Annotated in this window: 53 protein-coding genes and 2 tRNA genes; 19 read left to right on the top strand and 36 right to left on the bottom strand. The window is 61.9% G+C overall.

The annotated features are described in order from the left end of the window. Positions 1 to 199: 199 nt before the first annotated feature. The 12 genes from AC0L2P_RS09510 to AC0L2P_RS09565 all read right to left on the bottom strand — a co-directional run bounded on the left by AC0L2P_RS09510 (position 200) and on the right by AC0L2P_RS09565 (position 15,114). The gene (locus tag AC0L2P_RS09510) at positions 200 to 865 is read right to left on the bottom strand and encodes a protein-L-isoaspartate(D-aspartate) O-methyltransferase (protein WP_473500983.1); all 666 of its coding nucleotides are present in this window, start codon (positions 863 to 865) and stop codon (positions 200 to 202) included. After that, a complete protein-coding gene (gene surE / locus AC0L2P_RS09515; RefSeq protein ID WP_473500984.1) occupies positions 862 to 1,620 on the bottom strand; it encodes a 5'/3'-nucleotidase SurE in 759 nt (252 codons plus the stop codon). The genes AC0L2P_RS09510 and surE overlap by 4 nt, the downstream gene beginning before the upstream one ends. After that, the gene (gene serS, locus AC0L2P_RS09520; protein ID WP_473500985.1) at positions 1,620 to 2,924 is read right to left on the bottom strand and encodes a serine--tRNA ligase; all 1,305 of its coding nucleotides are present in this window, start codon (positions 2,922 to 2,924) and stop codon (positions 1,620 to 1,622) included. The genes surE and serS overlap by 1 nt, the downstream gene beginning before the upstream one ends. Before the next feature lie 478 nt (positions 2,925 to 3,402). Further along, positions 3,403 to 4,266, bottom strand: a complete 864-nt coding sequence (gene tatC, locus AC0L2P_RS09525; RefSeq protein WP_023678927.1) for a twin-arginine translocase subunit TatC — start codon at positions 4,264 to 4,266, stop codon at positions 3,403 to 3,405. Continuing rightward, positions 4,263 to 4,949 (bottom strand): Sec-independent protein translocase protein TatB, encoded by a 687-nt coding sequence (gene tatB, locus AC0L2P_RS09530; RefSeq protein WP_473500986.1) that lies wholly within the window; start codon positions 4,947 to 4,949, stop codon positions 4,263 to 4,265. Before tatB ends, tatC begins: the two co-directional genes overlap by 4 nt. A 28-nt stretch (positions 4,950 to 4,977) precedes the next feature. Beyond that, the gene (locus tag AC0L2P_RS09535; protein ID WP_254818320.1) at positions 4,978 to 5,199 is read right to left on the bottom strand and encodes a twin-arginine translocase TatA/TatE family subunit; all 222 of its coding nucleotides are present in this window, start codon (positions 5,197 to 5,199) and stop codon (positions 4,978 to 4,980) included. Between the two features lie 178 nt (positions 5,200 to 5,377). Next, a complete protein-coding gene (gene scpB, locus AC0L2P_RS09540) occupies positions 5,378 to 6,157 on the bottom strand; it encodes an SMC-Scp complex subunit ScpB (protein WP_473500987.1) in 780 nt (259 codons plus the stop codon). Further along, positions 6,154 to 6,954, bottom strand: a complete 801-nt coding sequence (locus tag AC0L2P_RS09545) for a segregation and condensation protein A (RefSeq protein WP_473501177.1) — start codon at positions 6,952 to 6,954, stop codon at positions 6,154 to 6,156. The genes scpB and AC0L2P_RS09545 overlap by 4 nt, the downstream gene beginning before the upstream one ends. Positions 6,955 to 7,012: 58 nt before the next feature. After that, complete coding sequence (gene nagZ, locus AC0L2P_RS09550) at positions 7,013 to 8,032, bottom strand: beta-N-acetylhexosaminidase (protein ID WP_473500988.1); 1,020 nt, start codon at positions 8,030 to 8,032, stop codon at positions 7,013 to 7,015. A 222-nt stretch (positions 8,033 to 8,254) separates the two neighbouring features. Continuing rightward, positions 8,255 to 11,977, bottom strand: a complete 3,723-nt coding sequence (locus tag AC0L2P_RS09555; RefSeq protein WP_473500989.1) for an SPOR domain-containing protein — start codon at positions 11,975 to 11,977, stop codon at positions 8,255 to 8,257. Between the two features lie 103 nt (positions 11,978 to 12,080). After that, positions 12,081 to 13,838: an arginine--tRNA ligase gene (gene argS, locus AC0L2P_RS09560; protein ID WP_473500990.1), complete on the bottom strand. Its 1,758-nt coding sequence runs from the start codon at positions 13,836 to 13,838 to the stop codon at positions 12,081 to 12,083. Positions 13,839 to 13,899: 61 nt separating this feature from the next. Continuing rightward, positions 13,900 to 15,114 (bottom strand): deoxyguanosinetriphosphate triphosphohydrolase, encoded by a 1,215-nt coding sequence (locus tag AC0L2P_RS09565; RefSeq protein WP_473500991.1) that lies wholly within the window; start codon positions 15,112 to 15,114, stop codon positions 13,900 to 13,902. 73 nt (positions 15,115 to 15,187) lie between these two features. Here AC0L2P_RS09565 and erpA point away from each other — a divergent pair, with 73 nt between their 5' ends. The 4 genes from erpA to AC0L2P_RS09585 all read left to right on the top strand — a co-directional run bounded on the left by erpA (position 15,188) and on the right by AC0L2P_RS09585 (position 17,147). Next, positions 15,188 to 15,535, top strand: coding sequence for an iron-sulfur cluster insertion protein ErpA (gene erpA / locus AC0L2P_RS09570; RefSeq protein ID WP_352539735.1), 348 nt, complete (start codon positions 15,188 to 15,190; stop codon positions 15,533 to 15,535). Between the two features lie 2 nt (positions 15,536 to 15,537). Beyond that, positions 15,538 to 15,927: a VOC family protein gene (locus tag AC0L2P_RS09575; protein ID WP_473500992.1), complete on the top strand. Its 390-nt coding sequence runs from the start codon at positions 15,538 to 15,540 to the stop codon at positions 15,925 to 15,927. 30 nt (positions 15,928 to 15,957) lie between these two features. After that, complete coding sequence (gene xth / locus AC0L2P_RS09580; protein WP_473500993.1) at positions 15,958 to 16,752, top strand: exodeoxyribonuclease III; 795 nt, start codon at positions 15,958 to 15,960, stop codon at positions 16,750 to 16,752. A gap of 77 nt (positions 16,753 to 16,829) precedes the next feature. After that, complete coding sequence (locus tag AC0L2P_RS09585) at positions 16,830 to 17,147, top strand: hypothetical protein (protein WP_473500994.1); 318 nt, start codon at positions 16,830 to 16,832, stop codon at positions 17,145 to 17,147. A 23-nt stretch (positions 17,148 to 17,170) separates the two neighbouring features. Here AC0L2P_RS09585 and AC0L2P_RS09590 read toward each other — a convergent pair whose 3' ends face one another. The 8 genes from AC0L2P_RS09590 to AC0L2P_RS09625 all read right to left on the bottom strand — a co-directional run bounded on the left by AC0L2P_RS09590 (position 17,171) and on the right by AC0L2P_RS09625 (position 28,272). Next, the gene (locus AC0L2P_RS09590) at positions 17,171 to 18,007 is read right to left on the bottom strand and encodes a tetratricopeptide repeat protein (protein WP_473500995.1); all 837 of its coding nucleotides are present in this window, start codon (positions 18,005 to 18,007) and stop codon (positions 17,171 to 17,173) included. After that, positions 17,994 to 19,718, bottom strand: a complete 1,725-nt coding sequence (ilvD, locus tag AC0L2P_RS09595) for a dihydroxy-acid dehydratase (RefSeq protein ID WP_473500996.1) — start codon at positions 19,716 to 19,718, stop codon at positions 17,994 to 17,996. The genes AC0L2P_RS09590 and ilvD overlap by 14 nt, the downstream gene beginning before the upstream one ends. Positions 19,719 to 19,996: 278 nt before the next feature. Then, a complete protein-coding gene (locus AC0L2P_RS09600) occupies positions 19,997 to 21,217 on the bottom strand; it encodes an outer membrane protein transport protein (RefSeq protein WP_473500997.1) in 1,221 nt (406 codons plus the stop codon). 379 nt (positions 21,218 to 21,596) lie between these two features. Next, positions 21,597 to 24,380, bottom strand: coding sequence for a valine--tRNA ligase (locus AC0L2P_RS09605; protein ID WP_473500998.1), 2,784 nt, complete (start codon positions 24,378 to 24,380; stop codon positions 21,597 to 21,599). A 388-nt stretch (positions 24,381 to 24,768) separates the two neighbouring features. Then, positions 24,769 to 25,662, bottom strand: coding sequence for a PopZ family protein (locus AC0L2P_RS09610; protein ID WP_473500999.1), 894 nt, complete (start codon positions 25,660 to 25,662; stop codon positions 24,769 to 24,771). 199 nt (positions 25,663 to 25,861) lie between these two features. Then, a complete protein-coding gene (locus AC0L2P_RS09615) occupies positions 25,862 to 27,253 on the bottom strand; it encodes a TolC family outer membrane protein (RefSeq protein ID WP_473501000.1) in 1,392 nt (463 codons plus the stop codon). A gap of 187 nt (positions 27,254 to 27,440) precedes the next feature. Next, entirely contained in the window at positions 27,441 to 28,109 is a 669-nt protein-coding gene (locus tag AC0L2P_RS09620) for a protein-L-isoaspartate O-methyltransferase family protein (RefSeq protein ID WP_473501001.1), read from the bottom strand. A gap of 89 nt (positions 28,110 to 28,198) precedes the next feature. Then, positions 28,199 to 28,272: transfer RNA gene (locus AC0L2P_RS09625), tRNA-Cys, on the bottom strand. Between the two features lie 216 nt (positions 28,273 to 28,488). On the opposite strand from AC0L2P_RS09625, the gene AC0L2P_RS09630 reads away from it, so the two are divergent. Further along, positions 28,489 to 28,689, top strand: a complete 201-nt coding sequence (locus AC0L2P_RS09630; protein ID WP_473501002.1) for a hypothetical protein — start codon at positions 28,489 to 28,491, stop codon at positions 28,687 to 28,689. A 62-nt stretch (positions 28,690 to 28,751) separates the two neighbouring features. On the opposite strand, the gene AC0L2P_RS09635 is transcribed toward AC0L2P_RS09630, so the two are convergent. Next, positions 28,752 to 29,012 (bottom strand): PGPGW domain-containing protein, encoded by a 261-nt coding sequence (locus AC0L2P_RS09635; protein ID WP_473501003.1) that lies wholly within the window; start codon positions 29,010 to 29,012, stop codon positions 28,752 to 28,754. Between the two features lie 220 nt (positions 29,013 to 29,232). Here AC0L2P_RS09635 and AC0L2P_RS09640 point away from each other — a divergent pair. The 4 genes from AC0L2P_RS09640 to AC0L2P_RS09655 all read left to right on the top strand — a co-directional run bounded on the left by AC0L2P_RS09640 (position 29,233) and on the right by AC0L2P_RS09655 (position 32,412). Further along, positions 29,233 to 29,307, top strand: a tRNA-Asn gene (locus AC0L2P_RS09640). Positions 29,308 to 29,398: 91 nt separating this feature from the next. Then, on the top strand, positions 29,399 to 30,445 hold the full coding sequence (locus AC0L2P_RS09645; RefSeq protein ID WP_473501004.1) for a DUF6538 domain-containing protein: 1,047 nt from the start codon (positions 29,399 to 29,401) through the stop codon (positions 30,443 to 30,445). Then, positions 30,429 to 31,160 (top strand): hypothetical protein, encoded by a 732-nt coding sequence (locus tag AC0L2P_RS09650; protein ID WP_473501005.1) that lies wholly within the window; start codon positions 30,429 to 30,431, stop codon positions 31,158 to 31,160. Before AC0L2P_RS09645 ends, AC0L2P_RS09650 begins: the two co-directional genes overlap by 17 nt. A gap of 988 nt (positions 31,161 to 32,148) precedes the next feature. Next, the gene (locus tag AC0L2P_RS09655; protein WP_473501006.1) at positions 32,149 to 32,412 is read left to right on the top strand and encodes a hypothetical protein; all 264 of its coding nucleotides are present in this window, start codon (positions 32,149 to 32,151) and stop codon (positions 32,410 to 32,412) included. 90 nt (positions 32,413 to 32,502) lie between these two features. Here AC0L2P_RS09655 and AC0L2P_RS09660 read toward each other — a convergent pair whose 3' ends face one another. After that, positions 32,503 to 33,054 carry a hypothetical protein gene (locus AC0L2P_RS09660; protein WP_473501007.1) on the bottom strand — a complete coding sequence of 184 codons (552 nt, stop codon included), beginning with the start codon at positions 33,052 to 33,054 and terminating at the stop codon, positions 32,503 to 32,505. A gap of 89 nt (positions 33,055 to 33,143) precedes the next feature. Then, positions 33,144 to 33,326 carry a DUF982 domain-containing protein gene (locus AC0L2P_RS09665; protein ID WP_473501178.1) on the bottom strand — a complete coding sequence of 61 codons (183 nt, stop codon included), beginning with the start codon at positions 33,324 to 33,326 and terminating at the stop codon, positions 33,144 to 33,146. Between the two features lie 560 nt (positions 33,327 to 33,886). Between AC0L2P_RS09665 and AC0L2P_RS09670 the strand changes: the two genes are divergently transcribed. Next, a complete protein-coding gene (locus AC0L2P_RS09670; protein ID WP_473501008.1) occupies positions 33,887 to 34,198 on the top strand; it encodes a DUF6894 family protein in 312 nt (103 codons plus the stop codon). 44 nt (positions 34,199 to 34,242) lie between these two features. On the opposite strand, the gene AC0L2P_RS09675 is transcribed toward AC0L2P_RS09670, so the two are convergent. The 4 genes from AC0L2P_RS09675 to AC0L2P_RS09690 form a co-directional block, all read right to left on the bottom strand. Continuing rightward, on the bottom strand, positions 34,243 to 34,443 hold the full coding sequence (locus AC0L2P_RS09675) for a hypothetical protein (RefSeq protein WP_473501009.1): 201 nt from the start codon (positions 34,441 to 34,443) through the stop codon (positions 34,243 to 34,245). Positions 34,444 to 34,455: 12 nt separating this feature from the next. After that, positions 34,456 to 34,671 (bottom strand): hypothetical protein, encoded by a 216-nt coding sequence (locus tag AC0L2P_RS09680; protein WP_473501010.1) that lies wholly within the window; start codon positions 34,669 to 34,671, stop codon positions 34,456 to 34,458. Between the two features lie 522 nt (positions 34,672 to 35,193). Continuing rightward, positions 35,194 to 35,436, bottom strand: coding sequence for a DUF982 domain-containing protein (locus AC0L2P_RS09685; protein WP_473501011.1), 243 nt, complete (start codon positions 35,434 to 35,436; stop codon positions 35,194 to 35,196). Between the two features lie 4 nt (positions 35,437 to 35,440). Then, on the bottom strand, positions 35,441 to 35,617 hold the full coding sequence (locus AC0L2P_RS09690; RefSeq protein WP_473501012.1) for a hypothetical protein: 177 nt from the start codon (positions 35,615 to 35,617) through the stop codon (positions 35,441 to 35,443). Positions 35,618 to 35,902: 285 nt separating this feature from the next. Between AC0L2P_RS09690 and AC0L2P_RS09695 the strand changes: the two genes are divergently transcribed. Both AC0L2P_RS09695 and AC0L2P_RS09700 read left to right on the top strand, forming a co-directional pair. Next, the gene (locus tag AC0L2P_RS09695; protein WP_352453788.1) at positions 35,903 to 36,082 is read left to right on the top strand and encodes a hypothetical protein; all 180 of its coding nucleotides are present in this window, start codon (positions 35,903 to 35,905) and stop codon (positions 36,080 to 36,082) included. 260 nt (positions 36,083 to 36,342) lie between these two features. Then, on the top strand, positions 36,343 to 37,011 hold the full coding sequence (locus AC0L2P_RS09700; protein WP_473501013.1) for a recombinase family protein: 669 nt from the start codon (positions 36,343 to 36,345) through the stop codon (positions 37,009 to 37,011). 746 nt (positions 37,012 to 37,757) lie between these two features. On the opposite strand, the gene AC0L2P_RS09705 is transcribed toward AC0L2P_RS09700, so the two are convergent. Continuing rightward, positions 37,758 to 38,039: a hypothetical protein gene (locus tag AC0L2P_RS09705; RefSeq protein WP_473501014.1), complete on the bottom strand. Its 282-nt coding sequence runs from the start codon at positions 38,037 to 38,039 to the stop codon at positions 37,758 to 37,760. A gap of 722 nt (positions 38,040 to 38,761) precedes the next feature. On the opposite strand from AC0L2P_RS09705, the gene AC0L2P_RS09710 reads away from it, so the two are divergent. Next, a complete protein-coding gene (locus AC0L2P_RS09710; RefSeq protein WP_292664767.1) occupies positions 38,762 to 39,319 on the top strand; it encodes an OsmC family protein in 558 nt (185 codons plus the stop codon). A 59-nt stretch (positions 39,320 to 39,378) separates the two neighbouring features. Beyond that, a complete protein-coding gene (locus tag AC0L2P_RS09715; RefSeq protein WP_473501015.1) occupies positions 39,379 to 40,611 on the top strand; it encodes an NAD(P)-binding domain-containing protein in 1,233 nt (410 codons plus the stop codon). A gap of 155 nt (positions 40,612 to 40,766) precedes the next feature. Here AC0L2P_RS09715 and AC0L2P_RS09720 read toward each other — a convergent pair whose 3' ends face one another. The 6 genes from AC0L2P_RS09720 to AC0L2P_RS09745 all read right to left on the bottom strand — a co-directional run bounded on the left by AC0L2P_RS09720 (position 40,767) and on the right by AC0L2P_RS09745 (position 46,526). After that, positions 40,767 to 41,216, bottom strand: a complete 450-nt coding sequence (locus AC0L2P_RS09720; RefSeq protein WP_473501179.1) for a CoA-binding protein — start codon at positions 41,214 to 41,216, stop codon at positions 40,767 to 40,769. A gap of 5 nt (positions 41,217 to 41,221) precedes the next feature. Continuing rightward, complete coding sequence (locus tag AC0L2P_RS09725; protein WP_292406710.1) at positions 41,222 to 41,593, bottom strand: 2Fe-2S iron-sulfur cluster-binding protein; 372 nt, start codon at positions 41,591 to 41,593, stop codon at positions 41,222 to 41,224. After that, positions 41,590 to 42,945, bottom strand: a complete 1,356-nt coding sequence (locus AC0L2P_RS09730; protein ID WP_473501016.1) for a selenium-binding family protein — start codon at positions 42,943 to 42,945, stop codon at positions 41,590 to 41,592. The genes AC0L2P_RS09725 and AC0L2P_RS09730 overlap by 4 nt, the downstream gene beginning before the upstream one ends. A 312-nt stretch (positions 42,946 to 43,257) precedes the next feature. After that, positions 43,258 to 43,488 (bottom strand): type IV toxin-antitoxin system AbiEi family antitoxin domain-containing protein, encoded by a 231-nt coding sequence (locus AC0L2P_RS09735; protein WP_473501017.1) that lies wholly within the window; start codon positions 43,486 to 43,488, stop codon positions 43,258 to 43,260. A 1,665-nt stretch (positions 43,489 to 45,153) separates the two neighbouring features. Further along, entirely contained in the window at positions 45,154 to 45,627 is a 474-nt protein-coding gene (locus AC0L2P_RS09740; protein ID WP_473501018.1) for an SRPBCC family protein, read from the bottom strand. Between the two features lie 35 nt (positions 45,628 to 45,662). Beyond that, positions 45,663 to 46,526: an SDR family oxidoreductase gene (locus AC0L2P_RS09745; RefSeq protein ID WP_473501019.1), complete on the bottom strand. Its 864-nt coding sequence runs from the start codon at positions 46,524 to 46,526 to the stop codon at positions 45,663 to 45,665. 104 nt (positions 46,527 to 46,630) lie between these two features. Here AC0L2P_RS09745 and AC0L2P_RS09750 point away from each other — a divergent pair, with 104 nt between their 5' ends. Then, the gene (locus AC0L2P_RS09750) at positions 46,631 to 47,521 is read left to right on the top strand and encodes a LysR family transcriptional regulator (RefSeq protein ID WP_473501020.1); all 891 of its coding nucleotides are present in this window, start codon (positions 46,631 to 46,633) and stop codon (positions 47,519 to 47,521) included. A gap of 294 nt (positions 47,522 to 47,815) precedes the next feature. On the opposite strand, the gene ligD is transcribed toward AC0L2P_RS09750, so the two are convergent. Next, complete coding sequence (ligD, locus tag AC0L2P_RS09755) at positions 47,816 to 49,585, bottom strand: DNA ligase D (protein ID WP_473501021.1); 1,770 nt, start codon at positions 49,583 to 49,585, stop codon at positions 47,816 to 47,818. Between the two features lie 348 nt (positions 49,586 to 49,933). Here ligD and AC0L2P_RS09760 point away from each other — a divergent pair, with 348 nt between their 5' ends. From AC0L2P_RS09760 to AC0L2P_RS09770, 3 genes are read left to right on the top strand one after another with little or no spacing between them, the layout of a single operon-like run. Continuing rightward, entirely contained in the window at positions 49,934 to 50,419 is a 486-nt protein-coding gene (locus AC0L2P_RS09760; RefSeq protein ID WP_473501022.1) for a (2Fe-2S)-binding protein, read from the top strand. Then, positions 50,416 to 51,405, top strand: coding sequence for an FAD binding domain-containing protein (locus AC0L2P_RS09765; protein ID WP_473501023.1), 990 nt, complete (start codon positions 50,416 to 50,418; stop codon positions 51,403 to 51,405). Before AC0L2P_RS09760 ends, AC0L2P_RS09765 begins: the two co-directional genes overlap by 4 nt. Next, positions 51,402 to 53,624: a xanthine dehydrogenase family protein molybdopterin-binding subunit gene (locus tag AC0L2P_RS09770; protein WP_473501024.1), complete on the top strand. Its 2,223-nt coding sequence runs from the start codon at positions 51,402 to 51,404 to the stop codon at positions 53,622 to 53,624. Before AC0L2P_RS09765 ends, AC0L2P_RS09770 begins: the two co-directional genes overlap by 4 nt. Here the strand turns inward: AC0L2P_RS09770 and AC0L2P_RS09775 are convergent. Beyond that, positions 53,602 to 54,801: a M20 aminoacylase family protein gene (locus tag AC0L2P_RS09775; RefSeq protein WP_473501025.1), complete on the bottom strand. Its 1,200-nt coding sequence runs from the start codon at positions 54,799 to 54,801 to the stop codon at positions 53,602 to 53,604. The two genes, AC0L2P_RS09770 and AC0L2P_RS09775, sit on opposite strands and share 23 nt — an antisense overlap. Before the next feature lie 90 nt (positions 54,802 to 54,891). Between AC0L2P_RS09775 and AC0L2P_RS09780 the strand changes: the two genes are divergently transcribed. Further along, a complete protein-coding gene (locus AC0L2P_RS09780; RefSeq protein ID WP_473501026.1) occupies positions 54,892 to 55,722 on the top strand; it encodes an AraC family transcriptional regulator in 831 nt (276 codons plus the stop codon). Positions 55,723 to 55,777 lie beyond the last annotated feature (55 nt).

Raw genomic sequence — 55,777 nt, forward strand, 5'->3', positions numbered from 1 at the left:
TAGAGCAATTCCAGGGAACGTGTGAAACGGTTTTCCGTTCGGAATTGCGTCAAAACAAAGAGATAGAGCGGCTCGGCGATTCTATCAAAAGCTAAACCGCTGTAGGGTCTGCGCTACGTCGCTTCGCTCCTCGTCGCGCCCCAGAATGACGAAACAACAGGCTTCGGCTGATCCCCAAGCGGCGCGATGTGCCCGGAAATTAGATCACTGCGGCGACGCCGTGCAGGATCGGCTGCAGGCGCACCAGGCCGATATCCTCGCGTTCGAAGCGGCTGCCGACCTTGGTCAGCTTGGCCAGCACCTGCTCGCCCTCGTCGGGTCCGATCGGCGCGATAACGATGCCGCCGCTCGACAATTGGTCGAGCAGAAAACGCGGCAGGCTGTCGAAAGCCGCCCAGGCGACGATCCGGTCGAACGGCGCTTCGTTGGCCAGCCCGTTGGAACCGTCCGCCTGACGCACGATGACATTGCCGATGGCGAGTGCCTCGACACGCTGCCGAGCCTGTTCGGCCAGCGTCTTGTAACGGTCGATGGTCACGATACGCGCGGCAAGCCGCGACATCACCGCCGCCGTGTAGCCGGACCCGGTGCCGATCTCGAGCACCCGGTTGCCCGGCTCAACGGCAAGTGCCGCGATCACCGCCGCCTGCAGGTCGGCGCCCTCGATGGCCTCGCCGCATTCGATCGGCAGCATACGGTCCGACCAGGCGATCGAGTGAAAATGCGGAGACAGAAAGCCGCGCCGCGGCGTCGCCTCGAAGGCGGCGATCAGCGCCTTCGGCACTGTGCCCCTGCCGCGCAGGCGAAGCAGGAAGGCAGCGAAACCTTCGCGGTCGTCGACCGTTGCAGCGTGATTCAAGCTCATGCGAGCGCCTTGGCCAGTTGATCGCGGATTTCATGGGCGGTGAGATCGAGCTGCAGCGGCGTCACCGACACCAGCCGATTGCGCAAGGCATGGAGGTCGGTGCCTTGCTTGCCCTCGACCGGCTCGCGGCCGAAGCGCAGCCAGTAGTAAGGCAAGCCGCGCCCGTCGCGCCGCTCGTCCACCCACAGGCTGTGGACCAGCTTGCCCTGCGAAGTGACCACAGTTCCGGCGATTTCTTCCGGCTCACAATTCGGAAAATTGACGTTGAGCAGCACGCCGTCCGGCAACGGTATGGCGACGAGCTTTTCGAGCAGCGCCGGCGCCAGCGCTTCAGTAGTCTCGTAGGGAACGACGCGGTCCTCGCCGACGTAGGAATAGGCCTGGCTGATGGCGATCGAGCGCACGCCGAGCAGCGCGCCTTCCATGGCGCCGGCGACCGTGCCCGAATAGGTGACGTCGTCGGCGATGTTGGCGCCGGAATTGACGCCGGACAGGATCAGGTCAGGCGCTTCGGGCAGGATCTTCTTCACGCCCATGATGACGCAGTCGGTCGGCGTGCCGCGCACGGCAAAGTGCTTTTCGCCGATTTTCCTGAGCCGCAGCGGCTCCGAGATCGACAGCGAATGCGCATAGCCGGACTGGTCCTGTTCCGGCGCCACCACCCAGACATCGTCCGACAGCGTACGGGCAATGCGTTCCAGTGACGCAAGGCCCTCGGCATGGATGCCGTCGTCGTTGGTCAGAAGGATGCGCATTATTTCGATTCGATCTGTTCCAGACCGCCCATGTAAGGCCGAAGCGCTTCAGGAATGGTTACGCTGCCGTCCTCATTCTGGTAATTTTCGATGACGGCGATCAGAGCGCGGCCGACGGCGGTGCCCGAACCGTTCAGCGTGTGGACGAAGCGGTTGCCCTTGCCGTCCTTGTCCTTGTAGCGGGCGTCCATGCGCCGCGCCTGGAAATCGCTGCATACCGAGCACGACGAGATTTCGCGATAGGCATTCTGGCCGGGCAGCCAGACCTCAATGTCGTAGGTCTTGCGCGCGCCAAAGCCCATGTCGCCGGTGCACAGCGTCATGGTGCGGAACGGCAGGCCGAGACGCTTCAGCACCTCCTCGGCGCATTCGGTCATGCGCTCATGTTCGGCAACCGAAGTCTCCTGGTCGGTGATCGACACCAGCTCGACCTTGTAGAACTGGTGCTGGCGCAGCATGCCGCGCGTGTCGCGGCCGGCCGAGCCCGCCTCCGAACGGAAGCAAGGTGTCAGCGCGGTGTAGCGCAGCGGCAGTTTTTCGTGCGGCGTGATTTCCTCGCGGACGAGGTTGGTCAGCGGCACTTCGGCGGTCGGGATTAGCCCAAGCCTGCCGTCCCCATGCCGAACGAAAAACAAATCCTCCTCGAATTTCGGCAGTTGCCCGGTTCCGAAAAGGACCTCGTCGCGCACCATCAGCGGCGGCTGGATCTCCTCGTAGCCGTGTTCGGTGGTGTGCAGATCCAGCATGAACTGGCCGAGCGCGCGTTCCATCCGCGCCAAGCCGCTTTTGAGCACCGTGAAGCGCGAGCCGGACAGCTTCGCCGCCCGCTCGAAGTCCATCATGCCAAGCGCTTCGCCGATTTCGAAATGCTCCTTCACCCAGTTCGGCCGCGTCGGCAGCTTGCCGACAACGCGCTTGACGACGTTGTCGTGCTCGTCCTTGCCGACCGGCACATCCTCAAGCGGCACATTAGGCAGCACCGCCAACGCGTCGTTCAGCGCCTTGTCGAGCTCGCGCTCGCGTGCCTCGCCGTTCTGGATGAAAGCCTTGATCTCGCCGACCTCGGCCTTCAGCCGTTCGGCAAGGGCGGCATCGCCCGAGCGCATGGCATTGCCGATCTCCTTCGATGCGGCGTTGCGGCGTTCCTGTTTGGCCTGCAGCTCGGTCAGATGCTCGCGCCGCGCCTCATCCCTCGCGATCAAATCATCGACCGTGGACTGCGCCGCCTCAGCCGACCACGAGCGCTTCTGGAGCGCCTTGACAAGGGCCTTCGGGTTCTCGCGAATCCATTTGATGTCAAGCATGGTCTGTTCGTCCTCAGGGGGCATGTCGCCCAAAATGCGCAGCGTTTGTGGGGCAACGATATGCCCAAAACAAAGACCAGGGGCGTAAACCGCATCTTTCATTGATGCAAGATGTCAGGCCGAGTTCCTTCGCGCCCCCTCTGTCCTGCCGGACATCTCCCCCAACGGGTGGGGAGATCGGCCGTCACTGCGGCTTTCGCCAATCTCCAGCGCTGAAAAAAGCAAGCCGTCGGCCAAGCCGCCAATCTCCCTCCTTGTGGGGGAGATGTCCGGCAGGACAGAGGGGGGCGCTGTCCCGCCGACATCAGCCGGCAACGCAGGAACTTTCAAAAGGAAGCAAGAAACAAAAAACCCGCCTCGGCGGGCGGGTCGTTGGAGCCAATTAGCACCATACCCAAATTAGTAGCATAGCTGCCGGCACAAAGCAAGAACAAAGTTGCTGCAGCCGGAAGAAAAAAGCTGCCCGCCTCGACCGAACCTACGTCGAAGACGCGTCCGCCGGCTTTTCGGCCACCTCTTCGGTGGCGTCCTGCTTTTCGCGGGCCACGCGGTCGCGCTCCTTGCTGCGCTCGATCAGCCGGGCCGACCAGATCGAGACCTCGTAGAGCAGGATCGTCGGAATGGCGAGGCCGATCTGGCTCATCGGGTCGGGCGGCGTCAGCACCGCCGCCACCACGAAGGCGATGACGATCGCCCATTTGCGCTTCTCGGCCAATGCCGTGGACGACAGCATACCGACCCGCGTCATCAGGCTTGTCACCACCGGCAGTTGGAACACCAGGCCGAAGGAGAAGATCAGCGTCATGATCAGGCTGAGATATTCGGACACTTTCGGCAGCAGCGAAATCTGCACCTGGTCGTTGGTGCCGGTCTGCTGCATGGCGAGGAAGAACCACATCACCATCGGCGTGAAGAAGAAATAGACCAGCGACGCGCCCATCAGGAACAGGATCGGCGAGGCGATCAGGAACGGCAGGAAGGCATTGCGTTCGTTCTTGTAGAGGCCGGGCGCGATGAATTTGTAGATCTGCGTGGCGATCAGCGGAAAGGCAATAACCATGCCGCCGAACATGGCGAGCTTGACCTGGGTAAAGAAGAATTCCTGCGGCGCCGTATAGATCAGCTCGACCTTGTGCGGGTCGAGCCCGGCCCATTGGGTCGCCCATCTGAACGGAATGACCAGAAGGTTAAACAGCCGCTTGGCGAAAAAGAAGCAGACCAGGAAGGCGACGAAAAAACCGCCGATCGACCAGATCAGCCGCCGGCGCAACTCGATCAGGTGCTCCATCAGCGGAGCCGACGATTTTTCTATCTCGTCCTTTTCCTTGTCCGAAACGCTCACTTGGCGGCTCCCGCCGTTTTCCTGGCGGCCGGCTTCTTCGCTGCTGGCGCCAGCTTCTTCGCTGCTGGCGACTGCGTTTTCGGCTCAGCTTTTGCGGCGGCCTTTGGCGCAGCGGTCTTTGCCGGCTTGGCCGGCACGGCGGCCGCGGCTTTCGCGGACGCCGGCTTCTTCTTTGCCGCCGCTGCTTTTTGCGGCACGGCCGCTGCAGCCGTTTGCGCCTGCACCGCCGGCGCCACGACGGACTCGTCCGTCATCGCCGGAAAGGTCGGCGTGGCCGGCGTCGGCTCCGGCGGGTTGACGCCCGGCATCGTCGTTGCGCCGTTCTTCAGCGGCTCGGCTGCCTGCTCCGTCGAAGCGGCGGCATCGACGGCCGGCTTGGGCTTCATCACGGCATCGACGCCGGAACGGACGTCGGCGGCGGCCTGCTCGAATGGATTGAGCTGCTTCCTGATCTCGGCTGCCGGATTGAGGCTTCTCAGCGAATCCACCGACTTCTTGACGTCATCGAGCTCGGCTTCCTTCAACGCATCGTTGAACTGCCGCTGGAAATCGGACGCCATGGCGCGCAGCTTCGCCGTCGTGCGGCCGAAGGTGCGCAGCATGTTGGGCAAATCCTTGGGTCCGACGACCACGATCATGACGATCGCGATCACCAGCATCTCGGTCCAGCCGACTTCGAACATGGCTATACGTTCCGACTAAAGTTTGGGCTCAGCCTTTGCTGGCTTTTTCCTTCGGTACCGAAACGGTTTCGTCGGCACGGTGTTCGACGGTGCGCTTGTCCTCGGCAGTCTCGTCGTCGGCCATGCCTTTTTTGAAGCTCTTGATGCCCTTGGCCATGTCGCCCATCAACTCGGGGATCTTGCCGCGGCCGAAGACCAGCAGCACGATCACCAGAACGATCATCCAGTGCCAAATCGAAAATGAACCCATAGCAAATCTCTCTCGAACGGTTTCCCAGACGCTGATCTATGCGCTTTCGGGTTCGGATTCAAACAGAACTGCGACAGAGTTCATGAATGAGCGGCCGAAGTCACGCACTTTCGGCACGCTGGTCCGCTACCAATCGGCGCAGTTCCATCCTGCCTGTGGCTTTAAGATGGCGCTCGGCTCAATCTTCCGTGACGCGCGGCGTCAAAAGACCGAGTTCCTCGAGGTCGATGTCGGTCAGCGGGTCCTCGTCGTCGGTGAGCGTATCGGGGTCGGCCGGCGGCAGCGGCACCGAGAAATTCGACGGCATGCGGCCGGACAGCAGCCCCGCACCCTTCAATTCCTCCATGCCGGGGAGATCGCGTATCTCCTCAAGCGCGAAATGGTCGAGGAAAATGTCGGTCGTGCCATAGGTGACGGGACGGCCGGGGGTGCGGCGCCGGCCGCGCATCCTCACCCATTCGGTCTCCATCAGCGTGTCGAGCGTCCCCTTTGACGTCTCGACGCCGCGGATGTGCTCGATCTCGGCACGCGTTACCGGCTGGTGGTAGGCGATGATCGCCAGCACTTCGAGGGCAGCGCGGGACAGTTTGCGCTGCTGAACGGTATCCCGGCTCATCAGGAAGGCGAGGTCGCCGGCGGTGCGAAACGCCCAGGCATCGCCGACGCGCACCAGATTGACGCCGCGCCGCGCATAGATCTGCTGCAGTTCGGCCATTGCCGCGGCAATGTTGATGCCGTCCGGCAGTCGCGAAGTGAGCTGTTTTTCGCTGACCGGCTCGGCGCTGGCGAATACGATCGCCTCGGCCATCCGTACGGCCTCCGCCATATGCAGCCGCTCGCCGGGATTCCGAGACAAATTCAGCCCCTGATTTTGTGCCGGGTTCTCGGCGACCGCGCCTTGCTCGGCGTCGTCGTCGACCTTGAACGGAATGACCGAAGCGTTGGCGCGTTCGCTCATGGTGTCACCTCGACTATCTTGATGGCCTGGGCGCGGCCGCGCAGATAAAGCGGCGCGAACACCTGGTCCTGCCGCATTTCCATCTTGCCTTCGCGCACCAGTTCCAGCGTCGCCGCAAACGAGCTGGCAACCGCAGTGCGCCGCTCTTCCGGGCCGGCAAGATATTCGACCAGGAAACTGTCGAGTGCCGTCCAGTCGCGCAGCGATCCGATCAGCCTGGTCAGCACGTCGCGCGCATCCTTGAGCGACCACACGCCACGCCTGGCGATCGTCACATTGGTGATCGCCTGCTTCTGGCGCTGCTGCGCATAGGCGGTCAACAGGTCGTAGAGCGAGGCCGAATAGGCATTGCGCTTCTCGACGATGATCATTTCCGGCATGCCGCGTGCAAACACGTCGCGTCCGAGCCGGTTGCGGTTGACCAGCCGTGCCGCCGCGTCGCGCATCGCCTCCAGCCGCTTCAGCCGGAACTGCAGCACCGCCGCCAGCTCCTCGCCGCTTTCGCCTTCGTCGCCGGGCTGCTTGGGGATCAGAAGCTTCGACTTGAGAAACGCCAGCCACGCCGCCATCACCAGATAGTCGGCGGCAAGCTCCAGCCTCAGCGCCCTCACCTTCTCGACGAACGCCAGATACTGTTCGGCCAGCGCCAGGATCGAGATGCGCGACAGGTCGACCTTCTGGTTGCGGGCAAGATGCAGCAGAAGATCGAGCGGACCTTCGAAACCGGCCACGTCGACGACCAACGCCGGATCGCCGGTCACCCGGGAATCGTCGTTCTCGGCCCACAGGCGGTCCATCGGTGCGGCCTTGCCGGCCTTCAGGTCCAATGTTTCCGCCACTTCGCTTCCTTTGATGCTAGGCTACCGCGTCGAAATAACTGGCAAATTCGGCCCGAATCTCGGTCTCGTCCGCTACGTCACGGTTCCTGATATAGGTCAGCGCCCGCTCCGCGCGCTCAAACGACTTGCCTTCAAGCCCGGTCGTGCGCGATGCAATGCCGGCCATCTCCTCGAATACGCCGTTGCAGTGAAGGACCAGATCGCAGCCCGCCGCAAGGATAGCGGCCGCCTTTGACGGGAAATCCCCAGAAAGTGCCTTCATCGAGGTGTCGTCGCTCATCAACAGCCCGTCGAAGCCGATTTCGCCGCGGATGATCTTTTCGATGACCTTGCCGGATGTCGTGGCCGGGTTCTTCGGGTCGATCGCGCTATAGACGACATGCGCCGTCATCGCCATCGGCAAACGGTTGAGCTCCCTGAACGGCGCAAAATCATGCCGCTGCAGGTCGCCGATCGAGGCGTCGACGGTCGGCAGTTCGAAGTGTGTGTCGGCGAAGGCCCTGCCATGACCGGGAATATGCTTCATCACCGGCAGCACGCCGCCCGCCATCAGACCTTCCGCCGCGGCGCGGCCCAATTCGACGACGGCACGCGGCTCCTTGCCATAGGCGCGCGCGCCGATGACGTCGCTGGCGCCCTCGATCGGGACGTCGAGCACCGGCAGGCAATCCGCCGTGATGCCGTAGCGCAGCAGATCGAAGGCATGCAGCCGCGCCATCAGCCAGGCGGCACGGGTGCCGGCGTCATGATCGTCGCGCCACAAGGCACCGAGTGCGCCGGCAGCCGGATAGTTGGGCGCCAGCGGCGGCCGCAGGCGCTGCACCCGGCCGCCCTCCTGGTCGATGAATACGGGCGCATCCGCACGCCCGACGCAGTCGCGCATGGCGGCGACCAGATCGCGGATCTGCTCGGTCTCGCCGATATTGCGCGCAAACAGGATGAAGCCCCACGGGCATTCGTTGCGGTAGAAACGGATCTCGTCGCGGGTTAGTGATTTCCCGGCGCAGCCAAGGATCATCGATTTTGATTCGGTCATGCGGGACAGTTTAGAGCTTCGCGCCGACAAAGGGAATCGCCCGCAATTGCCTTCAGAGGTTTCCGCTCACGCCAAAAAGCCGGCGCGGCCGCCGGCTTTTTTTCGAAGGGCTTTGGTGCCGCTAGAGCGGTTCACGTATCACGAAAACACCGAACCGCTCTAGCTCTTTGATTCTGCGCAATTCCGGACGGAAAACCGTCTCACACTTTTCCTGGAATTGCTCTAGTGGGACACGAAGCAATTGCCGCCCGCGGCCTTGTAGCTGGTGCACAGTTTGATCGCCTCGTTGCGAGATTGCGCCGGAACGCGGACGCGGTAGAATGTGCCCTTGCCGGCAATCTCGGCCTTGACGATGTTGGCGGTGCGGCCGGAAAGCACGCTGCCGTAGCGGCGCTGCAGATCCTGGTAAGTCGCCTGGGCGCTTTCGACGGTCGGCTGCGAAGCGATCTGTATCGACCACGAACCATCCCCGGCCGCGGCCGGATCGATGGAAGCTACCTGGTCGGGCTTGACCTCGCCGACCACGTCGACCGGCTGGTCGGACGGACGCTGCGGCGCCACGGGGACCGTAGCCGGGGTGCTGGCGGACTGCTGGCTGGCTGACGGCTGGGCCTTGGCTTCGGCCTTTGTGTCGGGCTTGGGCGCCGGCTGCAGTTTAAAGGTTTCGGCCTGGTCGCCGCTCGCCTGGTCGCCACCGGGCTGGTCGCCAATCTTCGGATCACCAATCTTCGGATCACTTGTCATTTGGTCGATCAAGGGCACGGTGCCGGTCTGCGCGGCGGCGTCGGCCTGGGCGGACGGGGCCACGTGTTGCGGCGCCGGATCGGCCGGCTCGGCAGCGGCCACCTGCGGAGCGGCCGGCGCCGGATCCTCGCGCGCCACCAACGAGCCGTCAGGTTTCACAACCATGGTCCGTACCTTGCGCGGCGCAACGGCGACGGTCTCGGGAGTAGCACCCTTCTCCGCCTCCTGCAGAACCTGCGCGATTCGATCCTCGGATTTGGGCGCCGGTGCGGCGGCAGTTTCGGTATCGACAGCAGCATTGGCGCCAAGCGCATTGGTGTCAGGCGCGTTGGTGTCAGCCCCTGGGATACCAGACGCGTCGGTGTCGGACGCCACGGTGCCGGGCGCGTCGATATCGTCGGCGGCATCGGGGTCATTGGGCGAAAGATCGACGACGCGGCTCTCCGGTTCGTTGGCCTTCAGGTCCACAGGCTCTTCGGTATTGGTGACCAGCTTCTGCTGAACCGGCTCGGCGGGCTTGGTGCCCTTGACCACTGCGTCATAGACCTTGTTGTCCTGGTTCGGCACGACGGTGCCGCCTGGATTTTCCGGCTTGATTTTGATCGGCCCGTTGTCGGCCTTGACGATAACCGGCGCATCGCCGCTCTTGCCGCCGAGAGTCAACGCAAAGGCGCCAAGGCCCCCGGCGATCGCCACTGCGCCGACCACCGCTCCTATCAACAGCCCGCGCCTGCGCGGCCGCCTTTCGGCCTCGCGTTCGGCGAGGCCCGGGACCGACATTTCCTCGTCCAGCTCGGGATCGTAGTCGAGCTCATCGAAGGTGAAATCGTTGGCTTGCGAAACCGGCTGGCCAGCGGGCAATGGGCCCAGATCGAAACCGTCCGCTGCATCGGCATAGGAAGCGGCCGCCGCGCTGACGGGGGCCTCCGCAGGCTTGGCGCCATAGGCGCGCGTCTCGCTACGATCTTGCTTATAGCCAGATGCGAAGCCGGCGTCGTATTCATCGTCATAGCCAGCACTGCGCACCGGGGCAGGCGCTATATCCGTGGCATTCATTTCGGTGAGAAGGTTGGCAAAATCGGCATCAAGATCGTCGTAGGCGGGCGCCACCGGCTCGTCATCGTCGAAGTCGAGCTCCGGAATGTCGAGATCGTCCGCCAGCGCCACGACGCGCTCAGGCACGTCGACCGTCTCGACATCGGGCATCTCGTCATAGGCGGAGGGCTGTTGATGCGAAGCTGGCGCAGCCTCTGTGTAGGCTGGCCGATCCTCATAGGAGCGCCTGTCCTCACGGGATGCCTGGCTTTCGTAGGACGGCCTGTCTTCGACCGGTGCGGCCCGATAGGACGGCGTTGCAGCAGGCTGCGGCGGTGGTGCCCGACGCGCCGAAGCGACCGGCTGGCTTGCAAAAGCGGGCTGAGGCTGTGCGACCGGTGTCACGCGGCTCCACGAGCGGGCCGGCTCGGGCGCTGTGGCGCGTGTTGTCAGCCAGTTCAGCGCATCGAGCGGGTCTTCTTCGGCAGCAGCTGCCGCACTCTTGTCGGCCGAGTCATGATCCAGGCCGATATTCCTGGCGAAGTCGGCATCGAGCGCATCGCTGTCGAGATCATCCTCAGGTCCGGCGGCGGCTTCAACACCGAAATCCTCGCCTTCAAGCTCATCGAGGAGGGCACTGCCAAGATCGACGTCATCGGCGGCACTGGACTGGTGCGGCTCAGCCGGCTCGTGCTCGTCGAGTTCCCAATCCAGCTCGTCGACAGGATGCACCGGTTCGTTGGTGACGTCTTCAGCCGCCGCCGTTGGTTGTTCAGCAACCACTGCTGGCTTCTGAATTACCGACGCGATGGGCGGCTGAGCAGCCATCACGGGCTTCTGGCCAGGCTGCTGGGCATACTGCTGGTTTCTCTGAGGTTCGTTGACCGCTTGTGCCGGCCGTGTGCTCATCGCACCCAGCAGCGCGTTCAGCTCGTCTTCCAGGCTGCGTTCTTCAGCCCGTTCCTCAGCCGCTGGGGCAGGCGTGGGGACGACAGCGGCGGCCGGCGCCGCTGGATCGGCCGCAACGACCTGCGCCACGGCCTCTTCGGCGTCCTCGGCAGGCGCATCTTCGAAGCTCAGATCGAAATCGTCGTCGAACGCCGCTTCAGCGGCCGTGCCGGAAAGCCGGGCGGCCTCTGGCTCTTCGATCGACAGCTCGTCGATAAACTCTGGTTCTTCGATTTCGGCAGGTTCGTTCGGGCGAACGTCGAAGTCCAGGTCGATATCGGCCATGGCCTCATCGAAATGGCCGGCAATATCCTCATCAGCCGAAACCGCCTCAACCGGCAATGCCGGGGCGGCGATGTTTTCCGCCGGCTCCTGCTCGTCGAACATCAGCTCGTCTTCGAGCGAGCTTGCAACGGCATCGTCGAACTCATCATCGAACGCAGGCGCGGCGGCTTGCACCGCGGTGTCAACGGCGACCGCCTGCTCCATCGGCTCATGCTCTTCGAGCGTCAGCTTGTCTTCAAGCGAACTTGCCACGGCGTTGTCGAACTCATCGTCGAAGGCGGGGTCGAAGGCCGGCTCGTCGACCGGCTCGACCGCCTCGGCTGCGGCCCGGAGTTCATCCTCGCCCGTCACCGCGACCTTGGCCGTCACATCGTCGTCGAGCCGAAATCCCTGGTCGACAGACGCGGCAAGTTCGTCGTCACTCGACAGGTCGTCCTCGAACGGCGACACGTCTTCGAGCGAGCCGGCGACGGCGTTATCGAACTCGTCGTCGAATTCCGGCTCGACAGCGGGAGCGAACGGCCTTTCGGCGGCGGAGGCAATTTCGTCGGCGGCAACAGGGGCGGCCGCAACAGGAACACCATCGTCCACCGCACTGTCGTCGAACGCGAAATCCTGTTCGAACGAGGCGGCAAGCGCGTCCTCCATTTCGTCGGCGGCGGCCGGTTCGGGTGTCGGCTCGCGAAGCTTAGCAGGGGAAGTATTGTCATTTGCGTCGCCGCCGAATTCGCCCATCAACTCCTTCTCGAGATCGATGTCGAAATCGGCCTCATCCACCGACGGTTCGGCGGCAGCGGTTTTCGGCTGGGCCGGCGTTTGCGGTTTGACCGGCTGGCGCGGGTCGAACCCCATGATCCTGGTCAGTTCCGCGAACGGATCATCGTTGGCGATGTCGTTGTGGTCGGCTGCTCTCAGCTGGGTTCTGTCTGCCATTATTGTTCCCGAACTCGCACTCATTCGGACGCCATGGACGTCGCGTAGGGTTGGCCCTTACCAGCGCAATGTGGGCAAAAGGTGACAGGTTTTTTACTCAAACCTAACGCATTTCGGTGGGCGCATTGGCTCCGATCAGCGTCAGGCCGGACGTCAAAACGTCCGAAACAGCCTGCACCAGCCCTAGTCTGGCATGCGTCAATTGTCGGTCGTTAACCTTAACAAAACGTAAGTCGGCATTATCGGTGCCCCGGTTCCAGTGTCCGTGGAAGCTGGAAGCGAGTTCGTAGAGGTAAAATGCCAGCCGGTGGGGCTCAAGCGCGAGCGCCGCGGCTTCGATCAGCCGAGGATATTCGGCGAGCTTCCTGATCAGGCCGATCTCCCCCTCGTCGGTCAGCAAAGCCACTTCGGCGGCCAGCTGGTTACGGTCGAACATGGCCTCGCCCAATTGCTCGCTCGCCTGCCGGAACACCGAATGGCAGCGCGCCGAGGCGTACTGCACGTAGAACACCGGATTGTCCTTCGACTGCTCGGTCACCTTGGCGAAATCGAAGTCGAGCGGCGCGTCGTTCTTGCGGTAGAGCATCATGAAGCGGATCGGGTCGCGGCCGACTTCCTCGACCACTTCGCGCAAGGTCACGAATTCGCCTGACCGCTTCGACATGCGCACCGGCTCGCCGGCGCGAAACAGCCGCACCAGCTGGCAAAGCAGCACGGTAAGCTTTACCTCGTCGCCGGCAATTGCCCGGGCAAGCGCTTCCAGCCGTTTCACATAGCCGCCATGATCGGCGCCAAGCACATAGATCAGATCGACGAAGCCGCGATCGACCTTGTCCTTGAGATAAGCAACGTCGGCGGCGAAGTAGGTGAAGGTGCCGTCCGACTTGACCAGCGCGCGGTCCATGTCGTCGCCGACCGCGGTCGAGCGGAACAGCGTCTGCTCGCGGTCCTCCCAGTCGTCCGGCTTCTCGCCCTTAGGCGGCGGCAGCTTGCCCTTGTAGATGTGGCCCTTCAGTGTCAGGTCGCTGATCGCCGAGCGGATCTTCTTGGCATTGTTGGCATGCAGCGTCCGTTCGGAGAAGAAGACGTCGTGATGCACGTTGAGCAGCGCCAGATCCTCGCGGATCATCGCCATCATCGCATCGATCGTCCTGTCCTTGACGATGGCAAGCGCCTCCTCGTCCGGCATCTGCAGCAGGGAGCGGCCGAATTCGTTGGCCAGCGCCTGACCAACGGGGATCAGATAGTCGCCTGGATAAAGCCCGGCCGGAATATCGCCGATCTCATCGCCAAGCGCCTCGCGGTAGCGCAGCAGGGCTGAGCGTCCGAGCACGTCGATCTGCGAACCGGCATCGTTGATGACGTATTCCTTGGTGACGTCGTAACCGGCGAAGGCCATCAGATTGGCCAGCGCGTCGCCGACCACAGCACCCCGGCAATGGCCGACATGCATAGGCCCGGTCGGGTTGGCCGAGACATATTCGACATTGGTCTTCTTGCCGCCGCCGACCGTCGAGCGGCCGTAGTTGCGGCCTTCGCCGAGCAGCGCCGTCAGATGCGCCTGCCAGAAACCGTCCTTGAGCCTGAGATTGACAAAGCCCGGACCGGCGATCTCGGCGGCCGCGATATCCTCGTCGGCGCGCAGCGCCTCAGCCAGCCTTTCGGCCAGCGCGCGCGGGTTCTGGCCGGTCGGCTTGGCCAACACCATGGCAGCGTTGGTCGCGAGGTCGCCATGACTGGCATCGCGCGGCGGCTCGACGGCAATGCGCGACAGGTCCGGCGACACGCCAGCCTTGTCTTTCAAATCAAGCGCTTCGACGGCCTTTATGATTCGCGCGTTGAAATCGGCGAAGATGTTCATTGCTGTGGCTCTGACGGTTTTGCAGGGATCCGGCTCGTTGGCCGGCAAAATCGCGCCCGCCCTAGCTCAAATCCGGCGTATGGTCAAACAAACGCCTGTGTTCCTTGAGCGCATAAGTGTCCGTCATGCCGGCCAGGAAATCGGCAACACTGCGCGCCTTGACGCGATCCTCCGCCCGGTCGAGCCCTTCGCGCCAGCCATCCGGCATGGCGCGCGGATCGGCGAAATAGACGTCGAACAGGTCCCTGACGATCTGGTCGGCGTCGGCGCGCACCCGCATGACCTCCGCATGCCGGTAGAGGTGCTTGTAGAGAAAGGCCTTCAGCTCCTTTTCCGATGCGGCCGTCTCGGCGGAGAAGCTCACCATCGGCTCGCCGGCCTCCCTTACCGCTTCGGCGCTGCCGGCCTTGATGCGCGCCAGATTGGCTGTCGTCGAGACGATCACGTCCTCGACCATGATGGTGATCTGCCGACGCATCAGCTCGTGGCCGGTGCGTACGTCATCGAGCGCCGGATAGCGCTCACGCACCCCCTTGAGGATCGATCCCGGCAGCGAGACATCCTCCAGCATATCCAGCGTCAACAGCCCTGCCCTCAAGCCGTCATCGATGTCATGGGTGTTGTAGGCGATGTCGTCGGCAATCGCCGCGCACTGCGCCTCGATACCGGCGAAGCGGTCGAGCTCGAGGTCGTGCAGTTCGGAATAGTCGCGGATTGCCTGCGGCACCGGCCCCTTCAGCCCTTTCCCCTTGCCATCGGTCAGCGGGCCATTGTGCTTGACCAGCCCCTCCAGCGTTTCCCAGGTGAGGTTCAGCCCGTCGAACTCGGCATAGCGCCGCTCCAGCCGCGTCACCACACGCAGCGACTGCGCATTGTGGTCGAAGCCGCCCCAGGCGGCCATCTTGTCGTTCAGCGCGTCCTCGCCGGTATGGCCGAAGGGCGTGTGCCCGAAGTCGTGCACCAGCGCCACCGCCTCGGCCAGGTCATCGTCGCCGCGCAGCGCCCGCGCCAGAGCGCGTGCGATTTGCGCTACCTCAATCGAATGCGTCAGCCTCGTGCGGTAATGGTCGCCCTCGTGCGCGACGAACACTTGCGTCTTGTGCTTCAGCCGGCGGAACGCCGTCGAATGGATGATGCGGTCGCGGTCGCGCTGGAACGGCGTGCGCGTCGGGCTTTCCACCTCGTCGAACAGTCGCCCGCGCGACTTCGCCGGGTCGCTGGCATAGGCCGCGCGCGGCCGATAGCCGAATCCGATGTCGCCCAACTCGTTGGTCATAGCGTATGCCGCAGTTGACTTGCCCCGTCGCGCTTCATACCTATCATACAAAACCGAATGCAAGGTGACGCCCATGGGCGCTGATGCCAAGACCGCCATGAAAGTCGAGATGACAGACGCCGCCGCCAGGCGGATCGCCAAGATCGTGGCGAGCGAAGCCGGTAAGACCGCGCTGCGCGTCTCGGTCGAGGGCGGCGGCTGTTCCGGCTTCTCCTACAAGTTCGACCTAGTCGACGGGCGCAATGATGATGACGTCGCCATCGAAAAGGACGGCGCCACCGTGCTGATCGACGACCTGTCGCTGGTCTATATGGGCGGCTCGGTGATCGATTTCGTTGATGATCTGATGGGCCAGTCGTTCCAGATCAGAAACCCCAATGCGGTCGCCTCCTGCGGCTGCGGCACCAGCTTCTCAATCTAGAAATGCCAGACATCGGCGCGGTCCGTCAGGTCGCGCTTTCCGCCGGGCGCGACCTCGATGCGACGCTGGCGTTCTGGCGCGAGGTGCTCGGCATGAACCTGCATGCGCGGTTCGATCCGCCGGGCATCGCCTTCATCATGGCCGGTGACGTGCGCCTGCTTTTCACCGACGGCCTGCCGGCCGGCACCGTCTACCTCGACATATCGGGCCTCGAAGAGTTCCACGCTTCGGCAAAGACCGCCGGCGTCCCCTTCACCGCGCCGCCGGCGCTCGTCCATCGCGACACCGAAGGCCTGTTCGGCCAGGCAGGGGAAAGCGAATGGATGGCCTTCCTAAAGGACCCGGCAGGCAATACGATCGGCCTCGTCGAACGTCATCCACCGGATCGCTAGTCTCCGGACCACCAGCCTATCGAGGCCCCTATGAAAATCGTCACCTGGAACATCAACGGCGTTCGCGCACGCATCGGCAATTTGACCCATTGGCTGATGGAAAGCGCGCCCGACATCGCCTGCCTGCAGGAGATCAAGACGGTCGACGAGCAGTTTCCCCGCGCCGAGATCGAGGCGCTCGGCTACAACGTCGAGACTTACGGCCAAAAAGGCTTCAACGGCGTCGCCATCCTGTCGAAGCTTCGTTTCGATGAGGTCAATCGCGGGTTGCCGGGCGACGATGCCGACGAGCAGGCGCGTTTCATCGAGGGCGTGTTCTCGACCGACAAGGGCGCCTTGCGCGTTGCCTCGATCTATCTGCCGAACGGCAACCCGATCAACGACGAGAAGAAGTTCTCCTACAAGCTTTCCTGGATGGCGCGGCTGGAGCGCTGGGCCGAGGAGCGACTTGGCCTGGAAGAGCCGCTGGTCCTGGCCGGCGACTACAATGTCATCCCCGAGCCGATCGACGCGAAATATCCGGAAAACTGGCTAAGCGATGCACTGTTCCAGCCCGCGACGCGGCAGGCGTTCCGGCGGCTGAAGAATCTCGGCTTCACCGAGGCCGTGCGTGCCGTCACCGACGCCCCGGACATCTTTACGTTCTGGGACTATCAGGCCGGCGCCTGGCAGAAGAACAACGGCATCCGCATCGACCACCTGCTGTTGTCGCCCGAAGCCGCCAACTGGTTTTCCTCGGCTTCGATCGAAAAGCAGGTGCGCGCCTGGGAGAAACCCTCCGACCACGTGCCGGTGGCGATCGATCTGGCGCTGCGGCCAGCCTGACCGGAGCTGCTGTCCGGCGACACATTGATAAGTTGACGTTTTGTCGCCACAAATCGCGCGCTTGATGAGAAATCATCATGGTGGCTGGGGTTCCCATGACTACTCGATTTGCACTCTGCCCGATCGGCTGCGCGCTTGCGATGGCGGTGGCGACGCCGGCTTTCGCCGATGCAGAGTGCCTTGCCAACGGCAAATCATTCGAGATCGGCCGGGTCGCCTGCCTGACGCTTGCCGGCCAAAGCTACCTCGCCCGCTGCGAGATGGTGCTCAACAACACGTCCTGGACAAAGCAGCGGGATGGCTGCCCGGAGAACACGCTGGCCCCACATCTGCAGGGCACGCCCATCTCAACACCGGCGCCCGGCGGCGTGCCGGCTGAACCGACCGAGAACTGATCTAAAAACGGAAATTCTGCCGACTATTGGTCGCCGCCACCCTTGGTGAGGATGTCGTCGGCCAGCGAGATCGCGGTGCGGCGGTCAGCTTCGCCGGCGGCGGCAAACGCTTCTTCTTGCATGCCGCGGATCCATGGCTGGTCGGCAGGTGAGGCCCGTTCGAGCGCCGCGGTCATCATCGCCAGCCCCCGCACGATCTTGCCGCTTTGGAAGAGCAAGTTGCCGAGCGTCGCCTGCGCGCCGGCATGGCCCTTTTCGGCGGCCAGCTGGAACCAGCGTCCGGCTTGCTTGACGCTGGCCTTGACGCCGCCCTCGCCCTTGAGGAACATCTGGCCCATCTCGAACTGGGCGTTCGGGTTGCGGTAGTTGGCGGCGGCACGCATGTAATATTCCTGGGCCGCCACTTCGTTCTCCTCGACAGGGCTGCCGGGAATGCCCTTCCTCAGATAGTCGCCAAGCGCCACCAGCGCGTCCGAAACATAGCTTTCCTCGGGCGAACCGGGCTCGACGTCCTGGTCGACGATCTCGCTGAAGAACTTGAACGCCGCGTAGTCGTCTCGCGCCACGCCATCGCCTTCGGCATACATGCGCGCAAGCTTCCAGGTGGCACCGATCTGGCCGTTCTCGGCGGCATATTTATAGGCTTCCGCGGCCTGCTCCTTATGGCCATTCTTGTAGGCGGAAAAGCCGAACTGGAACACCGCCCACGGGCTCGACTGCGGCTTCACGCCGGTCCTATCGTCGAACACCTTGTCGTCGAAAGCCATGGCCTGGCCGACGGCGCCCAAGGTCGCGCCAAACGTGGCGAGCGCAACCAGTGCCGAAAGGACAGACGACCTCAACAACTCAGATGTCCGCATAGCAGTGTGTTTCTTTGGCACCGCCGGGATGGGTGACCGCGCCGTCGCGGGCAGATCCGACCGTCTGTGCGTATTTCCAGATCGCGCCCGACTGATAGTCGGTCGTGCGCGCCTTCCATGCTTTTGCCCTCGCCGCCAGTTCGGCTTTGGACAATGCAACCTCGATCGTGCCGTTCACCGCATCGATCGAGATCAAGTCGCCATCCCTAAGCAGCCCGATCGGGCCGCCCACCGCCGCTTCCGGCCCGACATGGCCGATGCAGAAACCGCGCGTCGCGCCCGAAAAACGCCCGTCGGTGATGAGTGCCACCTTGCCGCCCATGCCCTGGCCGTAGAGCGCCGCCGTCGTCGACAGCATTTCGCGCATGCCCGGGCCGCCGCGCGGACCCTCGTAGCGGATGACGAGAACCTCGCCTTCCCTATAGTTGCGATGCGTAACCGCTTCGAAACATTCCTCCTCCGAATCGAAGCAGCGCGCCGGACCCGAGAATTTGAGCTCCGTCATGCCGGCGACCTTCACGATCGCGCCATCGGGGGCAAGGTTACCCTTCAAGCCCACGACCCCGCCGGTCTGGGTAATCGGCCTGTTGGCGGGACGGACCACATCCTGACTGTCATTCCAGGACACATGTTCCATATTTTCGGCCAAAGTGCGGCCGGTCACCGTCAGGCAATCGCCATGAAGATAGCCATGGTCGAGCAGCGTCTTCATCAAGAGCGGAATGCCGCCGGCCTCGAACATGTCCTTGGCGACATATTTGCCGCCCGGCTTGAGGTCGGCGATATAGGGTGTCTTCTCGAATATCCTGGCCACGTCGAAAAGGTCGAACTTTATTCCGGCCTCGTGCGCGATCGCCGGCAGATGCAGCGCCGCGTTGGTCGAGCCGCCGGTGGCCGAGACCACGGTCGCCGCATTTTCCAACGCTTTCACAGTAACGATGTCGCGCGGGCGGATGTTCCTTGCGATCAGCTCCATGATCTTTTCGCCGGAAGCGAAATTGAAGCGGTCGCGCATCTCGTAGGGTGCCGGCGCGCCGCAGGAATAGGGCAGCGCCAGGCCGATCGCCTCAGCGACGGTGGCCATGGTGTTGGCGGTGAACTGGGCGCCACAGGAGCCGGCCGACGGACAGGCGGCTTGCTCGATCTCGAGCAGCTCGGCGTCACTGATAGTGCCGACCGAGTGCTGGCCGACCGCCTCGAACACGTCCTGCACGGTGATCTGCCGGCCACGGTAGCTGCCGGGCAGGATCGAGCCGCCATAGATGAAGATCGACGGCACGTTGAGGCGCACCATGGCCATCATCATGCCGGGCAGCGACTTGTCGCAACCGGCCAACCCGACCAACGCGTCGTAGCAATGGCCGCGCATGGTGAGCTCAACCGAATCGGCGATAACCTCGCGCGACACCAGCGACGACTTCATGCCTTGATGGCCCATGGCGATGCCGTCGGTGACGGTGATAGTGCAGAATTCGCGCGGCGTGCCGTTGGCGGCCGCCACACCCTTCTTGACCACTTGCGCCTGCCGCATCAGCGAGATGTTGCAGGGTGCGGCCTCGTTCCAGCAGCTGGCGACACCGACGAGCGGCTGCGCGATCTCGGCCGCCGACAGCCCCATAGCATAAAGGTAGGAGCGATGCGGCGCACGCTCGGGACCAACGGTCACGTGGCGGCTCGGCAGCTTGGCCTTGGAGATCGCTCTGGCGTCCATGCTCGTCCTTGCCGCGGGCGGTGCGGCCTGCCTCTTCGCCTAGCCTTTTGGCGCGTGTCCCGAGACAAGTTTGAGGTGCGCCGGGTTTATGGCGGGAAATGGGCAATGTTCCCGGGCGGCCGGGTGGCGCGAGCGTTGTTCAGAAACTGTTGCCAAAACGTCACAATTACAGCAGCGAACATCATGGGGCAATTGTTGCGCCGCCCGAAATGCCAGACGACCCACGGAACGAAACGACCGGGCGGCGCCCGGCCCCTTTGTCATTTAAAAACTTGTAGTTAGAACTTAATCTTAACGGAAGCCGAACCGGCGAGAAGTAGGTCGTTGCCGTAGGTATAGGTGACGGCATTTGCCACGTCGCCGACACCGCTGAAAGTCGATGACCCGCTCGTCAGCACACCGATCGAGCCGCCGAGCCTGACCTCGACCTGGTCGTTCGGCGAATAGGAGACGCCGCTAGCCACGGCCCACGTATCCGACTGATAGCCGGAGGTCGTCGAGGTGCCCCGATCCCAGGTCAGCGAAACCACGCCCGACAAGTGGTCGGTGAACTTGTGGCCGATACCGCCCGTAACCGTCCAACCGTCGCGATAAAGCAGGTCGAATGAAACGGGCGAGGGAGCACCGGTGACCGGGCTGACCACGCCATTGATGGCAATGACGCCAAGCTTGCTCCACTCCTGCCAGCGGATGGAACCAAATGCCAGCCAGCCAGGGGCGATGCCGCTCTGCAGCTTGAGCTCGACAGCTTGAGGTATCTCGGAGGCGGCGGATACCGGGAACACTCCGGTGACGTTACCTAACGGCCCGCCTTGAAAGCCGGTTGAGTCTACGGTTCCCGACAGACCGTCATACTTGTAGCTCGAAGAATACATCAAGCTGCCGCGCAAGGCGATTTCGGGGATTTCATAGGCAGCACCGGCGCGCCAGCCCCACGCCTCGTCGGAAAGCCTGAAAATGCCGAGGCCGGTATTGCCGAAGGCGAGCAGTGTCTGGCGGGACAGAAACGCGTCGACCTGCTGATAGGAGACACCGCCGATGAAACGAACGGCACCTTTGCCCAGATCCACCTTATAGGAGCAGGTGAGGCCGAAATCGTTTGTGTCGACAGAGTATTTGACCGCACTCGGCGAATAGGCGTTGTTCGCGCCGAAATCTGCATCCGCGCCGTACGGTTCGGTATAGGTGGCAAGACAGTCTACCGGCTCAAAAACGTTGGCCTTGATCCCGACATGCGGCACGGCGTAGTCGCCGCCAATCTCCACTGACGAAGACGATAAGGCAACCGGGTATGGTGGAGAATCAAGGCGCTGCACATTCTTGAGTTTGCGCTGGGGCGAGACATAGGTGACGCCCGCGTCGAACGAATATGGCGCCGCGTCGAACAGCTGGTCGATGTTGACGCCGCCCCGGTCAAAGCCCCCGGCTTGCACCGTCCCAACCAAAGCCAGCGAAACAGCCACCGCGCCCAGCAGCGCTTTCGGACGCGAATAACACATGAATCTCCTCCCGAAATATCCTTGCATCAAGCTAGAACCAATTCAGGTTAACGGCGCAACAACGAATTCGCCGTGCGTACATGTACACCTTGGCCGAATGCATTTCCGACAAGGCGTGGGCCCTCTTCACGAGGCGGGAAATGGCCGGCTCAATATAGATCAACAAGAAAAACTGAGGAAAAACGCCTAAATCACTACAGAACAGCGTATTTTGCCTGCCGAGCCAGCCATTGTTACATTATGGCAACAATGGGGCAAAAACATTCAGTTTGCCTCAAGATTTACGCTGCGGAATGCCTATTTTCGTGGCAGGCGGCCCATCTGGAAAGCAGCTTCGTGACCGGCGAATCTGTTCGATCAGCCGGCTCAATTTGTTCGATCAGCCGGCATCGCGCACCCGCGTCAATGCCACCGAAAGCTTCTCTTGCGCCTCGCGATATTCGGCGAGCTTTTCGCGCTCGGCCTCCACCACCTCTTCCGGCGCGTTGGCGACAAATTTGTCGTTGGACAGCTTCTTGTAAAGCCGCGCTATTTCCTCGGTCACCCTCGCAAGCTCCTTCTGCAGGCGCGCTGCCTCGGCGGCAACGTCGATAAGGCTGCCGAGCGGCAGGCAGATGGTCGCCTCGTTGACGACGATCTGGGCGGATCCCCTGGGTGGCGTCTCGGCGAGCGAGATATCGCCGACCCGCGCCAGACGCTTGATAGCCGAGCCCTGACGCTCGAACCTTTCGCGTGTCGCTTCGTTGGCGCCGATCACTACGAGCGGTGCGATCGCCCCCGGCGGCACGTTCATCTCCGAACGCACCGAGCGGATGCCGGAGACGAGATCGACCAGCCAGTTGATATCGGCGGCGGCCGCCTCGTCCTCGAAGTCGGGCGACGGCCACGCGGCATGACAAAGCAGCGACGGCCGTTGCCTGCCCTCGCCGGCGGTTTCGGCCCACAGTTCCTCGGTCATGAACGGCATCATCGGATGCAGCAGCTTGTAGATCTCGTCGAGCACGAAGGCGACGCACGCCCTGCTCTCGGCCTTGGCGGCCTCGTCGGTGCCCATGAACACTGGCTTCAGCAGTTCCAGGTACCAGTCGCAGAACTGGTTCCAGACGAACCGGTAGGCAGCACCCGCCGCCTCGTTGAAACGGTACGAGGTGATGCCGTCGGTTATGTCGCGCGCGGCTCGCGTCAGCTCCGTCAGGATCCAGCGGTTGACCGCCAGCTTGGCCTCCTGCAGCCAGAAATCGTCGTCGCGCGCCACTTCGTTCATCTCGGCGAAGCGCGTCGCGTTCCACAGCTTGGTGCCGAAATTGCGATAACCGGCAATGCGGGCCGGATCGAGCTTAACGTCGCGCCCTTGCGCTGCCATTACCGTCAAGGTGAAGCGCAGCGCATCGGCGCCGTATTCGTCGATGAGCTCGAGCGGATCGATGACGTTGCCTTTCGACTTCGACATCTTCTGCCCGTTCTTGTCGCGAACCAGCGCATGGACATAGACGGTATGAAACGGCTCCTGATCCATGAAATGCAGGCCCATCATCATCATGCGGGCGACCCAGAAGAAGATGATGTCGAAACCGGTGACCAGCACGTTGGTCGGGTAATAGGTCTTCAGCTCCGGCGTCTGGTCCGGCCAGCCAAGCGTCGAGAACGGCCACAGCGCCGACGAGAACCATGTGTCGAGCACGTCCTCGTCGCGGGTCAGGATCTCGCCAGGCTGGAAATTCTCGAGCTTGTCCTCGACCCAGGCCTTCCACGGCCCTTCCAGCGCCAGATAATATTCGACGGCGGCACCGAGCGCTTCTTCCTCGGTCTTTTCGACAAAGATATGCCCGTCCGGCCCGTACCAGGCAGGGATCTGGTGGCCCCACCAGAGCTGGCGCGAAATGCACCAGGGCTGGATGTTCTCCATCCAGTCGAAATAGGTCTTTTCCCAGTTTTTGGGCACGAAATTGGTACGGCCCTCGCGCACCGAGGCTATGGCTGGCTTGGCCAGTTCCGCCGCATTGACATACCACTGATCGGTCAGAAACGGCTCGATCGGCACGCCGCCACGGTCGCCGTGCGGCACCGTGTGGCGATGCGGCTCGACCTTCTCGAGAAAGCCGTCCGCCTCCATCAGCTCGACGATCTTCTTGCGCGCATCGAAACGATCGAGGCCGTCGAGGCTGTCCCAGACGGCTTGGCGCTCCGGTGTCACTTCCAGCCCGGCGAGAAAGTCCTCATTGTCCTTGAGGCTCACCGCCGCATTGACGGTGAGAATGTTGACCGCCGGCAGCCGGTGGCGCTTGCCGACCTCGAAATCGTTGAAGTCATGCGCCGGCGTGATCTTGACCGCGCCGCTGCCTTTTTCGGGATCGGAATACTCGTCCGCGACCACCGGAATCCTGCGGCCGACGATCGGCAGAACAAGGTTTTTGCCGACGAGATGCCGGAAACGTTCGTCGTCGGGGTGGACTGCGACAGCCGTATCGCCCAGCATCGTCTCAGGGCGGGTCGTCGCAACGGTGATGAAGGTCTTCGGATTTTCCGGATCGAATGTCGTGCCTTCGACCGGATAGCGGAAGTGCCAGAGGTTGCCGTTGACCTCCTGCTGCTCGACCTCGAGATCCGAGATGGCGGTCAACAGCTTCGGGTCCCAGTTCACAAGGCGCTTGTCCTTGTAGATCAGCCCTTGCTTGTAGAGCGTCACGAACACTTCGAGCACGGCCTTGGACAGGCCCTCGTCCATGGTGAAGCGCTCCCGGCTCCAGTCGGCCGAGGCCCCGAGCCGCTTCAGCTGGTTGAGGATCGCGCCGCCGGACTCGGCCTTCCACTCCCACACCTTGTCGATGAACTCATCGCGCGTCAGGTCGCGGCGGTGGATCTGTTTTTCCATCAGCTGGCGCTCGACCACCATCTGCGTGGCGATGCCGGCGTGATCCATGCCCGGCTGCCACAAGACGTTCTTGCCACGCATGCGCTCGAAGCGCACCAGAATGTCCTGCAGCGTGTTGTTGAGCGCATGGCCCATATGCAGCGAGCCGGTGACATTCGGCGGCGGGATGACGATGGTGAAGGCTTCAGCCCCGTCCTCGGCCCCGGCTCCGGCCCGAAACGCGTCGGCCTCTTCCCAGATTCTGGCAATCTTCGGCTCGACGGCTTTGGCGTCGTAGGTCTTTTCGAGCATGGGGAAACGGTCCGCGCTGTCCGGAATTTGTGGTCCGGTGTAAATCGGAAGGTTGTTGCCAAGTCAACCGCAAGCGCGGCATGGCCAATAGATAGCGTCGGGATGGTTCGGTGCAACTCGCGGCACCGAATGTTGCAAGGCAATCGCTTCAGGTTTGCGCTGCCCCTCATTGCCCTGCCGGGCATTTCTCCCCGTATGGTGACGGGGAGAAAGACGCCTGTACTGAAGCTTTCGCCAGTCACGAACGTTGCGGAAAAGGCGCCTAAATTGCGGTCAACCCCTTCTCCCCGTCACTATACGGGGAGAAGGTGCCGGCAGGCGGATGAGGGGCAGCGCCGATTTCGACAATTCGCCGGTCGAGCCGCCTGTCGGCGTCTTCTCCGAATTGCTACTGCGCGCCGCGTGCGACGCGCTCGATTTCCTCGCGCACCAGCCGCTCGACAAGCGTCGGCAGGTTGTTGTCCAGCCAGTCTTGCAGCATGGGCCGCAGCATCTCCTCGGCCATCTCGTCAAAGGTCTTCTTGCTCCGGCTGGCAAACGCGTCGGAAAGCTCGCCGAAGGCGGCGGCAACCTGCCGGCCCGTGTGCTCCGACAGGATCGCCGGACGTGCGGGCGGCGCCTCGCCGGCCGCCGGATGCGCCAATTCGATTTTCGAAGATTCCGGGCCGATTTTGGAAGGTTCCGGGCTGATTTTCGAAGGTTCCGATCCGCCTTCCCAAGGCTCCGGCCCAATCTCCGAAGGCTCCGGCGCAGGTCCAGCAGTCGCCTCCCCCACGAAAACCTCGGCTTTCGGCTCGGCGTCCGGCGTCCGGGGTGGCTCGGCCCGCTCCGGCCTGGCCATCGCGTCGCCGACCGTGGCGATCTCGCGCCGCCAATCGGCGATGATGGTGTCGGTCGTCTCGGCAGCCTTGGCCGTCGCAGGCCGATCCGGCTTTGCTGTCGGTTCGGGAGCGATGTTCACCTCGGCCAGCGTGCCCGGTGCTTTTACCGGGCCGGGACGCAGCGGTGTTTCCGTGCGCGTGACGGGCGCGACCGATAGCTGCGCCGGCACCTCGGCCCGCGTGGCCGGCTTGGCGATCTCCAGTCCGCCACGCAGTTCGGAGCGGAACGCATCGCCCTCCGCTGCTCGCCCGGCTGCCGGCGCCGGTTGCAGATCCTGACGCAGCTCGTCCGCGTCGCCCGGCTGTTTGCGGCCGGTATCGCTGTCTTCGATGATCCTTCTGATGGAAGCCAGTATCTCTTCCATGGAAGGTTCGCGCTGTACGCTGCTTGCCGTCGCCATCGTCACATCCGCCGCCCTTGTGACTCGTTCTCAGATTTCCTGTCCGGCAAACGCCGGATTCGAATCATGGCAACAGCGTAACCGACGGAACGCCTTGGGAGAATCCCCAATCTGGCGACATCTCGGATTTCAACAGATTAGGGTCGGGAGTTGAAGCCCGCGCGTCGTTCGGGCGCGGGCTGAAAACACGGCCTGGCGATCAGCGGCCGTCCGGCGTGCGCAAGCCGATCCACTTGTCCTTGACGGCATTGTAATGCTCTTCGGGCCTGTACTTCGTCACGTTGAGCGCGAGGCGCTCCGCCGACAAATGGCCAACCGCCGAGAGGATGGCGTAGCTTGCCACCACCACGTCGCGTTCGGCGCTGACAAGATTGATCTTGGCAGTGATGAGGGTCGCCTGCGCGTTGAGCACGTCGAGCGTGGTGCGCTGGCCGACATTGCGCTCCTCGATGACGCCGCTCAAGGCAAGCTGTGCTGCGGCGACCACCTGCCGGTTGGCCGTGACGCTTTGCTGCGCGGCGGTGTATTGCGACCATGCCGAGGTCACGGCTTGGCGCACGGTGTCGCGGCTGACATCGACCTCGATACGGGCCTGGCTAAGTGATTCCTTTGATTGGCGAACCAATGCCGAGGTGCGGCCGCCGGAATAGATCGGTATCGTCAATGTCGCGCCGATGTTTGCCGAATTGATTACGCCATCCTGTGTCGAGGCGAGCGAGCCGGGCGCGGTGCCGCGATAGTCGCTCTCAACACCCGCCGACGCCGATAGTTGAGGCAGTAGCGCGCCTTCGGCAGACTTCACCGAAAACGCCGCCGCGTCGACCAGATGCGCGGTGGCGAGGATGGCCGGATGCTCGGCCGATGCGATCGCGATCGCCGCGTCGAGACTCGACGGCAACAGCTTCGACACCGGCGAAGCCGGCCTGAGCCTGCCCGGCTCGTCGCCGACGATCTGGCGATAGGTCGCAGCGCTTGCCAGCGCCGTGGCGCGGGCGGCGCTCAACTGCGCCACCGCGGAGGCACGCTCGGCGTCGGCTTGCGCGACGTCGGTGCGCGTACCTTCGCCGACCTCGAAGCGCGAACGCGCCGCACGCGCCTGCTCGGTCAGGAATTGCAGGTTCTGTTCGGTCAGCACGGCGACCTGGCGGTCGCGGATAACGTCCATATAGGCACTTGCCGCGTTGAAAAGAGTGTTTTCTTCGGCGTTACGCAGGCTTTCGAACGAAGCGCGGACCCGCGATTCGGCGGCCGCCACATTGTTCCTGGTCTGAAAACCGTCAAACAGCGTCTGATCGATCTCGACGCCGAAATTGCCGGTGGTTATCGAGATGTTTCGGTGCAACCGGTTGATGTGGTTGGCGGTATAATCAATGTTTCCGGAACCAGTGATGGTCGGGCGCCAGCCGGACTTGGCGATGGCGACGCCCTCGTCGGTGACGCGGGCGCCGGCGCGTGAAGAATTAAGCGAGGAATTGTTCTGATAGGCCTTTGAAAGTGCCCCGAGGATGGTTTCGGCCGAGGCGGCCAGTGGAGAAAGCGCTGTCGCCGAAACGAGGACAGCGGTAAAAAGCAACTTGCGTACAGACGGCACGTTATATTCCCTCATTCGTTTTGCACGGGAACTGCGCCACGCTGGCTTCTCCTTCGGATCAGCCGGCGCCGCGTTTTCTATCGTTCCCCCGCTGAAAGCCCCCAAGAAACACCCGGTTATGCAGATCAGCAACGATTGTTCAAACGCAAGCGATCATGACAACGCCTTCGCTGCAAGGCAAAATCACTCAGAATTCGAAGGCGGGAATACGTTCGAATCCCGGTAGTGGCTTAATTGCCGCATTAAATGCGCGTCTTCCCGTTACAACCCCTCCAGTCTTAATAAGAAGTCGGGCTACGCCCGCATTGCCCTGCCCTTCCACGGCGACGAGTCGGCCGCCTTCGGCAAGCTGGTCGAACAGCGCCGCCGGCACCTCCCCGACGCTGCCGCCGATCAGGATGACATCGTAAGGCGCCTTGGCGGCATGGCCTTGCGGCAGCGGCCCCTGGACCACGGTGACATTGTCGCAACCAAGTGCCGCGAGCGTCGACGTGGCGGTCTCGGCCAACGCCGCGTCGCTTTCCAGCGCCACCACGGAGCTTGCCAGCCGCGACAGGATCGCCGCCGCATAGCCGGTGCCGCAACCAACGTCGAGTGCCGAATCGCTTGGGCCGATATCGGCCAGCTGCATCAGCTTGGCCAATGGCGACGGTTCCATCAGATAGCGCGGACCATCCGCCGTATCGGCAATGCGGATATCCTCATCAATATAGGCAAGATCGCGCTGGTCCGCGCCGACAAAGGCCTCGCGCGGCACCACAAGCATCGCCTCGAGCAGCGGCGCGCTGGTCACGTCGGTGGTGCGGATCTGGCCGTCGACCATCTTCACCCGGCGTTCGGCAAAATCAGCGCTCATGTTCCAACCATCCGCTTGCCGCGCAGAGGCCGCGGCTGTTTCGACCGAAACTGAAGCCCCCTGGCGCTGACGCGCGGGAGCTCGGGTATTGGAGGCCTCGCCCGGAATCGAACCGGGGTGCAAGGATTTGCAGTCCTCTGCGTAACCACTCCGCCACGAGGCCTCGTTGCTCCCGGCGTTCCACCCGGCTCCAATAGGTTGCGGCGAAAATGCCGTCAAGCGGCCACCATGCATTCCCAACGGTTCTTCCGACATCGAGGCACTGCTTATCAATGCGATGCCATGCTAACAATCACATACTAGCTTGTCGTTAAGCATGATTCTCTGCTCCAGGAACCCGACACCGGCGGCCAGATTGGGGCAGATAGGAGGCTCCACCATGCTTCGAGCGGCTACGGAAAACGGCACACCGCGCGGATTGTCGCAGTCTGCAGAGCTTGTGCGCTACGCCATCGACCGCCTCAGCATAGAAGGCGCAAACAGCCTGCCGCCGCGCGACCGGGCGCGGCTGGCATCGGCTACCGCCGTTCTCAAGGAGCTTTGCGAACGCTTGGAAAGCTGCCTCGACCAACCTCGGTGATGCCTGGACGGACCGCGCCGCTCTCAAACAATTGCCTGTTTCCGCCTGTTAGCAGGGCAACCTCAATCCGGCCGGCGCCGTCGCTCCCACCAGACGACGAAGCGGCGCCGGTGACGGCGAACCGATGCGAATTCGTAGGAGAGCACCAGCAATCCGATCGGTACCATCCAGAAACCCAGGATCGGCAGGAAGCCGAGAATGCCGCCGATGATCAGCACGATGCCGATCGCAATCCTGAGGCCGCGCGAGCGCGGCATGGTGAACTGGCGGCCGAAGACCGAGATTTTCCGGGCCGGTGGCTGTTCGTCGCTCATTGCCGTCATGTGAAATGTCGATCCGTTTGCATCAGTAACACCGTCAGCCGGAAAAAGCCGCAAAGGCGTTTTCCGTTCCGTGACAGGCAAGAGACAGCTCATATGAGGGCGCTCGCCGGCGATTGCCAGAAAGCCTCGCGCCAAAAAGCCTCGAAAAAATGCGAAATGCTTCTTTGCAAAGCCGAAACGGGTTTGCTATAGGCTGCCCCACTCACGCAAGAGCCTCTGTTCCCCGGTAGCTCAGTGGTAGAGCAACCGGCTGTTAACCGGTTGGTCGCTGGTTCGAATCCGGCCCGGGGAGCCATTTAACGCCTCAAAGCCTTATATCCCAACGGTTGCAAGGGTTTGCGCTTCCCCCGAGGTACACCTTCAGGTACACCGAAGGGTACACGGGAATGATGATTTTAGTGCAATATCTTCAGAAGCGCGGCAAGGCCGGATGGCGTTATCGGCGCAAAGTACCCCCTGCCCTCAAGGCGTTTCTCGGTCGAGGTGAGATCGTTGTGCCGCTCGGGAAAACCGAGGCCGAAGCGATGGCACGATATAAGAAGGTCCATGCCGAAGCTGAGCGGCAACTGAAAGCCGCAGCACTGGGGATCAAAGCGCCTCAGGCTGTCTCGCTCGGGGCTGCAGACACGCCGCTGGACCGGTTCCAACGCGCCGACAAGCAAATCAGGCAATGGAAGCTTGACCCCGATTGGCAAAGCGGCGGCGGCGATTCCGACCACGAAGTGGTGGCGAGAGACGTGATAGCCGAGAGTATCGCCCAGAAGTATCCAGTTGGAGACGACGGCTACCCCGTTGAAGTCTCATCCAATGACGCCGCGCTGCTTCGGGCATTGATGTTAGGCGGCCGGGAAGTGCAGCCCGACCCCACCCTCGAAGACGCCCGGAAGCTCTATCTCGAAGAGAGGGTCGGGGACGACAAAACGAAGCAGATGGAACTCGATCGGATTTTCAAGCTGGTCAGAGAGGGACTCGGAAGGGACCGGAAACTTCGCAGCTTGAAGCGGCAAGATGCTAAGGAGGTCCGCGCCCACATGATTGACGGCCGGAAGGCCTCATCCGTGGACCGTTACTTCAACGTGGTGCGCGCTGCTATCAATCACGCCATTCGCGAATATGACCTAAAGATCACAAACCCTTTCATGTACCTGGAGGCGGCTCCCAAGGACAAGGCCGAGCCCGACAAGGACAAACGTCGCCCGTTCACCCTGGACGAAGCCGCAGCAATACGCGCCCGCATCATGTCAACGGCCAAGGAAGACCTTCAGCACATCTGGAGGCTGCTGGACGGCACAGGCAGCCGCCTTGCAGAAGCTTCCGGGCTCAGGGTGTCTGACATACACCTCGATCATGCATCGCCGCATATCCGAGATCGGTGCTTTTCTATCGCACGGGACTCAGGGATTGAGGGGCGCACGATTGAAGGAGTTCCTTAATCTGTGCCTCAGGCTCCAATCCAGCAATCGCGCTGATCCGGTCATCAATTATGCGCTGTCCGTGATAGAAAGTTCATCGATTGGAGCTTCTGATACCTCAACTATGGAGTCCTTCCTGCTAAAGGCGGCGGTAGTGGCTCCAAACTCGATGGACCGCATCTGCAGGCTAATCTTAGATGTTCAACACCGCACCAAGAGTGTGTCTACAAAACGTATTGGAGAGAGGTTTTTAAGTTTAGCGGAAACTGCCCTTGAGAATGGGCATACTTACGAGGTTATCTGGTTACTCTATACGCTCCGTGGGCTTGGACGTCCTGTTGATTGCAGGAAGCTGTGTCTAGCGATGGAAAGTGTACAATCCAGTTCGATCGGGTTGATACTTTTGGACATGAAGGAAAAAGGCAAACTTATTGGAAAATTGCCAATCGATACCTGGCAGCGCAAAATCAACGAGGAAAGTATCCTCACTGGTTGGACTTGGTTGCTGGCTTACGAGGGCTTCCGCCATGGCTGGTTGGCTGACAAGCATGGCTTGATGGCAAGCCCGTTCCTAAAGCCTATGGCTGACCGTGACGTGGTTTTCTACGATCCGAAGAGGAACATCCGAACCTCCAAGAGCTTTGTTGCAGTCAGGAGCGTTCACCGGAAACGCGACCGCATGGAAATAAAGATGCTCATGGAGTTCCTGAGGGGAGTCGATTCGGAAGGCTATTAACGCTGTCCCTAAGGATGGCGAGTACAGACCTCCGACCATCGACGGTTCTGCTTCGCTCCACGCTGGTGATTGAAGATGGAGTGCCGCTATGTAAGGTGCCGGCCGGTTCTCGACCGTGTCCGCCATTTGGAGGCAAGGGATATGGCTTCTTTGCGGTCCTGCGGGCTGGTTGCGCCGGACGTCCGCTTTCGAGAAGGAAATTCGCCCCGGAGGAGCGCGCTTGGGTGACGGATTGTCGTATGGCTGCCAAGACGGAGAGGCAAAAAAGGTCAAAGCAGGCTCTCTCAGTCCTCGTCCCGCCAAATAACCCGCCGCACCGTTCTTGTTTCGGCAAGCCGCGTGACCCGAATGTCCTGCCGTTCTCGTGCCGTCGGGTTTTGTGTCTCGACATGCATGGACTCGTTCTTGTCGCACCGTTCGCAGGTCATTTTGTCCCCCACCAGTTCGGCCTCAGGTCCCCGGCTGATGCCAGCGCTTGACGTTGCAGAGCCCGCAATGAATGCGCACAAGCTGCCCTGCCTCGTGGGCATTGCTGAGCTTCCATTCGCTGCCGCGTTTACGTCTTCCACCAGTGTCAGGCATGGCCCAAAGTAGGAACTAATTCCTCCTCCGGTCAATCCACCACTGACAATTTCGTTCCACTTTTGTTCACTGCTGGAGCGCGCCATTAGGAGACACTCAGGTGGAACCACACAATGCCGCTTTGACAGCCCCAGAGAGACCAACAGCCATGGGAGAACAAACCGAGAGATCGCAGGAACAGCAACTTGATTCTCACGACTGGGAGCTTGCGACCGCCGAGGCCATAGCAGCCCATGGTGGCGCCAGAGAAGCCGTCAAGGTGCTTCTTGTCGCCAACGCTGCCCTGGAGCGTGAGCTGGCCCTAGCGGCCCCCGCTTTGAGCCATGGGTTTAGCAGGGGATGGCACCGCCGAAGATGGTACGCCAGCGACGCCGAATAAGGCTCGCATCAGAGGAAGGCCGTCAGCATGTCGGAGAGCACCCTACCGCAGCAGAAGACTCCCAAGCTCATTGTCGTCACTGCCTTCGACCGTGATGACACTGGCGACCTTCAGCCTGTCTTCGGTCCAGCCGAGCAGCAGTCGGAAGATCGGGCCATAAGGACCGCGAAGGCTCTTGCGGGCAAACATGTCGGTGTCATTGCGTGGTCCCGTGATGCTAACTCGGCGCTGGGCGAATACGGCGAGCCGACGACGCTCTTTGTTGGGGGCGACGTACCTGACATGGAGTGACGGTTGGCCGGTTCCCCAAGGCTCCCCTGAAGTTCTCCTCAGGGCGTAGCCGAGGGGGCACAGGGACACGGGAAGCCCCCACCCCACATGTTACTTCCTCCCGCACTGCACTACGACAGCGTCATTCATTGCTTTGTCGGCGTAGAAGTAGAATTTCATAAAGTCGTCGACTATGCCCACGGCTTGCGCATTCTCAATGCATTCCTGCACTGCCTCTCCAGAGCGCTTAGAGGCGGCCAGACACGCTCCGATTTTTTTGCCCCCAGGCTGCATAATTTCTGGCGACAACAAACGACGCATCAATCGATTATCGCTTCCACGACTGCCGCGACCAAAAATCTTCATCCGAAGCATCAGGGAGATCTTTCTGTCAGACATATTGGACTTATTTAAATCCTCTAGAACAATCTGATTATCGATGTAATGTGAAAGTATTTCTGTCGGTTTTACTTCGCCTGTCGCCACTCTGTGCCAAATAGAGCGGAATGCGTCGTCGCATTTACCTGACAGAACCATCTTCACGAATGCCTTTTCGTCGAAATCAGAATTATTTTGTGCCAGCGCTCCTAAGACGTCGAAGGCGAGTGCTATGGTCAGAGTTGACACATGCAAGATTTTCAAGAATGCGTTTTTATCTTTCATAACATCCCTCATCCGTCATCTCCATCAACGAACAGGAACTCGATCACCCGGCGGTTGCCGGTGTTGATTTCCACCGTGACCGGCATGCCCTAATCAGACGGGGGACGCGGTAGCAAGCGGAATGCAGACCTAACCAGAGGAGCGTAGCATCCCTCCTCCTTAGCAGCCTCGAAGGCCATACGTGCCTCTTCTGGGGACGCTCCGCCCGCCAATGCCTCTGTGCAGAGCTGCAGAGCCTTCTTCCACTTGGGTCCCGTCTTGGTCAGATGGATTTGTGAGCCGTCGGGGAATGCCGGTGGATACTACCCGTCATTGTCCGCTACTGACAGCCGAAGGGCATCGGCAACTTCGAGTATGGCGTCCCTTATCTCTTGGTCTGTCGCGACCAAATGAGGTGCCGCCTCCCGAACCCGGCGTAACGCGACAGAAATCGATATTGTGTCCCCCCAGTCAGCCCTGTTGAGGACTGCATCAATTGCCTGCTCCAAAACTGGATTGATCCTTGCAACGCCCATCCAACCCCCCGGTTGTAAGGGTTCGATGATACTACCGCAGTCTTAAGGATCAATTCGATGGACGAAAGCGTCCGAGGGCTCCTCAGCTATCTCCTGCTCTCGCTGGTCAAACGCGTCCAGCAATACGGCAAAGAGCGCCGGCATATCTTAATCGACTTCCAATCCAAGCCGCACTGACAGGCAGAGGGTCACCGCCTTGTGCCAGCGAGGTCCTCTCCGGGTCCACGTCTTGAGCTGCTCGAGGGCTGCCCTCGCGTTGAACACCGGCGGGACGAACCAATAGGTTGCCAGGAGGGGAATCTAGGGCGGCAAGGGCCGTGTACAGCAATCGTGACGCAAGCGTGAACCATTCCCGCGTTACTCTGTTCCTAGGGATGCCCCGGTTTTTCTTCCACTTCACCGATACCGACCAAGTCTTCCCCGATGTTGAAGGTAGCGATCTGCCCAACCTCGAAGCTGCGAAAAAAGAGGCGGTGAAGGCCTTGGTTGAGATTACTAAAGATAAGCTGCCGGATGGCCCCTATCGAGAATTTGTGATGGCTGTTCGCGACGAGACGGACGAGACGTTCTTAGAGGCAGTGATCAAGTTCGAGCTGCGGGTCCACAAGGACTCCGCGGAGAACCAATGAGTTGCGATGAGGGGAATCTGGGGCGGCCCGAACCGGCTGACCAACTAGAACGTCGGCCTGATCTCGCGCTCCAGGGCAATGCGGGCCTTCAGTAGTGAGACCAACAGCCACTGCAAAACGGCCTCGTCCTTCTCGGCAGGTTCACCGAAGCGCCGGTCGCGTTCAACAATTCTGTCTTGTATCGACACAAGGGTCTCATAACGAGCGACAAGGCTCGTCACGGCTTCCTGATGATGGGAGGTCATGCGCTTTCCACGCTACAATCGGGCATAAAGTCGAAGGCGTTCATAAAGAACAGCCTCGTCGAACACGCCGTCCGAGAAGAGTTCCATTGCGCTCACGCTCAGGCGCTCCGCCTGCTCGCTTCCTACTGGAATACCTTCCTCGGCGCACACGCGATCGAAGACCTGCTTCAAGAGAACCAGGTCGCCAGGATAGGCAATGCCACTCATGGAACTGCTGCTACTGGTCATAGGCTGTTCCTACCATTGGCTTGCGCTGGACAGCTACTCCGACCGTCGAAACACACGAACAGGCCCATGGCAGTTGCTGCCTCGACAATCGCCTCGGTTAGTACGTCGTCAGATGCCACCAGATAAGGCGCAGACTCCCGAACTTCGTTTAGTGCCGCTTTGATCGAGACAGTGTCGCGGCGGTCCGCCCTGTTGATGAGTGCGAAGATTACTTGCTCTAGAACTGGACTGAGTCTTTGCACGACGCTCGTCAGCCTCCCCAGGGACACGCCGAAGGGCATAGTACTCTCGCCGTGATCGGCATCAACGATGAGTAAAAATCGTACAAAATTGGTTCAGGGTGCTGGGCGGGTTGCCATGAGGATGAACTTAGAGCGGGAAGAGCTGGCTGCCCAACTCGGTTGTAGCGCCTCACGCATTTGGGAACAAATGCAGGGCCCCGCCGGTTAACGCGGTCGATCCTTCTCGGTGCAGCCACTGTTGGGGTTCCGCCGCCAATTCCTCTCGGTCGCGGGCCTCACCCTACGGGGGAACTAACGTGCCCTGCTCCTTAGCGGCAGCCAGGAATGCCTTCCGGGCCTCCTCAGGTTCCATCTGGTCGGAAATCACAGCGATGCAGACGCGCACCGCGAGGTCCCACTGAAGGCCATGGTTGGTCCACTTCAGGAGTTCCTCAGCGGCTGCTTCAGCGTTTCTGACCTTGCGCGTCGAACCGCTACCCTCGGTCCTGACAGGGACCGGCGGGGAGAACCAATGGAGCGCCATGCAGTCACTCTTTGTCGGCCCGATCAAGTTCCTGCAGCAAGTCCCTTTGCTCAGCCGACAGCTCCCGTTCTACAGGCAGATTTAGCAGGTTGCGAAGGTAATTGCGGATTACCTCTGAGGTGATCCACCGCCGCACAACCTCGGCGATGACCTTCTGTTTTGTTTTGTCGACTTCAGGCATGGGCGGCCTACGTGCCAATAAGACCGAACCTTCCGGCGAACAGATTTGTTCCTCGGGAATGCTTGGTAAAAATTTCTGAGCGGGGGATCGGATAACTGGCTCGCGCGACGACCCCCCGTGCCCCCTTCGTTTCCCTCACGTCCTGCCGCTCGGGTCGCCTTCCCTCCCACAATCATCCTGTCTGTAGCTCCGCGCGTATGCGTAGAGGGTGCCAGTGGCGGTGGCGGGCATTTCGTGGGATTGATGCACTGAATTTGGGGCCGCGCCGGCCAGGGGGAAGAGACCATGAAAACCGCCATCACAGTACTCATTGTTCTGCAAGTCGCCAATTTGGCGGCCACGCTTGGGGCCGATTACTTTGGTCGTCGCCGCGCCACGGCTATTCGCTGCCTGATCTATGCCACGCACGCCATGGGCGAGCCGAAGGCTTGCACGGAGGCATTTCCACGGCCCGAGCTGCCATAGGACGCGCGTGCCTAGGCGCGACCCATTGCGGCGAGCGTCCCGAGGAAACAGGCCACAAATAAGCCCGCGCGCATGGTTTCCCTTCAATGGGACGAATAGTCACCAGAGCGTGTTCATGTCAGCCAGCATAACCGCACGGGCAGCCCTTCGGCGGCTGCCACTATCCAACCGCACTCCCTTGACCGTGTACCTAATTCTCAAGTATTAGGTACACGTAACGAGCCCAATGGCTTGTGGTGCAACGGATAGGACCCTAGAGAATGCTCACGGCAGTTGCTTACCTTCGGACCTCCTCACGGACTAATGTCGATGGCGACAGCGCACCGAGGCAGCGGCAGGCGATTGAGGAGTATGCCAAGCGGCACGGCATCACGGTGGTTCGGGAGTTCCATGATGCGGCAGTGAGTGGGGCTGACCCGATTGACACGCGCCCCGGCTTCCAAGACCTCCTTGAATACATGGCCGGCAATGGCGCGCGGGTGATCCTGATCGAGAACGCCAGCCGGTTCGCGCGTGACCTTGCCGTGCAGATAGCTGGACACAGGCTGCTTCAGGGGCTCGGCTATGAATTGATCCCCGTCGACGCGCCCGACAGCTTCACAGACGACACGCCCACGGCAGCCATGGTGCGGCAGATACTCGGGGCCGTGGCTGAGTTTGAGAAGGCGCAGCTTGTGGCGAAGCTTAGGGGCGCTCGTGACCGGGCCTCAAAGGCAGCCGGGAGGCGTGTGGAAGGCAACCACGGCTATCGCGTGTCCAGCCCAGAGTTGATCAAGGAAGCGAAGCGGTTGGCCCGCAAGAGCCCCAAGACGGGCAAAGCAAGGAGCCTGCGGGAAATCGCAGCGGAGCTTGCACGGCTTGGCCACACGACCGCACGGGGGCAGCCGTTCTCTGCGTCACAGGTGCAGCGGCTGATGGAAGCGGGTTAGGGCCGCAACGCATGGCGAGCCCAGCCAAACCCGGGGAGCATTTGACCCAGTCATTCTACCGACCACCTAAGAGCAGCGTAGCACAGAGCCGTTCCAGCAAAGCATGACTTTAGATGTCGTTTGGCAGTCCCTCTCATCTGCATGCATACAGCCTGCTGTTGCTTAGGAATAATCTAGGAAATAGATTAGTTGAGGAAGCCGCGTTCTGGCAAAGACAATTCACAGACCCGAAGGTTGCAAGGTATTGCCGGCACGGTGCGCGGAGCGAGACAAGGGTTTGGGACCCAAGCGCACTCTCAGTGGATCAAGGCTTGACGCCTGAGGCACACCACTGCTACCCATGGAGGTACACCAACGCGGTGGCACCTCGGGAGAGGTGGCCTACTTAAGCGATTGAAATATAACGACTTTCAGGCATAAAGTTTCTCCGGTTCGATTTGACAAGTTGTCCGGCCCGGGGAGCCACCGCCTTTTCTGCGCCGGCGCGCTATTTTACGGGCCTGCGTGCGATTTTTCGCTACGTTTTGATCGCGTTAGTCCTGGTTCCAGAGTGGCAGAGCGTCGAGGACCGCGAATCCAAGCGTAGAATATCGGCCTCCCCCGCCCATGCCTATTCCTCGCAAGCCGCAATCTCAAGATCGGCGGCAGCCGTGCGGAAATACCAACGATCGGCGGCTTCGCCGATCATCGGCTTCGCTCCTCGAAGCTGATCTTGCCAGAGCTGACCAGGACCGCTCTGGTCGTGATCAATGCGCCACGCCGTCGGATGCGTGTAGGAGTCTCCAAGTCAGGCCGACACGGCCGTCGAACTGGGATGCGAAATGTTCGGCGGCGACGCCTTCCAGGCCGTCATCGACAAGAGCCTCGATGCTTCGTCGCATCAGCGCGTGCTGCATCTCGCGGGCGTGGGCCAGGTCTGTCTCTCTCATGATTTCCATGACGTGGTAGGCGACAACGGGCTGGCCGAGACAAGACATGAGCGTGCTCGCTTCTGACGTGACAGCCGTAACTGCGTCTTCGATCTTCATTCAGGCGCTCCTCATCAAACATGATGCTGGCGCCTCCCCATGATACGACGGTGTTCCGTCGTTTCTTTTTACAATTCGACTGTCGCGCACGAGTGAAGGGACAAGTGCGCGAACAGGAGAATTACCCTCTTGTTCCAGTCTGCTTGAGCAGCCTCGCTACCCAAATCAGTATGCTGCAAAATTGAATTAAAGGCGACCGGAGAGTTAATCGATGGTTAATGGCGGCGCTCGCATCTCAGGCGTTCGCGCATGAAACATCAGGCAGGTCCGCCTTGCGCCAGCATGTCGGCTATAGAGGCGAACTTTGCCTCCGCCCGGAAGCAGACATTGCAGTTGACCGCGCTGGAGGTCGTCGTCGCGCCAGCACCCGAAATTGATTTCACAGCTTCTGAATGCCCGTTAACGGCGGCGAACCAGCAGTTCGCAGCGCCGGGAAGATCGCCCTGCGGGAATGCAGTCCGCTAGCTTGCCGGCGACCTTCAAGAACTGCATCACGATGCCTATGGCCGGCACCTGGGCTGCGGAACCGACGCCGACAGACACGCAGGGCACCCTCAGCCTGGAAAGGCGCAAGTCGGTACACGAGGGCGACTATATCTCTACGGAAACAACTTGAAGAAACGCTTCGCTACCCATAGCATGCCACCCCCTGGTGAAATCTGATCAGGTGGTCAGTGGGATCGGTCGGGTTTTTAAGCCAGTGCAAAGTAGGGAGAATAATTATGGCTTCCGAAGTACAGGCAAACAATGGCGTTAACGTCGAGGCGCTGCTCGGCGCGCGCGAAGCGCTTACCAACGCCCCAGAGGCCGCGCAGTTCAAGTGGCGCGCGGCCTGCGAATGGAAGGATGGCACCCACAGCCACTCGACGGTCGAGAGCTTCTACGGTCTCGGCCAGGACCAGCATCGCAAGACCACCTTCGCATTCGATGCCGACCATCCGGAGGTCTTCGCATCCCTGGATCAGGGCGCCACGCCTGTCGAATACGTGCTGGTCGGGCTGGCGAGCTGCCTGACCGCCGGCATCGCCGCTGTTGCCCAGAACCGGAACATCCAGTTGAAGTCGGTGAAGGCGACCATCGAAGGCGACATGGATATCGCGGGCATACTCGGCATCGACAGCGACGTCCGCAACGGCTTCAGCGGTATCACGGTGAAGTACAACATTGACGCTGACGCCAAGCGCGAGGACATCGAGGCTCTCGTCGCTCAGTCGCAGAAGCGGTCGGCTGTCTATGACATTGTTACCAATCCGACGAACGTCACGGTCGTGGTGAATTGAAAGGCGCTTCGAGCCGTAGACTCTCCTGATGAGAGGGCGCGATTAATTCCGTCACCACAGTGATAGTCGGCGCAGGGCACGCGGGGCTCGCGATGAGCCGCTGCCTCGCGGAGCGCTCTATCGACCATGTGCTGCTGGAGCGCGGCGAGATCGCCCATACCTGGCGCACCGAGCGATGGGATTCGCTGCGGCTGCTCACCCCGAACTGGCAGAGCCGGCTGCCGGGCTTCCGCTACGATGGCGACGACCCCGACAGCTACCGGACGATGCCTGAAGTGATCGACTTCCTCGGGAACTATGCCAAGGCGATCGCTGCTCCAGCCAGAACACACACGACCGTTACCTCGGTTCGCAGCGACGGGGCGGGATATCTCGTGCGCACGGACCGCGGCGAGTGGCGTTGCCGAACTGTCGTGCTGGCGTCGGGCGCGTGCAACATCGCGCGCCTGCCCGATTTCGCGATCCGCGTGCCGCCGTCGGTCGCCATGCTGACGGCGCAGTCCTACCGCAATCCGGTTCAGGTCGCCGACGGCGGCGTGCTGGTGGCGGGCGCGTCGGCCAGCGGCACCCAGATCGCACAGGAGCTGCAACGTTCGGGGCGTCAAGTGACCCTGTCGGTGGGCGAGCACATCCGGGCGCCGCGCGTCTACCGCGGCAAGGACCTGGAATGGTGGATGGACGCCGCCGGTGTGCTCGACGAGCGCTACGACGAGGTAGACGACATCAGGCGGGCGCGACGGGTCCCTTCGCTGCAGCTTGCCGGCACCCCCGACCGCACCACCCTCGACCTCAATGCGCTGGTCGACCTCGGCGTCAGGCTCGTTGGCCGTCTCGCCGGCATCACCGAAGACGGCAAGGCCCAGTTTGCGGGGTCGTTGCGCAACATGTGCGCGCTTTCCGATCTCAAGATGACCCGGCTGCTCGACCTCATCGACGAATGGGCGCGCGCCAACGGCCTTGACGCTACGGTCGGGCCGCCGGATCGCCTGCCGCCGACCCGTGTCGAGGACAACCCGCCGCTCGGCCTCGACCTTACCGGAGGCGCGATCAGGACGATCATTTGGGCCACCGGCTACCGGCCGGACTACTCCTGGCTGGAATTGCCGGTCCTCGACCGCAAGGGCCACGTCCGTCACGACGGCGGCGTTGGGGAACATCCGGGCATGTACCTGATGGGGATGCAGTTTCTGCGCCGCCGCAAGTCTGCGCTGATCGACGGCGCCGGCGACGACGCGCGTGATCTCAGCGACCATCTGGCATCTTACCTCAGGCAAAAATCAGTCAACGTCTAGAGCATGATCCCGAAAAGTGGAATCCGGTTTTCGGAAAAGATCATGCTCAAACAAAGAGATAGAGCCCCATCCCGATTCAATCGGGATGGAACAGGCTCTAAGGCCAAGGGAACAGGTCAGCTACCGCGACAACGCCGAATTCCGTGACCCTGCAATCATATTCCCAAGTGCAACTTCGGCTTCCAGAAGGGGCGGAACAACTCAATCTTGGGACAGCGGTTCATCACAACTTTCAAGCCCGCTTCCTCCGCCAACAGGGCGGCAGTGTCATCGCGCACCCCAATCTGACTCCACAGAACCTTGGCACCAATTGCGATGGCTTCCTGTGCAACTTCCAACAGGTCTTCGGAGCGGCGAAAAACCTCAACCATATCCACAGGCCGGTCGATGGCCGCCAGTGACGCGTACACCTTTAACCCTCGAATTTCATCCAGACCGGGGGTGGGATTGACTGGGATCATGTCATAGCCGGTTTCGTGCAGAACCCTGAGAACACCATAGGAAAACTTGGTCTTGTCGGGGCTGGCCCCCACCATCGCGATGGTTTTGACCGACTTCAGAATGTTTTGCAGATAAGCCTCCGAATAGGGCTCATTATGATTCATATGGGTCATTTCTTTGCTTCCAGCGGGGTCGCAATATCGGCTTTCAATTCGTGTGCGGCCAAGGGATCTAGGAAGGGGTTGCGATAGAGCTTGTCGTGGCTTTCAACGCCGACCTCCAGCGTGCAGTCGCTCATAGGGCGGGCAACGCAGAGGATTATATAGCCATTGTTGATCTGGCGGTTGTTCAGCGCCCGCTGGGCCTTTTGACTGACTTTGCCGCTGATTATCTTGGCAGCGCAGGTTATACAGCCGCCATACTTGCACCCGTAGGGCAGGTCCACGCCCTGCTCGCGCAGGCTTTGCAAGAGGGGCTTGCGGTGATCGACGTCAAAGGCCGCACCGCCTTGGTTGGCGAGGGTGATGGTGAAGCTGGTCATACCCAGATGTCACTCGTGCAATCACCGCCGGGATAACGGGTTTCGTGGCAGCGGCTTGGTCCATTTGGTTCCTTGCCAAAATCCACGACAAATCGCGGATCAATTTCCATGCCGCCGTTTTCCGTATCGCAATTGACCATCAGCATGCATCCGCCATTGGTGCGGATTTCCGGATAGAACTGATTGTCCCAGGTCGAGAAGAGCGAGGTCGTCACATAAAGGCGCTTGCCGTCGAGGCTGAGCTGTATCATCTGAGGCCCGCCAGTCACTTTCACGCCATTGACCTCAGGCGCACGGCCGAGAAGTCCGCCCATCCACACTTGTCCGGCGAGCTTGGCGTTGTGCGGGTCCGAGATGTCATACTGGCGGATATCGCCATGCAACCAGTTGCACAGATAGAGGTATCTATCGTCCATACTGAGCAGAATGACCGAGATCACGCCCGGTATCGGGATCGGCCATTCGGGATGTGGCTCATTGCTAACATCGACAATTTTTTCCCATTGCCAATCACCCGCCGCATCCTTCCACCAATGGATGATGTTTGCAGAAAGGGCCGCGCCAACAAAGCCGTGACTGCTGTCGGGATTGTGATGGAATCGCACTTCGAGTGGAAGCAAGCCATCCTCACCGAGATAGAATGTTTGCTTTGGCTCCCTCTTCTCAAAATCCCAGAAATGGATCTCTCGGCCATATTTCAGATGGCCAACCTCCTCCAGGTCAAAACCAGGCATGAAGGTATTGGGCGCGGCCCACTCCGAGCTGACCATTACGTTATGTCGCGGCTGGTACCAGAAATCATAACCAAACTTGATGCTGCCCATGGAGTTTTCCCAACGGCCGACAATCTCGAACTCCTTGTTGAGTTGCAAATAGCCGCCTGGGGCGTTGCCTTGAGCGTCGCCAAGCATGGAAATGATGATATCCGAGCCGAGGCAATGCACTGTGTGCGGCGCCGACAAGTTGGTCCTGGTTTTGATTTCAGCGCCGTCTATGACCTTGAACAGTGTCGGATTGCGGGGATCGGTTGCGCAATCGACAATATGCAGATTGGTCGAGCGCACACCCGGCACAATCAGATACTTCCGCTCCATGCTCGCATCGCCATGGCACGACGAACAGGCATTCCAGCCCATGTGATGAAGCTCATCGCCAATACCCGGCATTTGCAAACGTGAAACCACTTGGCTGTAGGTCGAACTCTCCGGGTCGACATCAATGGTACACAAATAGTCCGGCTTCTGAATGCCCGTGCCAGTGTAGATGGCAATCGTATAGAGCAGCTTTTCGCGAGGTGCCCTCATCGCCTCTGCTGGAGAAGCATAGCCCGGTCCACAGCAATGATTGGTCATGGGTACTTCCCCAGTTTGAACGGATCACTGGCCAGCCCCAACGGGGGTCAAGCTGGAATGTTAGTGCATGCTTGGCATTGGCGCTATGGCCGGGGTGGCTGGTCAAGCGCGCGCCCTGTGACGTACAACTGGGCGACAGAGCGTCCACGCGACCGTCCAACGCGAGCCGCTTATCCCGGCGGAACATTGGTGGGCGATGGAAGGCACGAGAGCGGCCGTAACCCGCGCCCAATCGACGCCCTCCGCGAAGGCCGGACTGGCGAGGTCATCGAAGCGGCGCGATCCTATGGCGCGTTCGGCCCGGCCTGAAGGTCAGGCCGCCTTCAACGCAGTGGCTCGATACCGGCCATTGCCGACCTTCACGAGCAGCCCTTCTTCGCACATCCGGGAGAGATAGCACCGTGGGATGCCGATCTCGGTGAAATCGCGGGCCCGCACCTCGCCGCGCTCTTGCGCCAGTGCAACGGCGCGATCCCGAAGCGATGGCGGCCGCCCACCTGCAAGGCGTAGTGCTTCTGCGCGGTCACGATCAGGTTTTCGCACTTGATGCGGCCGTGGCGCGTGTCGGTGGAGCGCTATGGCGAGCTCGTATTTCGCTGCTTCGTCGGCTCCGGCGAGCCAATATTTTTCAAAGGCGTAGAGGCTCGGGCGTTTTCATTGTTTGGCTGACACCACGGTTTTCACACTGCCGAGAACATGGGCACTACGTCTGAGATTCCCTATTGTGGAAGAATGTAATTGGTGAGCGACGATTCCGCCCGCCACTCCACGAACTGTGCCAGTCGTCACCACTGCTGACGGCCGGCTATGTAATGGGTAAAGCGCCGCCAACCGCATTCCCTCCCTCCTCGTTGACGAAAGTGTTCGTTCGAATGATGCTTTTCCGTTGCCCTAAGCGCAAGGTTTTGACCAGCCAGCACAGGGCCTCCTCTTAAGCTCGCTGGTCGTCAAGGCCCAGCGGCCTCTAGCTGACACCCCCCGCAACCAAGCCGCTGGGCCGCCTCGCCAACGGCGAATCTTGCAGGCCGCATGTATATTAGAAACATCTTGACTAGGGCACCGTCCGCTCCAGACTCAAGCGTATGGCGCGGGACATCGGTGACTGGTTGCGATCACGACCACGATACGCAGGCGAGTCACTGAGGGCCGGGCAAGCGTCTCGATTCCGAGCTACGGCTTCCCCATCGTGGACAGGTCAGGGCGCTGATCTTCCTCGTCCGCGCTCAGCCTGCATCGCGCGCCTTCATGAAAGCTCGAGCAAGTCGGCGCCAATGCCGAGGGTTGCCATGAGGATGAACTTAGAGCGGCTAGGGAGTTTCGTCGTCTCTGGCCTTACCAATCGCCTCAAGTAATGAAGCTAGGGTTGGGGTTAGCTCTGTTTCGACTGGCCCAAACAGCTTCTGTACATGACGACGATTGTCTTCGGTTCCGATCAACTCCCGAACGGCGTCTGCAAGGGACTTATGCCCAGCTTTGTCGCGCTTTGTCATGTCGGCCGAGGTTCCCCGCCTGTCGCGCAACTCGCAGGTCAGGGAATGGTTGCATTAGGCGTCAGGAATGTTTGTTAGAAGTGACGCTACCTTGGTTCGATCAGCGGACTACTCCGACCGTCGAAACACACGAACAGGCTCATGGCAGTCGCTGCCTCGACAATCGCCTCCGTTAGTTCGTCGTCAGATGCCACCAGATAAGGCGCAGACTCCCGAACTTCGTCTAGTGCCGCTTTGATCGAGACAGTGTCCCGGCGGTCCGCCCTATTGATGAGTGCGAAGATTACTTGCTCTAGAACTGGACTGAGTCTTTGCACGACGCTCGTCAGCCTCCCCAGGGACACGCCAAAGGGGATGATACTCCCGCCGAGACCGGCGGCAATGGTGCGTAAGAATCGTACAAAATTGGTCGGTGCTGCGCCGCACCGCAGAAATCTTTGGTAGAAATTTCTGAGAATTACGGCGACGGCGCACCTTTTTGGAATTACGGTGGGAATAATGGGCGTGCCGAGTGAGCTGATGACGGCCCCCCGGCCTTGGAGCGCGTAGCGCAGAACCTTCTCGTCGCGGGTGTCTCCGGCCAGCCGATCGCTCCAAGAACCAATATGTTCGGTTGGCCAGTCCGGATGTTGTCGGTTTCGGAATTTGCATAGTAGCTACGTCGGAAGGCGGGCCGCCTCCTATTAGGCGGCCCCCAGGTTGATAGTCATGGTGACGGTCAGAGCCGGCCGTCCGCGATCAACTCGCGGGTGCGCTTCAGCGTGGACAGAAGAGCGGCCTTGTAGCCCATGCTGCTGTCGAACTGCGCCTGCTCGGCCTGCTCCTCCGGCCCGTTCGGCTCCTTGCCGCGCAGGCCGAGATAACAGTAGAACTTGAGCTGAAGTTCGCCCGCTTCGTCCTCGAACAGCTCGTTGATGATCGCGCCTTCGCGCGGACCGGTCGCCTGGAAGAAGGTGACCTTTCTTTCCGGCTCGAGCATTATGATCTCGCGCAGATCAGCACCGGCGATCGTAGCTTCGCGCACGAAGTGGGTCGCGCTCTCATCAACGACGTCGCAACGGGTGCAGAGGCCTGGGGGCAGGAACAGGCGGGCGTCGCGCGCCTTGAGTTCCAGGCCCTGCCATATCTGCGCACGGGTCAGCCTGGTCTCGCCTCCGGGATTCACCGGAACGGTAGCGGTCGAGTAGATCATGATGTGTCTCCTGGACAGAAGGTCGGTGATGGGGCTCAGCCGGCAATTCCTGCCGCATAGTCGCGATAGGAGCGCAGCGGCCGGCCCAGTAGCGCGGTCAGCCGATCGACATCGCCGGCATCGGGGACCATGCCGTCCGTGAGGAAGCGCTCCGCCATCAGGCGCATGTCGAGGGCCATCCAGCTCGGCATGAACTGCCGCAGGTTCTGCTCGAACCCGGCGGTGTCGTCGCCCGGATACGCGATCTGGCGTCCGAGGACGTCCGTCCAGATGGCCGCGACATCCGCGCCGGTCAGCGTGTCGGGGCCGACCAGGTTGATGCGGTCGAACGGCAGCGGCGCGGCGGCCTGCTCGCGGCGGATGAGTTCGATCGCGGCGATCTCGCCGATGTCCCGCGCGTCGATCATGGCGACGCCCTTGGCTCCGATCGGCATCGGATAGATGCCGTAGCCGGTCACGACGTCCTTGATCGTGATGTCGTTGTTCATGAAGTAGGCGGGCCGCAGGATGGTGGCGTTGAGCCCCATCTGCTCGATCATCCGCTCGACGCCGAACTTGCCGGCAAAATGCGGCACGTTGACGTAGAGGTCGCTGTGGATCACCGACAGGTAGACGATCCGCTCGACGCCGGCCTCGCGGGCGATGGCCAGCGTTACCAGCGCCTGGGTATATTCGTCGGCCACCACCGCGTTCAGCAGGAAAAGGGTGGAGACGCCGGAGAAGGCCGTGCGCAGGGAATCGACATCGAGCAGGTCGCCCTGCACGACATCTACGCCAGCGGGGAAATTGGCTTTCGAGGGATCGCGAACCAAAGCGCGCACATTGGCGCCACGCTTCACGAGCTGTTCGACTACGTTGCGGCCGACATTGCCGGTCGCGCCGGTAACGAGAATGGTCATGGGGTTTACTCCTGAGTTGAGCCGGATGGCTGCTCAGAAATTAGTGATCCACATTTGTGTTGGTAGGCGTTATATCTGGACACGCCGTCCCACAGGTGGAACACATGGATCTACTTGCCCTTGCCGATTTCAATCTGGTCGCCCGCCATGGGGGCTTCGGTAAGGCCGCGCGCGCTGCCGGGCGCCCGAAGGCCACCTTGTCCCGACGGGTGACGGAGCTGGAGGCGAGCCTGGATCTACGGCTGTTCGAGCGTGGCGCGCGCGCCTTGAAGCTGACGGAAGAAGGACGTGCGCTTTTCGAGCGCGCGGGCCGGTTGCTTTCCGAGCTCGAAGAGACCGCGGCGGCGATCGCCTCAGGCGGCGAAAGGCCGCGAGGCAGGTTGCGGATCAGCGCCCCAGTGCTGTTCTCACAGACCGCGATGGGCAAGATCGCTGCCGGCTTCGCCCTGAAATACCCGGAGGTAAGGCTCGAGGTCACGACCGAAGACCGCGCCGTCGACATGATCGAAGAGGGATTTGATCTGGTGATCCGGGTCAATCCGGATCCGGATGAGAGCCTCGTTGGGCGAGCCTTTCTGCGTGATCGACTGGTGGTCGTGGCAAGTCCTCACCTCGCCCGGCCGGCTGAGGGTCTGGCGACCCCGGCCGTCATCCGGTCGACAGCCGATCGACAGGCTTGGGCGGTGAAGACCCCCGCTGGCCGGTCAACAATCGCGATCGAGCCGGTCCTTGCGCTGTCGTCACTCATCATGGTCCGCGATGCGGTGCGAGCGGGCGTCGGCGCGGCACGCGTGCCGGTGTCGCTGGTGAGCCATGATCTGGCGGACGGGACGCTGGTACTTTGGGGGGATCTCGATCGGCCCGACATCGCCCTGTGGACGCTCTATCCGTCTCGGCGGCTGCTGAGCGCCCGCGTCTCCGCATTCCTCGACCATCTGAAACAGGCCTTTCCGATGGGAACGCCTGACGAGCTGGCCGCCTATATCGGCAAATGACGCCCAGGAAACTGGTTAACTCAGTTGAGGTATACGACGTGCCCGACTTGGAGAGCCGCATCTCAAGTACGCCGGCAAATTGATTTGTCCAACAGCACTGCTGATCGCTGGCTGCCAAAGCGACGGTAAGGCCCAGTTCAAAGCAGGCCGAGCGAAACTGCAGAGCCCGGAACAGAGGCGCGCTGCAATCCAGCACTGCCTGAAAGGCGTAACTTCGAAAAACAGATGGGTTCGAGGACGACCTCCTCCGGGAGGCGTGAAGTGCTGCATTGAGTGTGTTTAGATGCGGTATCGTCAGGCGCTCGGCGTCGATTGGAACGGGCTTTGCAGTGTGAACGCATCGGGCAGTATTCCCTTTTCAACCTGACGCCAGCTAACCGGAGCAGCTATCGGAAAGCCTGGACGAGCCCGTGGCGAATAGGCCCCTACCGCCGTGTTGCCGCGCCCATTGCGGAGATAATCCAGAAAAATGCGCTTTGAGCGGGCGGCTGGCGCAGCCGACAAAAGGTAGCGATCGGGATGCGTGCTGACCAACTGTTGCGCCAGCTTGCGAGCATACTGCCGAGCGGCGTCGTGGGTGATCACCGCCTGCAGAGGCGCCATCACATGCAGGCCCTTGCCGCCGGTCACCTTCGGCCAGCTATCGAGTCCTTCCGAACGCAGCATGTCGCGAAGCGTTAGTGCGGTCTCGAGGACCATCTCCCATTCGACCCCTTGGCCAGGATCAAGATCGATGACAACGCGGTCGGCATGCTCGAAGTCGTCAACAGTTGCGTTCCAGGGGTGCAGTTCGACGGCGCCCATTTCGACCAAGCCAAGCAGGCCGTCGAGACCATCGACCCACAGCCTCACGCCTTCTCCGCCCTCGCGTTTCTGCACACGCAGCTGGTGGACGGAATCTGGAATGTCGGGCAGTTTGCCCTTGTGATAGAAAGTGGTGCCGTGTGAATGGCGAACAAGCTTGAGCGGGCGCCGGCCGAGATGGACAAGCGCCTTTTTCGCGACTTTCTTCCAATAGCTGATCAACTCATCTTTCGAGGGTACTACGGCGTCGGGCAGGAGTTGCAGAATGTTCTCGCGCGGGACGCCGGAACTTTCATCGGGTGGCCGCGTCTTGCGGACCAATGGCGTGTGGGCTGGTAAGCTCAGGTCATCCCGCAGCCCTTTGAACACGGCTTCGCGAAGCAGCCCGTCATCGGTAATCCCGCTATATTGCACTTCGGCCTCGACTGTCGGCTGTACCCAGGTCGCCTTGGGTTTGTCTATCGGTTCGGCAAGCGGAGATTTCTCGATGATCAGCGGGTCCAGCCGCTCGCGAACTTCCCGTGCATCGAGCAGAGTGTAGCCGCTCTGCGCCTTGCCGGCATAATGCACCCGGTTGCCTTTTCGGCGGCCGAGGTAAAGCGAGGCAATCCTGCGCGGCCTGGCGCCCAGTTTTTCAACGAAGGCAACAATCGGAAAATTGTCGCTGTTGATGCATTTGAGCTTGAGCCAGCTCTCCTGCCTGCCGGATCGGTAAGGAGAATCCGCGCGTTTCGAGACAATTCCCTCAAGGCCCATTTCGCACGCGTGCGCGAACACAGTCGGGCCTTCACCTTCCAGATGATCGACATAGACGAGCGCCGAGGGCGCGTCTTTCAACAGACATTGCAATGCCCGCTTGCGGTCGAGGAGCGGAGCCTCACGCAGATCTTTGCCGTCGAGGTGGAGGAGGTCGAAGGCGTGGAAGACCAGCTTCGTCGACTCAGCCTTTCCAAGTTCCCGGCGTAGCGCCTGGAAATCGGGACGCCCGGTGGCGCCGAATACTGTCGCTTCGCCATCGATGATTGCCCGCTTCATTTTTAGCCTACCCGCAGCTCGGACGATCGGGACGTATCTGTCGGTCCAGTCGAAGCCGTTCCGCGTGAACGCCTGCACCGCACCTCGCTGGATGATCAGCTCCGTACGGTAGCCGTCATACTTGATCTCGTGAATCCATCCGCTGCCCTTGGGTGGCTTCTCGACCAGCGTGGGCATTTGGAACTCGACAAACGACAGCCGGCCAGTGCCAGGCTCGGTAAGCATGCACCCGCACTCCAGACACTACAATTTGATTCAATATCGCTGGTCTGAATCGGTTCCGAAACAAAGATGCCGGTTCGGGCGAAGTCAGCATTCTCCCCAAATTGACGATCTCTTGACGAGGCCAGAGCCGCCCCGGACGGCATCGATGTCGGCAACGAGGTAGGCGATCACCCGTGACCAGCATCAGAGCCTTCCCGCCGCAAATCTCAAACGCGTGTTTTTTGCTTTCGGCGCATAACAGTGTCTTTTCCCCGAAATCGACCGCCCTATTTCGCCTCGACAGGTGGGGCGGCTGCTTGCTGGACGAGTCCTTGCGGCGAGTACGGCATCTGCTTCGAGGTAACTCCAATGGACTTCCACGATCGGCACCTTTTGCGGTTGCGGGTGAACGGCGAGGATCACAGCCTTTCCGATCTCGATTCCCGCGTCACGCTGCTCGACCTGCTGCGCGAGCGGCTTCATCTGACCGGAACGAAAAAGGGATGCAATTTCGGCGAGTGCGGCGCCTGCACGGTGCATCTCGACGGGCAGCGTGTGAATGCCTGCATGATACTTGCCGTGTCCTGCGAGGGACGCGAGGTCACGACGATCGAAGGCCTGGCAGACAGCGATGCGCTTCATCCCGTGCAGCAGGCATTCATCGATCATGATGGTTTCCAGTGCGGATTCTGCACGCCCGGCCAGGTGATGTCGGCGGCGGCGCTGATCGAGGAGGGACATACCGGCTCCGATGCCGAGATCCGTGAATGGATGAGCGGCAATCTGTGCCGCTGCTCGGCCTATCCCCAGATCGTCGAGGCGGTGCGCGCAGCGGCCGGGAGGGCGAGCCAATGACCCCGTTCGTCTATGCGCGCGCCGATAGCCTGGGTGAAACGATCGCGGCCGGTGCCGCGCCGGACAGCGCCTTCCTCGCCGGCGGCACCGAATTGCTCAACTGGCTGCGCCTTGGCATTGCCGGGCCGACGCGGATCATCGATATCTCCCGCCTCGACGGGCTGGACCGGATCGAGGGACTGCCCGGCGGCGGCTTGACGATCGGCGCGCTGACGCATCTCAACGATGTCGCGCAGCATGCGCTGGTCATGCGCGACTATCCGGTGTTGAGCCAGGCGATCCTCAACGCCGCATCGCCGCAGCTGAGAAACCTCGCAACGATAGGCGGCAATCTGCTGCAGAAGACGCGCTGTGCCTATTTCCGTGCCGAAGAGCAGTTGCCGTGCAACAAACGTCGGCTCGGCTCCGGCTGCTCGGCAATGCATGGCATCAACGACAATCACGCGATATTCGGCTGGACCGAGGATTGCGTCGCCACCCAGCCATCGGACCCGGCGGTGGCGCTGGCAGCACTTGATGCGGTCATCGTCACCGCGCACCGCAGCGGCGGCCGGCGCATTCCGGCAACCGAATTCCACCTGCTTCCCGACACGCGGCCCGAGGCGGACAATGTGTTGCAGCAAGGTGAACTGATCACGGCAATCGAGCTGCCGGCGCCGGCGCCGCGATCGGCCTACCTCAAGGTGCGCGAGCGCGAATCCTACGAATATGCCATCGTCTCGGCCGCCGCGGTGCTGGAGATGGACGGTCAAACCATCGGTCGGGCGGCCCTGGCGCTGGGGTCCGTCGCGCTACGGCCGTGGCGGCTGAGCGTCGCCGAGGAGCGGCTCGCCGGTGCCGAAATCGGCGATCGCGAGGCGTTGAGCACCGCCATCGAGCAATCCTTCGCCGAAGCGCGTCCCTTGTCGCAGAACGCCTACAAGATCGAACTGGCCAAGACCGCCGCTTTGCGGGCGATCGAAAGAGCAGCGAGGATGCCGTCATGATGATCAGCCAGCCTGTTGCCCGCCCTGACGGCGGCGTCAAGGTTACCGGCCGCGCCCGCTATGCGGCCGACTATTTTGCCCCCGATCTGCTCCACGCAGTGCTGGTGACCGCGCCCGTTCCCGCCGGCCGAGTGACGTCGATCACCGTCGACGATGCGCTCGCCGAGGAAGGCGTCGTGCGTGTGCTCACGCATGAGGACATGCCCAAATTCGGCCGGTTCGCGTCGCCAAGGGCCGAGCCCGATACGCAGATGCAGCAGGCCGAAGGCCCGCCGGCGGCACAGAGCTTCATGCCCATGCAGAGCGACGAGATACGCCACGAGGGCCAGCCGCTTGCCATTGTGCTGGGCGAGACGCTGGAGGCGGCGGAGGCCGGTGCCCGCCGCGTCGCATTGCGCTACGAGTTCGCCGAGCCGGAATTGCCGGCACCGCCGGAGTGGGCCGCCATCGACAAGGCTGCGGTCGTGCCGAGGGAGAGCGGCTTCCTGTTCTTGGAGCCGACGTTTACGAAGGGCGAGGTCGACCGCGGGCTTGGCAACGCGGCCGCCACTGTCGAAGCCGTCTACCTGCAGCCGTCGCGCCATCACAACGCCATGGAGCCCTCGGCGACGCTCGCCGAGTGGAACGACGGAGAGCTGACGCTGCACGACGCCACGCAGCACGTCTATGGTGTCCGCAAGGTGCTTGCCGCCCGCATGGATGTCCCGGCCGAGAAGGTCCGCGTGATTTCCCGCCATACCGGCGGCGGCTTCGGCGGCAAGGGTTGGATCTGGCCGCATCAGGTGCTGGCCGCCGCCGCGGCGCGCATCATGCAGCGCCCGGTCAGGCTGGCGCTCAGCCGTGCAAACGCCTATTCCTGCCTCGGCTATCAGCCGCGCATGGCACAGAAGATCGCGCTGGCGGCGGACAGGTCGGGCAAGCTGACTGCCGTGCAACAGGACGTGGTTAACCTGACCACCGTGACCGACGATTTCGTCGAGTTCGCCACCGAAGCCTCGAAGGGTCTCTACGCCACGCCGGCAATGCGTCTCAGCCAGCGCGTCGAGCGCGCGAACGTCGCCATGCCGACGGCGCTGCGCGCGCCGGTCGAGGGTCCGGGCACCTGGGCCCTCGAAAGTGCGATGGACGAGCTCGCCCACCGCCTCGGCATCGATCCGCTCGACCTGCGTCTGATCAACCATGCGGACACGGATCCGGCCACCGGCCAGCCCTGGTCATCGAAGAAGCTGCGTGAGGCCTACGAGGAAGGCGCCCGCCTGTTCGGCTGGCGCGAGCGCCCGCGCCAGCCGCAACGCGACGGCGATTGGCTGATCGGCTATGGCATGGCGACCTGCAGCATGGGCTGTTTCCGCAACCCGACACCTGCGGCCGAGGTCAGGTTGCGCAGGGACGGCACGCTGCTTATCCGCACCGGCACCCAGGACATAGGGACCGGAACACTCACCGTCTTTCCGCAGATCGCGGCCGACGTGCTGGGCCTGCCGATGGAGAAGATCGAGTTGGAGATGGGCGATACGCAGCTGCCGGAGGCGGGGCCGACCTATGGCTCGTCGTCGACCATGGGAGTGGGCGCGGCGGTGCTCGCCGCCGCCGAAGATGCACGTTCGCAGCTTGCCCGTCTTGCCAATCTGCTGCCCGACGAGGTCGAGATGCAGGACGGCCATATTCGCCGCAAAGGCGCTGCCGGCGGTCAGACGATCGCCGATGTTATGAGCCATACCGACATCGGCGAGATCATCGGCTCCGGCTCGTTCGATCCGGCGCAGCATGGCAAAGGCCTCGCCATGCGCACTTTCGGCGCGATCTTCATCGAGGTCGGCGTCGATCCGGGGCTCGGCCTGCTCAGGCTTCGTCGCGCCGTCGGCAGCTACAGCGCCGGCCGCATTGTCAATCCCCGCACCGCACGCAGCCAGATGACGGGCGGCATCATCTGGGGCTGGGGCATGGCGGCAATGGAGCAGAGCAGGCACGAACCGGTGCTTGGGCGGTTCCTGTCGAAGAACCTTTCCGGGGTCGCCATTCCGGTCAACGCCGACATTCCCGGCAATATCATAATCCACTTCGTCGACGAGGTGGACGAGCATGCCAGCCCGATCGGCGGCAAGGGCATCGGCGAGCTTGGCGCCACCGGCGTTGCCGCCGCGGTTGCCAATGCCGTCTTCGACGCCACAGGCAAGCGGATCCGGGAGTTGCCGATCACGCCGGAGAAACTGCTGTAGAAGGACCGGCCGGCGGAAGCGTCTGCTCGACGAGGTTGACGTAATAGCGCATCACCGTCGGCACGATCTCGTCGTTGAAGACGTAGCGGTCGCCGTGCAGGCCTTCGCCCGGGCTGACCTCGCCGGCACCGATCCACACATAGCAGCCGCTCGCCTGACGGATCATGAAAGCGAAATCCTCGCAGCCGAGACTGGGGCTGAACTCGGTCAAGACATTCTCCCGGCCGACGACGGAGGCCGCCGCCTCGACGGCGCGGGCCGTCGCGTCCGGCGTGTTCATCAGCGGCGGGTAGCCCTTTCGGTAGTCGAGGCTTGCCTTGAGCGAATGCGCGGCGGCGATGCCTTGTGCGATCTCGCCGATCATCCTCTCGCAGTGGTCGGAAAATCCGGGTTCGAAGAAGCGGCAGGTGCCTTGCAGCCAGACCTTGCCCGGCACGATGTTGCCGACATTGCCGCCATGTATCTGCGTAAGGCTGACGACAAGCGCGCTTTGCGGGTCGACCGAGCGGCTGACGACACGCTGGACGGCTTGCACGAAGGCGCCCGCGGCCAGGATCGGGTCGTCGCCGAGCTGCGGCATGGCGGCATGCGCGCCAAGCCCCTCGAAGGTCAGCTCGAAATTGTTGACGGCCGCCATTTGCGCGCCAGCGCGGGCGGCGATCGTCCCCAGCCTGACGCCCGGCCAGTTGTGGACCGCATAGACCGCCTCGACCGGAAAGCGCTTGAACAGGCCGTCCTCGATCATGCGCATGCTGCCGCCCTCGTTCTCCTCGGCCGGCTGGAAGATGAAGGTGACGGTGCCGTCGAAGGTGCGCGACTCGCTGAGCAGTTTGGCGGCGCCGAGCAGCATCGCGGTGTGGCCGTCATGGCCGCAGGCATGCATCACGCCCTCTCTCCTCGAAGCATAGGCCAAGCCGGTTTTCTCCAGCACCGGAAGCGCGTCGAGCTCGGCGCGAAGACCGATGGCGCGTGTGCCGCCACCGCTGCGCAGGACACCGACGAGGCCGGTGCCGCCGATCCCTTCATGCACCTCGTCGACGCCGAAGGAACGCAGCTTCTCTGCAACGAAACGCGCCGTTTCGTATTCATTGAATCCGAGCTCCGGATTGGCATGGATATGGTGCCGCCAACCTATGACCTCTGGTGTCAGCGCGGGGATGGGGTCATTATGCAGCATGATGCCTCCTTTCACGCCGGCAAAGGCGGCGCGGTTTGATCCTGCCAGCCATAGAGGGCCGGACGAGAGGCGTCTTGAACCGGATTGACCATGGCAAGGACAAACGAAGCGGCAGAGACCGGGAAATACTGGCGCCATCCATGCTTCGCCGACCTTGGCCTGTTCGAGGCGCGCTTCACCCGGCACCGCTACGAACTGCACACGCACCCGACCTATGTGATCGCCCTGATCACCTCCGGCTGCGAGCGCATTCGCATCGGCCGTCAAAGCGTTCTTGCTCCGGCAGGCGCCATTGCCGTCGTCAATCCCGAGGAGTGGCATGACGGCGAACGCGGCGCCGACGAAGGCTGGGCCTACCGGACATTTTATCCCTCGGTGCCGCTGATGACCGCGCTTGCCCGCGAACTCGGCCGGGACGGCGCTCCGGTATTTTCGCGCGCGACCATCGAAGACAGCAGTCTCGCTGCAGCATTGATGGCAGCACACCAGGGCTCGACATCCCCGGACACAATGACGGCCGAGACGTCCCTGCTCATGGCGCTGAGACAGCTGATCGTCCGGCATGGCGATTGGAGCGGGCGTCCCGAGGAGGTCGAAAGCTCCAGCTCACGGCGAAGGTTTTCGCTCTACCGCGATCTTGTCGAAAACGAACTTGGCTCGCAGCTCGACCTCAAGCGGCTTGCCGACGCGGCTGGCGTAACCCGGTTCCAGGTCATCCGGGACTTCAACAAGGCGATCGGCCTGACGCCGGCGGCCTATATCCGCGACCGGCGATGGCGCCGGGCGAGCGCGCTGATCGAACGGGGATATGGTCTCGCCGACGCCGCCATCACGGCGGGTTTCGCCGACCAGAGCCATCTTTCCCGCACGTTCCGGGCCATGCATGGCATGACGCCGGGCATGTTTAGAAGAGCGGGATAGGCGCTTCTGAATAGACAGCTTGCGCGCCAATGCTTGCTGCGCAATGCTGACGCAG

The sequence above is a fragment of the Mesorhizobium sp. WSM4836 genome, from assembly GCF_055811815.1.

What these genes read in the sequence shown, in the direction of transcription:
- AC0L2P_RS09510 (WP_473500983.1), bottom strand. Translation starts at nt 865, where the DNA reads ATGAGCTTGAATCACGCTGCAACGGTCGACGACCGCGAAGGTTTCGCT.
- surE (WP_473500984.1), bottom strand. Translation starts at nt 1,620, where the DNA reads ATGCGCATCCTTCTGACCAACGACGACGGCATCCATGCCGAGGGCCTT.
- serS (WP_473500985.1), bottom strand. Translation starts at nt 2,924, where the DNA reads ATGCTTGACATCAAATGGATTCGCGAGAACCCGAAGGCCCTTGTCAAG.
- tatB (WP_473500986.1), bottom strand. Translation starts at nt 4,949, where the DNA reads ATGTTCGAAGTCGGCTGGACCGAGATGCTGGTGATCGCGATCGTCATG.
- AC0L2P_RS09535 (WP_254818320.1), bottom strand. Translation starts at nt 5,199, where the DNA reads ATGGGTTCATTTTCGATTTGGCACTGGATGATCGTTCTGGTGATCGTG.
- scpB (WP_473500987.1), bottom strand. Translation starts at nt 6,157, where the DNA reads ATGAGCGAACGCGCCAACGCTTCGGTCATTCCGTTCAAGGTCGACGAC.
- AC0L2P_RS09545 (WP_473501177.1), bottom strand. Translation starts at nt 6,954, where the DNA reads ATGGACCGCCTGTGGGCCGAGAACGACGATTCCCGGGTGACCGGCGAT.
- nagZ (WP_473500988.1), bottom strand. Translation starts at nt 8,032, where the DNA reads ATGACCGAATCAAAATCGATGATCCTTGGCTGCGCCGGGAAATCACTA.
- AC0L2P_RS09555 (WP_473500989.1), bottom strand. Translation starts at nt 11,977, where the DNA reads ATGGCAGACAGAACCCAGCTGAGAGCAGCCGACCACAACGACATCGCC.
- argS (WP_473500990.1), bottom strand. Translation starts at nt 13,838, where the DNA reads ATGAACATCTTCGCCGATTTCAACGCGCGAATCATAAAGGCCGTCGAA.
- AC0L2P_RS09565 (WP_473500991.1), bottom strand. Translation starts at nt 15,114, where the DNA reads ATGACCAACGAGTTGGGCGACATCGGATTCGGCTATCGGCCGCGCGCG.
- erpA (WP_352539735.1), top strand. Translation starts at nt 15,188, where the DNA reads ATGGGCGCTGATGCCAAGACCGCCATGAAAGTCGAGATGACAGACGCC.
- AC0L2P_RS09575 (WP_473500992.1), top strand. Translation starts at nt 15,538, where the DNA reads ATGCCAGACATCGGCGCGGTCCGTCAGGTCGCGCTTTCCGCCGGGCGC.
- xth (WP_473500993.1), top strand. Translation starts at nt 15,958, where the DNA reads ATGAAAATCGTCACCTGGAACATCAACGGCGTTCGCGCACGCATCGGC.
- AC0L2P_RS09585 (WP_473500994.1), top strand. Translation starts at nt 16,830, where the DNA reads ATGGTGGCTGGGGTTCCCATGACTACTCGATTTGCACTCTGCCCGATC.
- AC0L2P_RS09590 (WP_473500995.1), bottom strand. Translation starts at nt 18,007, where the DNA reads ATGCGGACATCTGAGTTGTTGAGGTCGTCTGTCCTTTCGGCACTGGTT.
- ilvD (WP_473500996.1), bottom strand. Translation starts at nt 19,718, where the DNA reads ATGGACGCCAGAGCGATCTCCAAGGCCAAGCTGCCGAGCCGCCACGTG.
- AC0L2P_RS09600 (WP_473500997.1), bottom strand. Translation starts at nt 21,217, where the DNA reads ATGTGTTATTCGCGTCCGAAAGCGCTGCTGGGCGCGGTGGCTGTTTCG.
- AC0L2P_RS09605 (WP_473500998.1), bottom strand. Translation starts at nt 24,380, where the DNA reads ATGCTCGAAAAGACCTACGACGCCAAAGCCGTCGAGCCGAAGATTGCC.
- AC0L2P_RS09610 (WP_473500999.1), bottom strand. Translation starts at nt 25,662, where the DNA reads ATGGCGACGGCAAGCAGCGTACAGCGCGAACCTTCCATGGAAGAGATA.
- AC0L2P_RS09620 (WP_473501001.1), bottom strand. Translation starts at nt 28,109, where the DNA reads ATGAGCGCTGATTTTGCCGAACGCCGGGTGAAGATGGTCGACGGCCAG.
- AC0L2P_RS09630 (WP_473501002.1), top strand. Translation starts at nt 28,489, where the DNA reads ATGCTTCGAGCGGCTACGGAAAACGGCACACCGCGCGGATTGTCGCAG.
- AC0L2P_RS09635 (WP_473501003.1), bottom strand. Translation starts at nt 29,012, where the DNA reads ATGACGGCAATGAGCGACGAACAGCCACCGGCCCGGAAAATCTCGGTC.
- AC0L2P_RS09645 (WP_473501004.1), top strand. Translation starts at nt 29,399, where the DNA reads ATGATGATTTTAGTGCAATATCTTCAGAAGCGCGGCAAGGCCGGATGG.
- AC0L2P_RS09655 (WP_473501006.1), top strand. Translation starts at nt 32,149, where the DNA reads ATGTCGGAGAGCACCCTACCGCAGCAGAAGACTCCCAAGCTCATTGTC.
- AC0L2P_RS09660 (WP_473501007.1), bottom strand. Translation starts at nt 33,054, where the DNA reads ATGAAAGATAAAAACGCATTCTTGAAAATCTTGCATGTGTCAACTCTG.
- AC0L2P_RS09675 (WP_473501009.1), bottom strand. Translation starts at nt 34,443, where the DNA reads ATGACCTCCCATCATCAGGAAGCCGTGACGAGCCTTGTCGCTCGTTAT.
- AC0L2P_RS09680 (WP_473501010.1), bottom strand. Translation starts at nt 34,671, where the DNA reads ATGACCAGTAGCAGCAGTTCCATGAGTGGCATTGCCTATCCTGGCGAC.
- AC0L2P_RS09685 (WP_473501011.1), bottom strand. Translation starts at nt 35,436, where the DNA reads ATGGCGCTCCATTGGTTCTCCCCGCCGGTCCCTGTCAGGACCGAGGGT.
- AC0L2P_RS09690 (WP_473501012.1), bottom strand. Translation starts at nt 35,617, where the DNA reads ATGCCTGAAGTCGACAAAACAAAACAGAAGGTCATCGCCGAGGTTGTG.
- AC0L2P_RS09695 (WP_352453788.1), top strand. Translation starts at nt 35,903, where the DNA reads ATGAAAACCGCCATCACAGTACTCATTGTTCTGCAAGTCGCCAATTTG.
- AC0L2P_RS09700 (WP_473501013.1), top strand. Translation starts at nt 36,343, where the DNA reads ATGCTCACGGCAGTTGCTTACCTTCGGACCTCCTCACGGACTAATGTC.
- AC0L2P_RS09705 (WP_473501014.1), bottom strand. Translation starts at nt 38,039, where the DNA reads ATGAAGATCGAAGACGCAGTTACGGCTGTCACGTCAGAAGCGAGCACG.
- AC0L2P_RS09710 (WP_292664767.1), top strand. Translation starts at nt 38,762, where the DNA reads ATGGCTTCCGAAGTACAGGCAAACAATGGCGTTAACGTCGAGGCGCTG.
- AC0L2P_RS09720 (WP_473501179.1), bottom strand. Translation starts at nt 41,216, where the DNA reads ATGAATCATAATGAGCCCTATTCGGAGGCTTATCTGCAAAACATTCTG.
- AC0L2P_RS09725 (WP_292406710.1), bottom strand. Translation starts at nt 41,593, where the DNA reads ATGACCAGCTTCACCATCACCCTCGCCAACCAAGGCGGTGCGGCCTTT.
- AC0L2P_RS09730 (WP_473501016.1), bottom strand. Translation starts at nt 42,945, where the DNA reads ATGACCAATCATTGCTGTGGACCGGGCTATGCTTCTCCAGCAGAGGCG.
- AC0L2P_RS09740 (WP_473501018.1), bottom strand. Translation starts at nt 45,627, where the DNA reads ATGATCTACTCGACCGCTACCGTTCCGGTGAATCCCGGAGGCGAGACC.
- AC0L2P_RS09745 (WP_473501019.1), bottom strand. Translation starts at nt 46,526, where the DNA reads ATGACCATTCTCGTTACCGGCGCGACCGGCAATGTCGGCCGCAACGTA.
- AC0L2P_RS09750 (WP_473501020.1), top strand. Translation starts at nt 46,631, where the DNA reads ATGGATCTACTTGCCCTTGCCGATTTCAATCTGGTCGCCCGCCATGGG.
- ligD (WP_473501021.1), bottom strand. Translation starts at nt 49,585, where the DNA reads ATGCTTACCGAGCCTGGCACTGGCCGGCTGTCGTTTGTCGAGTTCCAA.
- AC0L2P_RS09760 (WP_473501022.1), top strand. Translation starts at nt 49,934, where the DNA reads ATGGACTTCCACGATCGGCACCTTTTGCGGTTGCGGGTGAACGGCGAG.
- AC0L2P_RS09765 (WP_473501023.1), top strand. Translation starts at nt 50,416, where the DNA reads ATGACCCCGTTCGTCTATGCGCGCGCCGATAGCCTGGGTGAAACGATC.
- AC0L2P_RS09770 (WP_473501024.1), top strand. Translation starts at nt 51,402, where the DNA reads ATGATGATCAGCCAGCCTGTTGCCCGCCCTGACGGCGGCGTCAAGGTT.
- AC0L2P_RS09775 (WP_473501025.1), bottom strand. Translation starts at nt 54,801, where the DNA reads ATGCTGCATAATGACCCCATCCCCGCGCTGACACCAGAGGTCATAGGT.
- AC0L2P_RS09780 (WP_473501026.1), top strand. Translation starts at nt 54,892, where the DNA reads ATGGCAAGGACAAACGAAGCGGCAGAGACCGGGAAATACTGGCGCCAT.